This is a genomic window from Pirellulales bacterium (genome assembly GCA_035546535.1).
Classification (GTDB): domain Bacteria; phylum Planctomycetota; class Planctomycetia; order Pirellulales; family JACPPG01; genus JACPPG01.
In genome coordinates, this window is sequence record DASZWQ010000154.1 from 1 (window position 1) to 57,671 (window position 57,671).

Annotated in this window: 39 protein-coding genes (1 of these 39 running past the window's edge); 16 read left to right on the top strand and 23 right to left on the bottom strand. The window is 64.1% G+C overall.

All coding sequences use genetic code 11. The features are described from left to right. Both VHD36_18275 and VHD36_18280 read right to left on the bottom strand, forming a co-directional pair. On the bottom strand, positions 1–735 hold a 735-nt coding region (locus VHD36_18275), incomplete at its 3' end, for a Gfo/Idh/MocA family oxidoreductase (GenBank protein HVU89279.1). A 200-nt stretch (positions 736–935) separates the two neighbouring features. Beyond that, a complete protein-coding gene (locus tag VHD36_18280) occupies positions 936–2,114 on the bottom strand; it encodes an acetyl-CoA C-acetyltransferase (GenBank protein HVU89280.1) in 1,179 nt (392 codons plus the stop codon). A gap of 467 nt (positions 2,115–2,581) precedes the next feature. Here VHD36_18280 and VHD36_18285 point away from each other — a divergent pair, with 467 nt between their 5' ends. Further along, on the top strand, positions 2,582–3,889 hold the full coding sequence (locus VHD36_18285) for a hypothetical protein (GenBank protein ID HVU89281.1): 1,308 nt from the start codon (positions 2,582–2,584) through the stop codon (positions 3,887–3,889). Positions 3,890–3,969: 80 nt separating this feature from the next. Here VHD36_18285 and VHD36_18290 read toward each other — a convergent pair whose 3' ends face one another. The 4 genes from VHD36_18290 to VHD36_18305 all read right to left on the bottom strand — a co-directional run bounded on the left by VHD36_18290 (position 3,970) and on the right by VHD36_18305 (position 9,628). Continuing rightward, the gene (locus VHD36_18290) at positions 3,970–4,758 is read right to left on the bottom strand and encodes a TIGR01457 family HAD-type hydrolase (GenBank protein HVU89282.1); all 789 of its coding nucleotides are present in this window, start codon (positions 4,756–4,758) and stop codon (positions 3,970–3,972) included. 459 nt (positions 4,759–5,217) lie between these two features. After that, entirely contained in the window at positions 5,218–6,390 is a 1,173-nt protein-coding gene (locus tag VHD36_18295) for a tetratricopeptide repeat protein (protein ID HVU89283.1), read from the bottom strand. A gap of 339 nt (positions 6,391–6,729) precedes the next feature. Further along, a complete protein-coding gene (locus VHD36_18300; GenBank protein ID HVU89284.1) occupies positions 6,730–7,551 on the bottom strand; it encodes a sugar phosphate isomerase/epimerase in 822 nt (273 codons plus the stop codon). A 472-nt stretch (positions 7,552–8,023) separates the two neighbouring features. Further along, a complete protein-coding gene (locus VHD36_18305; GenBank protein ID HVU89285.1) occupies positions 8,024–9,628 on the bottom strand; it encodes a glycine--tRNA ligase in 1,605 nt (534 codons plus the stop codon). A 351-nt stretch (positions 9,629–9,979) separates the two neighbouring features. On the opposite strand from VHD36_18305, the gene VHD36_18310 reads away from it, so the two are divergent. From VHD36_18310 to VHD36_18335, 6 genes are all read left to right on the top strand, one after another. Beyond that, positions 9,980–10,243, top strand: a complete 264-nt coding sequence (locus tag VHD36_18310; GenBank protein ID HVU89286.1) for a hypothetical protein — start codon at positions 9,980–9,982, stop codon at positions 10,241–10,243. A gap of 243 nt (positions 10,244–10,486) precedes the next feature. After that, the gene (locus tag VHD36_18315; protein HVU89287.1) at positions 10,487–11,803 is read left to right on the top strand and encodes an adenylosuccinate synthase; all 1,317 of its coding nucleotides are present in this window, start codon (positions 10,487–10,489) and stop codon (positions 11,801–11,803) included. A gap of 43 nt (positions 11,804–11,846) precedes the next feature. Next, positions 11,847–12,602: an isoprenyl transferase gene (locus VHD36_18320; GenBank protein ID HVU89288.1), complete on the top strand. Its 756-nt coding sequence runs from the start codon at positions 11,847–11,849 to the stop codon at positions 12,600–12,602. Positions 12,603–12,816: 214 nt separating this feature from the next. Further along, positions 12,817–15,528, top strand: coding sequence for a hypothetical protein (locus tag VHD36_18325; protein ID HVU89289.1), 2,712 nt, complete (start codon positions 12,817–12,819; stop codon positions 15,526–15,528). A 119-nt stretch (positions 15,529–15,647) separates the two neighbouring features. After that, entirely contained in the window at positions 15,648–16,295 is a 648-nt protein-coding gene (locus tag VHD36_18330; protein ID HVU89290.1) for a VTT domain-containing protein, read from the top strand. 109 nt (positions 16,296–16,404) lie between these two features. Beyond that, positions 16,405–18,372, top strand: a complete 1,968-nt coding sequence (locus VHD36_18335) for a YjhG/YagF family D-xylonate dehydratase (protein HVU89291.1) — start codon at positions 16,405–16,407, stop codon at positions 18,370–18,372. A 92-nt stretch (positions 18,373–18,464) separates the two neighbouring features. Here the strand turns inward: VHD36_18335 and bioF are convergent, their stop codons facing one another. Next, on the bottom strand, positions 18,465–19,658 hold the full coding sequence (gene bioF / locus VHD36_18340) for an 8-amino-7-oxononanoate synthase (GenBank protein HVU89292.1): 1,194 nt from the start codon (positions 19,656–19,658) through the stop codon (positions 18,465–18,467). 3 nt (positions 19,659–19,661) lie between these two features. Beyond that, complete coding sequence (locus VHD36_18345; GenBank protein ID HVU89293.1) at positions 19,662–20,156, bottom strand: EVE domain-containing protein; 495 nt, start codon at positions 20,154–20,156, stop codon at positions 19,662–19,664. Between the two features lie 234 nt (positions 20,157–20,390). On the opposite strand from VHD36_18345, the gene VHD36_18350 reads away from it, so the two are divergent. The 3 genes from VHD36_18350 (at position 20,391) to VHD36_18360 (ending at position 22,936) form a co-directional block, all read left to right on the top strand. Beyond that, positions 20,391–20,963: an RNA polymerase sigma factor gene (locus VHD36_18350; protein ID HVU89294.1), complete on the top strand. Its 573-nt coding sequence runs from the start codon at positions 20,391–20,393 to the stop codon at positions 20,961–20,963. Between the two features lie 3 nt (positions 20,964–20,966). Further along, complete coding sequence (locus VHD36_18355) at positions 20,967–21,746, top strand: hypothetical protein (protein ID HVU89295.1); 780 nt, start codon at positions 20,967–20,969, stop codon at positions 21,744–21,746. A gap of 77 nt (positions 21,747–21,823) precedes the next feature. Then, positions 21,824–22,936 (top strand): PDZ domain-containing protein, encoded by a 1,113-nt coding sequence (locus VHD36_18360; protein ID HVU89296.1) that lies wholly within the window; start codon positions 21,824–21,826, stop codon positions 22,934–22,936. Between the two features lie 234 nt (positions 22,937–23,170). On the opposite strand, the gene VHD36_18365 is transcribed toward VHD36_18360, so the two are convergent. The 3 genes from VHD36_18365 to VHD36_18375 all read right to left on the bottom strand — a co-directional run bounded on the left by VHD36_18365 (position 23,171) and on the right by VHD36_18375 (position 26,855). Next, the gene (locus VHD36_18365) at positions 23,171–24,358 is read right to left on the bottom strand and encodes a VCBS repeat-containing protein (protein HVU89297.1); all 1,188 of its coding nucleotides are present in this window, start codon (positions 24,356–24,358) and stop codon (positions 23,171–23,173) included. 142 nt (positions 24,359–24,500) lie between these two features. Continuing rightward, entirely contained in the window at positions 24,501–25,514 is a 1,014-nt protein-coding gene (locus VHD36_18370; GenBank protein HVU89298.1) for a FliM/FliN family flagellar motor switch protein, read from the bottom strand. Between the two features lie 66 nt (positions 25,515–25,580). Then, entirely contained in the window at positions 25,581–26,855 is a 1,275-nt protein-coding gene (locus tag VHD36_18375; GenBank protein HVU89299.1) for a glutamate-5-semialdehyde dehydrogenase, read from the bottom strand. 391 nt (positions 26,856–27,246) lie between these two features. Here VHD36_18375 and VHD36_18380 point away from each other — a divergent pair, with 391 nt between their 5' ends. After that, positions 27,247–28,728 carry a hypothetical protein gene (locus tag VHD36_18380; protein HVU89300.1) on the top strand — a complete coding sequence of 494 codons (1,482 nt, stop codon included), beginning with the start codon at positions 27,247–27,249 and terminating at the stop codon, positions 28,726–28,728. 65 nt (positions 28,729–28,793) lie between these two features. Here VHD36_18380 and VHD36_18385 read toward each other — a convergent pair whose 3' ends face one another. The 4 genes from VHD36_18385 to VHD36_18400 form a co-directional block, all read right to left on the bottom strand. Continuing rightward, positions 28,794–30,020 (bottom strand): class I SAM-dependent rRNA methyltransferase, encoded by a 1,227-nt coding sequence (locus tag VHD36_18385; GenBank protein HVU89301.1) that lies wholly within the window; start codon positions 30,018–30,020, stop codon positions 28,794–28,796. Between the two features lie 13 nt (positions 30,021–30,033). Further along, positions 30,034–30,996 (bottom strand): alpha/beta fold hydrolase, encoded by a 963-nt coding sequence (locus tag VHD36_18390; protein ID HVU89302.1) that lies wholly within the window; start codon positions 30,994–30,996, stop codon positions 30,034–30,036. A gap of 272 nt (positions 30,997–31,268) precedes the next feature. Beyond that, positions 31,269–31,547, bottom strand: a complete 279-nt coding sequence (locus VHD36_18395) for a hypothetical protein (protein ID HVU89303.1) — start codon at positions 31,545–31,547, stop codon at positions 31,269–31,271. A 130-nt stretch (positions 31,548–31,677) separates the two neighbouring features. Next, complete coding sequence (locus VHD36_18400) at positions 31,678–32,994, bottom strand: PQQ-binding-like beta-propeller repeat protein (protein ID HVU89304.1); 1,317 nt, start codon at positions 32,992–32,994, stop codon at positions 31,678–31,680. A gap of 364 nt (positions 32,995–33,358) precedes the next feature. On the opposite strand from VHD36_18400, the gene VHD36_18405 reads away from it, so the two are divergent. Both VHD36_18405 and VHD36_18410 read left to right on the top strand, forming a co-directional pair. After that, positions 33,359–37,168, top strand: a complete 3,810-nt coding sequence (locus tag VHD36_18405) for a dockerin type I domain-containing protein (protein ID HVU89305.1) — start codon at positions 33,359–33,361, stop codon at positions 37,166–37,168. A gap of 643 nt (positions 37,169–37,811) precedes the next feature. After that, positions 37,812–41,822, top strand: coding sequence for a dockerin type I domain-containing protein (locus tag VHD36_18410; GenBank protein HVU89306.1), 4,011 nt, complete (start codon positions 37,812–37,814; stop codon positions 41,820–41,822). On the opposite strand, the gene VHD36_18415 is transcribed toward VHD36_18410, so the two are convergent. The 3 genes from VHD36_18415 to VHD36_18425 all read right to left on the bottom strand — a co-directional run bounded on the left by VHD36_18415 (position 41,819) and on the right by VHD36_18425 (position 42,991). Then, a complete protein-coding gene (locus VHD36_18415; GenBank protein HVU89307.1) occupies positions 41,819–42,388 on the bottom strand; it encodes a ferritin-like domain-containing protein in 570 nt (189 codons plus the stop codon). The genes VHD36_18410 and VHD36_18415 overlap by 4 nt on opposite strands. An 87-nt stretch (positions 42,389–42,475) precedes the next feature. After that, positions 42,476–42,757 carry a hypothetical protein gene (locus VHD36_18420; GenBank protein HVU89308.1) on the bottom strand — a complete coding sequence of 94 codons (282 nt, stop codon included), beginning with the start codon at positions 42,755–42,757 and terminating at the stop codon, positions 42,476–42,478. Between the two features lie 51 nt (positions 42,758–42,808). Beyond that, on the bottom strand, positions 42,809–42,991 hold the full coding sequence (locus VHD36_18425) for a CsbD family protein (GenBank protein ID HVU89309.1): 183 nt from the start codon (positions 42,989–42,991) through the stop codon (positions 42,809–42,811). Between the two features lie 290 nt (positions 42,992–43,281). Between VHD36_18425 and VHD36_18430 the strand changes: the two genes are divergently transcribed. Next, positions 43,282–44,073 carry a DUF6454 family protein gene (locus VHD36_18430; GenBank protein ID HVU89310.1) on the top strand — a complete coding sequence of 264 codons (792 nt, stop codon included), beginning with the start codon at positions 43,282–43,284 and terminating at the stop codon, positions 44,071–44,073. Between the two features lie 208 nt (positions 44,074–44,281). Continuing rightward, positions 44,282–46,558 (top strand): mechanosensitive ion channel domain-containing protein, encoded by a 2,277-nt coding sequence (locus VHD36_18435; protein ID HVU89311.1) that lies wholly within the window; start codon positions 44,282–44,284, stop codon positions 46,556–46,558. A gap of 20 nt (positions 46,559–46,578) precedes the next feature. On the opposite strand, the gene VHD36_18440 is transcribed toward VHD36_18435, so the two are convergent. From VHD36_18440 to VHD36_18455, 4 genes are all read right to left on the bottom strand, one after another. Next, complete coding sequence (locus tag VHD36_18440; protein ID HVU89312.1) at positions 46,579–48,528, bottom strand: ABC transporter ATP-binding protein; 1,950 nt, start codon at positions 48,526–48,528, stop codon at positions 46,579–46,581. 179 nt (positions 48,529–48,707) lie between these two features. Continuing rightward, positions 48,708–50,075 carry a PQQ-binding-like beta-propeller repeat protein gene (locus VHD36_18445; protein HVU89313.1) on the bottom strand — a complete coding sequence of 456 codons (1,368 nt, stop codon included), beginning with the start codon at positions 50,073–50,075 and terminating at the stop codon, positions 48,708–48,710. Positions 50,076–50,163: 88 nt separating this feature from the next. Further along, positions 50,164–51,615 carry a PAS domain-containing protein gene (locus VHD36_18450; protein ID HVU89314.1) on the bottom strand — a complete coding sequence of 484 codons (1,452 nt, stop codon included), beginning with the start codon at positions 51,613–51,615 and terminating at the stop codon, positions 50,164–50,166. 47 nt (positions 51,616–51,662) lie between these two features. After that, the gene (locus tag VHD36_18455; protein ID HVU89315.1) at positions 51,663–54,977 is read right to left on the bottom strand and encodes a serine/threonine-protein kinase; all 3,315 of its coding nucleotides are present in this window, start codon (positions 54,975–54,977) and stop codon (positions 51,663–51,665) included. 480 nt (positions 54,978–55,457) lie between these two features. On the opposite strand from VHD36_18455, the gene VHD36_18460 reads away from it, so the two are divergent. Further along, positions 55,458–56,939: an Nramp family divalent metal transporter gene (locus VHD36_18460; GenBank protein HVU89316.1), complete on the top strand. Its 1,482-nt coding sequence runs from the start codon at positions 55,458–55,460 to the stop codon at positions 56,937–56,939. Positions 56,940–57,066: 127 nt separating this feature from the next. Here the strand turns inward: VHD36_18460 and VHD36_18465 are convergent, their stop codons facing one another. Next, positions 57,067–57,671, bottom strand: partial view of an aminotransferase class V-fold PLP-dependent enzyme gene (locus VHD36_18465; GenBank protein HVU89317.1) — the final stretch only. The gene runs 823 nt beyond the window's last position; 605 of the gene's 1,428 nt are visible here — the last part of the coding sequence; its start codon lies off the right edge, out of view; it ends in the stop codon at positions 57,067–57,069.

A 57,671-nucleotide genomic window follows, 5' to 3' on the forward strand; every position in this document is an offset into this window, starting at 1 on the left:
CGCCACCTGGTGATGTTCCCAGCCGGCCAGGGTTTGCGAGATCGTGGCATAGCCACCACCGGGAAACTTGAGGATCGCTGAGAAGTTATCGTGCAACTCGGGCTGATCCACTCGTTTGCCGTTCGCGGCCGCATACACCGACAGTGGGTTTCCCAAGCGCGACAGATACCAGCGCGCCAAGTCGAAGAAATGAATCGGTTCTTCGAGAATCCAGTTCCCCACGCGATTGATGTCGTAACGCCAACCGTCGGAGCCGAGTCGATAGGGGCGCCGCCAGAGTTCGACCAGGGCATACAGCGGCTCGCCGATGGTATCGGCGTCGATCAAGCGCTTCACCTCGCCCCACAAGCTCGAAAGCCGTAGCTCGTGCCCCACGGCCAGCCGCACGTTTTGCCGTGCGGCCAGGTCAATGAGCGCCGTCGCGTCCACGACGGACAACGTCATCGGCTTTTCCAGGAGCAGATGCCGGCCCGACTCGAGCACCGCTCGCGCCACTTCGAAGTGCAGGTGCGAGGGGAGAACGACGTCGACGGCGTCGAGATCGTCGCGCGCCAAGAGCGCGCGGTAGTCGGCGTAAACCGCGGCCGCAGGATGGTCGGCGGCGGCGCGCCGTCGGCTTTCTTCGCCGCGGCTGCAAATAGCGACAAGCTGCGCGTTGGCGACGCTCGTGATCGCCCGCGCATGATGGCTCCCCCACGCTCCGTAGCCGATCAATCCGAATCTGACCGTCGTCATACTTGTGTCACGCTGTATATGTCACGCTCGATAGGCCGTTTGATTCCCCTCCCTTGCAGGGAGGGGTCAGGGGAGGGTCAAAGTTTTCACAATGAACGACGTCGACTACTCGATGTCAACCGACCGCCGCCACCCTCTTCCTGACAGGGAGAGGGTTTGTGATCATCCGCGCAAGAGTGGCAGAACTCGAGCGTTCGACGCTACTCCCGCTCGACGATCATTGCCACGGCGTTGCCGCCCCCCAGGCAGAGAGAAGCCAAACCGCGCTTCAAGCCGCGATCGGCCAAGGCGTACAGTAGCGTTACCAGCACGCGGGCGCCGCTTGCGCCGATCGGGTGCCCCAATGCGATCGCCCCGCCGTTGACGTTCGTCTTGGCCGGATTCACGTCGAGCGGTCGCATGCACGCCAGGCACTGCGCGGCGAATGCCTCGTTCAACTCCACCAGGTCCATGTCGGCCATCGTCATCTTGGCCTTGTGCAACACCTTTTCCATCGCCGAGACCGGGGCAATGAAAATCTCTTTCGGCGCTACGCCGCTGGTGGCCGCGGCGACAATCCGCGCCTTGATCGGCGATTGCGCGTGCCGCGCGAATTCCGCGCTGGCCACGACCAGGGCCGCCGCGCCGTCGCTGATCTGCGAAGCATTTCCCGCCGTGACGGTTCCATCGGCCCCGAAGGATGGCCTGAGCCTGGCCAGCACCTCGAGCGCCGTGTCGGCCCGCGGCCCTTCGTCCTTATCGATACGAACCTCCCCTTTGCGCCCGGCGATGACGACCGGCACGATTTCTTCGTTGAACTTTCCGGCCGCCGCGGCGGCGACCGCGCGGCGATGGCTTTCGACGGCGAAAAGATCCTGGTCATGCCGGCTGACGCCGCGCTGGGCCGCGATGTAATCGGCCTCAGCTCCCATGGCCATGTCCTCGAAGGCGCACCACAGTCCGTCATGCTGCATCGAGTCGAGCACCTGCTGCGCGCCGAATTTCCAGCCCTCGCGGACCCCCGTCATGAGAAACGGAGCGCGGGTCATATTCTCCATACCGCCGGCGACGATGCATTGCGCGTCGCCCGCGCGAATGGCCTGAGCGGCCAGTGCGACCGCCTTCAGGCCCGATCCGCAGACTTTATTGATGGTCAAAGCGCCAACGGTGTGGGGCAGGCCAGCGCCGAGCGCCGCCTGGCGGGCGGGAGCCTGGCCCAGTCCGGCCGGCAGCACGCATCCCATGATGACTTCTTCGACCTTTTCGGCCGGCACGCCCGAGCGGCGAACCGCCTCGGCCACGGCGATTGCGCCGAGCTTCGTGGCCGGCACGCTGGCCAGGCTACCGAGCAATTTTCCCACCGGCGTGCGGCAGCCGGCCAATAGATACGCTTCACTCATGGCGTGCGATTCCCAACAAAGTGCGGAGCGGTCGAAGGGCGAAAAGCCAATTATATCCCGTGCAAGGGCTACCGTCGCGGCATGATTGTCGGGCCAGGTACACGGCCTGTCGCTGGGTCTGCGACCCCCGGGGGCCAAAGACCATAATGCAACTTCCAGCGGGCTTACTGGCGCGAATCTTGGCCCTGAAGGGGCCGAGTCGTGTAGCCGTGGACGCGAGTCCACGGTAACCGTTCCGAAAAAGAAAATCGTCGTAAGCCCCGCAGGGGCGACACAGAGCGGGTCTGAAGATGATTCCGCCGCTGCGGGGCTCGAAGTCATTCCATTGCTTTAACGCCCCGGCAGGAATCGCTTTCCCGTCGCTACCCCGACCTACACGATTCTCCTGCGGATCTACGGCTGGAGTTTTCCCTCGCCAGCGGCCATCATGAATCGTTGCGGTTCTCGAGAATGCGCACTCTGAGTCGATGGCAATGGAACAGGGCGATCCGGCCGAAGATTGCATCGAAGTGGTTTGTCCGACGTGTCGGGCGACGCTCCATCCGCGCCGCGAGCTGATTGGCAAGCGCGTCCGCTGCCCCGATTGCGGCGTGGCGGTGCGCGTGGCCGAGCAATCTCCCGCGGCAGCACGCGCCGCCCAGCGCAGCGAGGCGGGTAACGAATATCGGCTCAGCGACGACGATCAGCCGGTCGAGCGGCCGCGGCTGGTCAAAGTGAAATGCGGCCTGTGCGGCGCACTTTTGTATCCGCGCGCCGAACTGATCGGCAAGCACGTCCGTTGCCCTGATTGCTATCGGCCGGTGCTGGTCGTCGAACCTCCGCCTGAGCCGGTGGCAAAGTACGACAAGCCCGCCGGCGAATACACGCTCGATGCCGAGCCACCACCGAATCCGCTCGCTGGGATCGTGTCGATCGAAGCGCCTGTGGAACCGCGACTCGAACCCGAGCCGCTGCCCCCTCCGGCTCCAACGCTCTGGTACATCTCGGGCATTTTCAATTTTCCGTGGCAGCAAGAAACCATCAGCCACTGGATGACGCTCACGCTGTTCTCGGCCTTTGCCAATGGCGTCACGGCCTATGGCTTGAGCGTGGTCGCCGAAATGGTCGGGGCCGGAGGGAGCCCGTTTGCCAGCTTTGGTGTCGCCATGAAAATGGCTTTCACGATTGCGTTGGGCGCGATCGCCTGGTTGCTCATGCTTTGCTACGCCTCGGGCTGCGCGATCGCGATCATCCGCGAAACAGCGTCGGGCAATGAAGAAGTCACGGATTGGCACGACGCCGAATTTCCCGAAGCCATGGGGAGCGCGCTGGCAGTCGTCTTTCCCCTGGCCGGGGCCGGTGCGGTCGGCTTTGGAGTGTACCTGGCGTTGCTGCCGCTGTTGGCCGGCGAGGGGGGCAGTTCGTCGTTGGCCTATCTGGTCGGTGTGCTGACGGCCGTCGTGCTCTATCCGGTTATGCTCCTGTCGGTGTTGGAAAGCGGCGCCTTCTGGGTGGTAGTGAACTGGTCGGCGCTGCGGTTGATTCTCGGATTCTTGCCGGGCTGGCTGTTGGTGAACGCCGAAATGGCCGCGGTCACTGGCGCCTGGTGGCTCTTTACCTGGGCCGGTGCGAGATTTCTGCCGATCGTGACGGCCATCATCGGCGCGCCTTTATACGCCGCGGCGATCATGATCGACGCCCGACTGCTCGGCCGGTTCCTCTATCGCGCGAATGAGGTCATCAGCGCGCGACATGAGGAGGATGAAGACGACGAGGCAGATGAGGACGACGAGTAAGTTCGCCGGCCCGGCACGCTTCGCGATTTTGCGCGGCGGCGAATCTTTTCGACGGCCCAGCCGAGCCGCGCACTGTGCGGCTACGCCGCCATCTCGGGCTCGGGCAAATGCTCGACGCTCAACTCGGCGATCGACTCGAGCACGACGTCGGGACGGTATGCGTAGTGCATCAGGTCCTCGCGGCTCGTCCCGCCCGACAGCACCAGGACGGTGCGGTAACCGAGCTGGACGCCTCCGAGGATGTCGGTCTCCATCGTGTCGCCGATGATCGTGGTTTCTTCGGCGCGCAGCCCCAGCTCTTTGCGCGCGGCGCGCATCATGACAGGGCTGGGCTTGCCGACGCTGAAGGCTTTCACGCCCGTCGCGGCTTCCAGCATGGCCACGATCGCCCCGCAGCCGGGACGCAGCCCGTGTTGCGTGGGGCAATTCGGATCGAGGTTCGTGGCGACGAGCTTGGCCCCGGCAACGATCATCTGCACGGCGGCCTCGACCGTTTCCATCGTCATCGTGCGTCCTTCGCCGACCACCACATAATCCGGGTCGTGATCGACGATCGAATAGCCGTTGGCGTGCAGGGCGTTCAACAGCCCCCCTTCGCCGATCACGTAGGCGGTGCCGTGGGGTTTTTGCTGGGCCAGGAAGCGGGCCGTGGCCATGGCACAGGTGAAAATGTGCTTCTCCTCGGCCTCGACCCCCATGCGACGCAACTTCGTGGCCACGTCGCGGCGGGTGCGCTGGCTGTTGTTGGTGAGAAAAAAGAAGGGCACTTGCCGCGTGATCAATTGATTCACGAACTGATCGGCGCCGCGAATCAATTCGCGCCCCCGGTAGATCACGCCGTCCATATCGATCAAGAAACCATGAGCCATCGCTCTCTCCTTCGCTTTATGGTGACCACGGTGCGTTGCGAGGCGCCCGGGCAATTGACAGTTCGTCCCACGAGAACGCGTAGCATGGCGCACAAATGTTTGGCTCATGTCAGCGGCGCGTGAGAAGTTGTTTACGGTGCCTACGTCCTCCCCGTTAGCACCAGAGCGACAATAAAGGCCGGCAAGCGCTGCGTATCTTGCGCGCTCGTCGGCCGCCACGAGTCGACACGCGTGGATTGCAAAAGGCGCGCCAGTACGATCTGGTGCCCGTGCCACGACGCGTTTTCGCGCCCTATCTCGCGTCCTCGCACGACTTGCCGGTGCTAGCGCGAGCCTAAGCAAAAAACCTGAGAAAAAAATCGTTTCTGCGCGTGTGCGCGGGAATTAGGCATCACGCGATTACGAGCGCGCGAAGGGACGGCGGGAGACCCGTTAGCCGTCCAGCGTGCCGGGCGCGCTTTACAGATCGCGCGCTGCGCTGCCGGTTTTGTCGGTCGGCTTTTTGCCAGGCGCGCCGCCCGGCGCGGGCGCCATGGCCGGTGGCATGGGCCTCCGCGGTGCGGCGACAGGCGTTGCGGGCAATTGGCTGAACGGAGCCACGCGCGCCTGCGGCGGACGCTCGGCAGGTTTTTCCCCTGTGGCCACAGGCTCGGCCGGCGCGGGCGCCTCGTCCACGACCGCGGGGACGAGCTTGCGCAAGAAACCGTCCAGATGCGCGTCGTCCGCGCCCGCCAGCTCTTGCGCGCGGATGAAAAATGGCTTCGCCCGCTCGGCCTGCCCGTCGAAGTAAAGCATCACGGCGAGCAAAAACATCAGGTCCGAGCCGGGGCCCTTCAAGCCTTCTTGGGCGAGGGCTTCGAGATGCGCCGCTTTCGCCGCGTGACCGCCGGCGCCATAAAGTTGATCGAGACGAAATCCGGATTCCGCCCACCGCGGCTCGAGCGAGATGCCGCGCTTGAAGCTGCGCGCCGCATGATCGTAGCGTCCCATCGCCACCAGCGCAAATCCCTGCCGCAAGAATCCGTCACTCATATCGGGCGCCGCCTGCTGCGCCAGCTTGTAGCGCGAGTAAGCGTCCGAATAATCTTGCTTGGCGAAATACCCGTCACCCAGCACGATGAAACGCTGCGAGCGCGCGCGCGCGTCGGCATTGGTGGCGCGCGGCTTGCCAGCTTTCGGACGATCGGCCGGATCATTCGCCAGTTCGCCGAAGCCACCCCCGATCGCGGCCTGCTGTTTTGCGGCCGCGGGCTGCTGCGCCTTGGGCGCTAGTGGCGGGCCGCCCCCGGGCAAGCGGTCAACGCGCTGCGGCGCGGTCACCACCGGACCGAGCGGCAGAGCCGGCGGCGCCAGTGGTAAAAATGGCACCGGGCGATAGAAGTTGATGAAGGGATAGACTCCCGGGGGATAGAAAATCGGTGGAAAGTACGGAGCCGGAATCGCATACCCGACTCCGCCGACGCCCGTGCCAAAAGCGCGAAAGCCGCCGCTGGGCGTGAGCGGCACATAGCGCGGCGAAAAGGGATCGTGAATTTCGATCTGACTGAAGCCGGGCTGCGGCTCGTCGGCCATGGCGCTAGCGCCGGCTGCCACCACGGCAAAGAACAAAAAGATAGGAACCGGGCGTAACATGGCCGCTCTCGAAAGGCGATGCGTCACGCGCGCTAGCGCCTCGGCGTGATTCAATTCGGATCCCACCATCGGACGCGGCAGCCTCGGCGCTCCGCGCCCGACGATTCTACACCTGCGCGGCAGTCGAATACCTTCCGCGCCCGCTCCCGCTGGAATTATCGGCGGTCCCGTGAATTTCGGCAAGCAACGCGACTTGAAACGAATGGAGAAGGGGTGCGGTGACCAGGCACACCGCTGCGCCGATTGCTCGCTTAGCCTTGCACTCCTGTTAACTTCTCAGCGCCTGGACCGGAGCAATTTTGGCGGCGTGGCCTGTTCTGCTCGATTCAGTGCGGCCGGCTATTGCATGCTGGCCTGGCCGAGCAACTTGCGCAGCGCGGTCATCGCCACCTCGGCCACTTGCCGGGGCGGAATCTGCCAGATCTGCGGATTCATTAGCTCGATCGATACGCAGCCCTGGTATTCGATCGCTCGCAATCGCTCGATGATCGGCTGCAGGTTGAAATCGCCATCGCCCGGCAAGATGCGATCGGCATCGGTCGCCAACTCGCGCGCCGTCCCCGAGGTGTCGCACAACTGCACATGAAACAGGTTGTGCGGCGTGAGGTACAGCAGGTCTTCTTCCTTGCTGGGGCCCATATAGAAATGAAACGCGTCGAGGCACAATCCCAGGTGGGGCGACGCCACCTCGGCGACGAAGGCCGCGGCCGTTTGCAGGTTGTTCATGATCGTGGCTTGCGCCTGAAACTCGAGCGCCAGGCGCACCCCCGCGAGGCTTGCGGCGTTGGCAGCCTGTTGCAAGGAGAACTGCACGCGCTCCAAATCCTGTTGCGTAAGCGCGCCCAGCACGTCGCCGGCGACAACCAACGTGCCCACGCCCAGCTCGCGCAACAGTTCGAGGCGGCGGGCGAAATGATCCCAATGCGCGCGGCGAGCGTCGCCTTGGCTGGCGAGCAGGCCGCCTTGAAAGGCTGCCACCGGCGCCGTGACCCCGTGATCGGTCAGTAGCGCTTTCACCTCGGCGAGCGAATGCTCGTCGAGATAGGTCTCCAGCTTGCCCAGCCATAGCTCGAGGCAATCGCAGGCGGCCGCGGCGTAATCTTCGACGTCGCTCGCGAACGAGGCGTTGAGCGTCGAGACCTGGCTGAGTGCGGGCTTCATGGTGTCGCGGAATTCTTTCGCCGGTTCTGCTTGTTGCCCTCACCCTGACCTCTCCCGAAGGGAGAGGGGGATTTGCTAACCGACGTATTCCTGCAAAAGGAGATGAGTCACTGTTCGATCTGCAACATAATTCCCCGCCCTTTCAGGGAGGGGTTAGGGGAGGGTCAAGACGTTCACGACACCAAAGCCATCAACTTACTCCTTACCGACTGCCAGGACCCTCACCCTGACCTCTCCCGAAGGGAGAGGGGGATTTGTTAACCGACGTATTCCTGCAAAGGAGGTGCGTCACTGTTCGATCTGCAACATAATTCCCCGCCCTTTCAGGGAGGGGTTAGGGGAGGGTCAAGACGTTCACGACACCAAAGCCATCAACTCACTCCTTACCGACTGCCAGGACCCTCACCCTGACCTCTCCCGAAGGGAAAGGGGTTACTGTGGCTGCCGATGACCGGGACCAAGGCTAGCGTTTTCATCGCGCGAGCACGCCGGCCAATTCACGCGTGCAATCGTCGACCTTCACACGCCACTGCTTCAGCGAATCGCGATCGCGGAACGTGACCGTGCCGGCCGAGAGCGTTTCGCCATCGACCGTGATGCACACCGGCGTGCCGACTTCGTCCTGACGGGCATAGCGACGGCCGACAGCTCCCTTCTCATCGTAAAAGACGTTGAATTGCTTTTTCAGATCGCGATAGATTTTCTGCGCGACCTCGGGCATGCCGTCTTTCTTCACCAGCGGAAACACCGCCGCCTTGACCGGCGCCAGCCGCGGGTGCAACTTCAAAAAGACACGCTCGCGCGGGTTGCCGTTCTCGTCCGGCACCTTGTCCTCTTGATAAGCCTCGCACAGGAAGGCCAGCGTGGCCCGGTCGGCCCCGGCCGAGGGTTCGATCACGTGCGGCACGAAACGCTCGCGCGTGATGTCGTCGTAGTACGACAGGTCCTTGCCGCTGCCGCGATGGCGCGGCTTGCCTTCGGCGTCTTTTTCGACGACCAGCGCGTCCCCTTCGCGCACCAGTTTGCCCTCCATGTGGCTGCGCAGGTCAAAATCGCCACGATGGGCGATGCCTTCCAACTCGCCAAACTCGCCCGGCGGCAGGAACGGGAAGGCGTATTCGATATCGGCCGTGCCGCACGAGTAGTGGCTCAGCTCGTCCTTGTCGTGCTCGCGCAGTTGCAACCGCTCGCCGGCCAGGCCCAACTCGGTGTACCAACGGTAGCGGCGATCGCGCCAGTATTTGTACCAGTCGGCCGATTGGCTGGGATGGCAGAAGAATTCGATCTCCATCTGCTCGAACTCGCGCGAGCGGAAGGTGAAATTGCGCGGCGTGATCTCGTTGCGGAAGCTCTTGCCTGCCTGCGCGATGCCGAACGGTACGCTGACGCGGCTGCTGTCGACGACGTTCTTGAAGTTGACGAAGATGCCTTGTGCTGTTTCGGGCCGCAGGAACGCGGCGCCTTCCTCGCCCGAGAGTGCGCCGACGTAGGTTTTGAACATCAGGTTGAATTCGCGCGGCGCGGTGAGCGTGCCGAGCGTCTTCGCGTCGGGGCCGAGCACGTCCGCGAAATCGCTGACCTTAGTGAGGCTGACGAGGTCGCCTTCCCAAGCCAGGCGCTCGGCGTCTTTGGCTCGCAGTCCGAAAAACTTCAGCGCCCGCTGGGCCGTTTCGGCCAACCCTTCTTCGCCGCCCGACTGCGTCGCGACGAAGGCGCGCTTTCCCTGGTACGACACCCACCGTCCGCGCACCTGGTCGTGGCGATAGCGTTTCTTCGACTCGCGGCAATCGACCATGAAGTCGTGGAACAGGTCGTAATGGCCTGAGCATTTCCAGATTTGCGGATGCATGATGATGGTCGAGTCGAGCCCCACCATCTGATAAGCGGCCGGCGCTCCCGGCGGCGCATCCAGATCATCGTGCCCGGTGACCATGTCGCGCCACCAGGCCTCCTTGATATTGCGCTTCAGTTCGGTGCCGAGTGGGCCGTAATCCCAGAAGCCGTTCAGGCCGCCGTAGATCTCGCTCGACTGAAACAGAAAGCCTCGCCGCTTGCAGAGCGAGACCAGTTTGTCCATGTCCATCGTCGTACCTTGCCTGTCAGTCTTCGCCGGCGCTGCGGCACAATCAGGGCCCTGTGGAACCATCCGAAACCGACTAGTGTACCGCCAGCGGCCCATGATGGTCCAGGACGCGACGTATGATGGCAGGAGAACTGCAACGTCTGTAGCCGGGGGTCTGCGACCCCGGAAGCGGCACGTGAAATCCCGGCCTCACAGAGGCGCCGGCAACAGTAGATACGCGCGCAGAATCGCGACTTGGCAGTTCTCCTGCGTATGGTGGCAGGGCCTTTCGCTGTTTGAGGGCGGCGGCGATGCCAGCAGTGAGTGGGCTGCTGCCTGCGCGCGTGGAACGCTGGTAATTGCATAGTGCGTTTCGATGTGTTGCTGTCCGCGACGGCGCGTCACGCGCACCAGCCGGCAGACCTGAACGGCGGCGGGCCAATCCAGGTGGACGGCCGAGCGATCGCTGGCTTGCAGGTGGCGGTGGACACGGCGACCGTGTTCCTGGCCGCGTGTTTCGGCCACATCAAGATGCGCGACCCGCTGCGCTTCGGTCGCCGGGGGAAGGCCGCCCGAAACTCGGCGGCGATGTCCTCTTTCAACTCGGGCAGTGAAAAGCCCTGCGCATGATAGGCACCGATCGCGCACCTCTTGACCCCCCGGGCGGATGGCTTAGACTGATGCGTTTGGACGGCCGGCTCCTAACTGCCGGTAGTCGTCTGTGTCCGGCTGGCGGTGCTTGGAAGATGCCGCCGGCGCAGAATCCGAGGCCGCGGTCGATAGCGGCCATCATGTCCTCATTCCGAGCGACCGGTGGTCGGCGCTCCGCGCGTTCGCCTGATCGAAATGTCGATTTCACAAAGGTCGTGATCCGTGCCTGGACTATGCGTGATTGGGTTGCAATGGGGAGACGAGGCGAAGGGGAAGATCGTCGATCTATTGACCCGCTCCGATGACATTGTCGTTCGCTACCAAGGGGGAGCCAACGCCGGCCACACCGTGGTCACCGGAGGCCAGACCTACAAGCTGTCGCTGATTCCCAGCGGGATCCTTCGTGCGGACGTCCAGTGTGTCATCACCGGCGGTGTGGTTCTCAATCCGCCGAGCATTCTCGGCGAGATCGACGGACTGGTGGCGCGCGGCGTCGCGGTGAGCAAGAATCTGGTGATCAGCGACCGGGCGCACGTGATCTTCCCCTGGCACTTGGAAGAAGACCGCTTGAGCGAAGGGCGCGCAAGCGCCGCCGAAGCGATCGGCACGACGCAGCGCGGCATCGGTCCCTGCTATCGAGATAAGGTCGGCCGCTCGCATGCGATTCGCTTGGGCGATCTGTATCGGGACGGATTTCGCGAGAAGGTCGAACGGGTTTGCGCGTACAAGAATAAAGTGATCGAGCTCTTGGCCGGCGAAGGACGACCGGCACCTTTGGACCCGGCGAAAATCTTCGACGAATACCGCGCCTATGCCGAACGGCTGCGTTCGCACGTGACCGATACCACGTCGCTTCTGCTCGATGCGCTGGAAGCGGGCCGCCGCGTGCTCTTCGAGGGCGCGCAAGGCGCGCTGTTGGACGTCGATCACGGTACGTTTCCCTACGTCACCAGCAGCAACAGCTCGGGCGTCGGCATTGCCAGCGGGGCAGGCGTGCCAGGGCGCTACCTGGAAAAGATCATCGGCGTCGTAAAAGCGTACAGCACGCGCGTCGGTGGTGGCCCCTTTCCCACGGAACAGGACAACGACCTGGGGCAGCACTTGCGCGATCGGGGGAATGAGTACGGCACTGTCACCCGCCGGCCGCGCCGCTGCGGCTGGTTCGACGCGGTTGCCGCTCGCTACACGGCGCGTTTGAGCGGCGTCGACGCCTTGTCGGTCATGCTCCTGGACGTGCTCAGCGAGCTGCCGGAGTTGAAAATCTGCACCGCCTACGAGATCGACGGTCGCCGACTGGCGACGTTTCCCAGCCACGTCGACGATTTGCGCCGCGCCCAGCCCGTGTATGAGACATTGCCCGGTTGGCAGGAAGAGATTTCCGGGATTCGGCATATTGCCGACTTGCCGAAAAACGCGCGACAATATTTGCATCGCTTGGGCGAAATCATTGGGCGGCCGGTCGAGATCGTATCGGTCGGGCCCGACCGGGATCAAACGATGTTTGCCGACACCTCACCCCAACCTGCTGCCGCGAGCTAAACCATCGGCACACGCGGTGATCGATGTCAGGAGTTTTGCCACGGTGACCGAGTCCTCTCTGCAGCCCGCCAGCGACACGCTCGACGTCCCGCGCGAGCGACGTCCCCGGCACATCGCCGTGATCATGGACGGCAATGGGCGCTGGGCGCAGCGCCGCGGCTTGCCGCGGATCGAAGGGCATCGCCATGGTGTGGCTTCCGTGCGCCGCACGACCGAAGAGGCAGCGCGATTGGGGATCGATCAGCTCACGCTCTACTGCCTGTCAAGCGAGAACTGGAAACGCCCGCAGGCAGAGCTCGATTTCCTCATGCACCTGCTGGAGCAGTATCTCATCGAAGAGAGGACAACGCTCCTCGATGAGAACATTCGCCTGGCCGTGATCGGCAGCCGCGAGGGAATCCCGGATTTCGTCTTGCGCGAGATGCAAAAGACGATCCACATGACCAGCTCCAACACCGGCATGACGCTCTGCCTGGCCGTCAACTACGGCAGCCGGGCGGAAATCGCGGCTTCGGTCCGCCAGATTGCCGACGAAGTGCGCGCGGGCCAGCTCGCGCCCGAGGCGATCAATGAGGACACCATCGCCGAACGGCTGTACACGGCGGGCATGCCAGAGCCTGATCTTTTAATCCGCACCGCTGGCGAAATGCGCGTGAGCAACTTCCTTCTTTGGCAGATCAGCTATTCGGAACTGTGGATCACCGATCATTGCTGGCCGGAATTCTGCGAAGCCGACCTGCACGACGCGATTCGCGATTTCGCGCAGCGCGATCGCCGCTACGGCGGATTGAATATGTAGCTGTCGTCCGCGCCTGCTAGCGGCCCGACCTTCGTGCCACACTTCTCGATTTTCCGGCGCCCAGCCGCCCAGGCTTATCCAACCCCGCGCGTGCTAGCGGCGGCACGCCTTTTTCTTCTTCTCGCATCGCGAAAAGCGCCGATGCAAGTCTGTGACGGCCGAACGCGTCGCATCACGGACGAGCACAAAAGGGGCGCTAGCTCGCAAAGCGAATATGGATCGCCGTTCTCAAAGTCCCATCTGGCCTTTCTTGCTGGTCGTCGGCTTTTTGTTCCTGCTGTGCATCGCTGCGCCGCGGGGATGGGAGCAGATTGCGCGCAAGGGGCCGGTCCAACTGGCTAACGATCCAGCCCTGGCGCGGGCGCCGCGTGAGCCGGCAAGCGTTCCGCTCGAAGCAAGCGAAGAACCAGCCGTAACGGGCGCGTCGGCCGACACGATCCTGGACGCGGCTTCTTCGCCGCCAGTGGATGAACAAATCGTCGAAGCCGAGGCGCCGACGCCAACGTTGGCCGAGCCCAGGGCACCTTTACCCGCCGAGTTCGCGCCGGCGGCGGAAGTGGCAAACGAAGTCGTGGCCGAAGTGACCGGAGACGTCGACCAGTCTGCGCCGCCGACGCCTGAAGTCGCTGTGGAAACCGTGCGCGAAGCGCGCGTCGTTGATGCCGATGGGATGCCACGAATGGCCGACCTTCGGCCGGCGCCCGTCATGATAGAGGACACCGTTGCGGCTCCGGTGCAGCCCGTCGTCGAGCCCGAACCGCAACCTGCCGAGGTTCAATCTGAGCGGCAGCCGCAGGCCGTGTTGGCCGCGCAGCCGCGCACCGTGATTCTTGAAGAGCCGACCGATGCTGAGCCTGGCAGGCGTCCGAAGCAACGCGCCGTCGAGCCCGCCGGACCACATTGGGCCGTGCCCGATGATTTGCTGCGGCGGCTGGAGAGCTTGACCTGCGAATGTGATTTGTGCGATTGGTCGATGCACGTCGAGGACTTGCTGCTCGAGTTATGCGATAAAACCAGTCCCTCGGACGAGCGCGCGGCTGTGCTCCTGCGCGAATTGCGCACGGCGGCCGGTGAAGTCGACGCACGAGTCCCGCAGATTGTCGAGCGCAGTGTGGCCATTGAACTGTTGCGCGTGCGGCACAGTTTGGTGCGCAGATTGGACGTGTGGGAACTGATGCCTGCCGCCTTCAGTCAGGAGATTACCCTTGCCGGACCCAGCCAGGCGGACGTCAAACGGCTGGGCGAGGCACTCGACGCCGTCGATGCGATCATCTCCGCGGCCGGGGCTCAAGGGCAGCAATGGCGGCACTATCTGGCAATTGACCCGCTGCGCGACCTGACCAAGATTCCTTGCCCGCTGCCCGAATTAGATGCGCGCCGTCTCGCCCGCGACGTCCAAGGGCGGCTGTCGCGCACGGACCTGAGCGCTCCGCAGCGTGCGTTCATCAGCAGTCGGCCAGTGGTGGAATTGGCCGCGTCGCTGCGATCGTGGTCGCTCGATCCCTTTGATCCGGCGCGGCTCCTTGCGGATATGGAACGCTTCGAAGCGACCAATCAACCCAGCGATGCCCGCCGTGTGGCGGATGACTACATCGAGTCGATCTCGCTGGTTCTGAATGGGGCCGATCTGGCGCAGCGTCTGGAGACGAACTATCGCAACGCCAACGTCCGGTTCGCGCTGACCGAAAAACTGTTGAAGCGACTGCTGCCCGGCGCGTCGATGAGCACGGACCCGGTGCGCGACCAAATCTTGGGACATCCGACGCGCGGCATGAGCACGACTTCAACCACGGTAAACGTGAAGCTCGTGCCGGACGCGCAGCGCTTGCGCGTGGAACTCGAAGCCTCGGGCGAGGTGCTGGCCAACACGCGCTCGACCAGCGGCCCCGCCACGCTGCACACGCGGAGCAATTCGATGTACCTGGCGCGCAAGTTGGTCGACCTCGACCTGCGCGGCATTCGCACCTGGCCGGCTGAAAGCGAATGCATCGACACGCGCACCCAACTGCGCGCCGTGAATACCGACTACGACGGGATTCCGCTCGTCGGTGCGATGGTGGAGAACTACGCACGCTCGCGCCATGCCGACCAGGAACATGAAGTGCGCAGCGAAGTGCGTCGCCGCGTCGAATCGCAGGCCCGGCGCAAAATGGACTCGCTAACCGAAGAGCGGTTGGAGCGGGTCAACCAACTGTTGCAGAACCGAATTCTCAAACCGCTTGATCGCATGTCGCTCGATCCGCAAGTGATCAGTGCCGAAACTTCGGAGCAGCGGCTGACCATGCGGCTGCGCGTGGCGGGCGAGGAGCAGTTGGCCGGTCATACGCCGCGGCCCCGCGCGCCGGGAGACAGCCTGCTCAGTCTGCAACTGCATCAATCTTTGTTCAATAACATTTGCGAGCAACTGCAGTTGGCCGGTCGCACGTTCACGCTCCAGGAGCTACGCGACCATATCAACGATGCCTTGAACCTGGAAAACAGCCGATTCATGGACGCGACAGACCAGGACGTCTCGATCACCTTCGCTGACCAGGACGCCATTCGTGTTTTCTGCGAGCATGGCCGCATCGAGCTCGACCTGTCCGTGGCCCGACTCTCGAACGCCGATCGGACCTGGAAAAACTTCGAAGTACGCGTTTTCTACAGGCCCGAGGTCGACGGGCTGAAGGCCCGGCTGGTGCGCGACGGCACCGTGCAATTGATCGGCAGCCGGCTTGCCGGACAGATCCCGCTGCGAGGGATTTTCAGCAAGGCCTTTGCCAAGGACCGCGAGCTCGATCTGGTCGATCCTAAGTGGTCCTTCGACGAGCGAACGCGGGACCTGGCGTTCTCCCAGTTCGTGATTCAGGACGGCTGGATCGCCGTAGCCGTGGCCGAGCCGCGGCAAAACGTGGCTCGACAGCCGCAAACTCCCACGGCACACTGACGCCCAAGCGCCCGGCCGTTGCAGGGCTTCTCGTAGCAGCTTAACTTGCACGGTGGCGGAAAACTCGCAACTGCGCGATACACCGCCAGGCACCCCCTCGCGCTCGGGATTCTTTCGGCATGCACGATCTGGTTCGTTGGTCCGTCGCCATCACGCTGGTACTGCTGGTACCGATCATTCCGTTTCTAAGTTTTGGCGACTCGCTCGAAGCCCAGGTCGAGCGCTGGTTTGACGAATCATTGTCGCCGGCAGCAACGGCCGGCATCGTCGTGGGGCTGCTGGCCAGTGATATCCTGCTGCCGATCCCTTCGAGCTTCGTCAGCACGCTGGCCGGAGCGCGACTCGGTTTTCTCGGCGCCACGATGGTCGTATGGTTGGGCATGACGGTCGGCGCCATCATCGGGTTTGCGCTGGCCCGGACTTTTGGCCGGCCGCTGGCCGAGCGGTTCTCTTCGGCCGACGATTTGCGCCGCATGGAAGCCTTGGCCGAGGAGCGCGGGCCCGCCGTGCTGGCGCTGACGCGACCGCTGCCGGTCCTGGCCGAGGCAAGTGTCCTGTTGTTAGGCGCCGTCGGCGTGCCATGGCGCAGATTCTTACCGGTCGTGACGCTCGCGAATCTTGGCTTGGCCGCCGCGTACGCCGCATTGGGACATTACGCCGGCCAGGAAGGCAACCTCGCCGTTGCGCTGGCCGCGTCGATTGCGCTGCCGCTGTTGGCCACGACCGCCACCCGGTACTGGCTGCCGTCGGCGGGCGAGGCTTCTTGATGTTCTGCGCACCGCTGCGCTTCGCCGTGGTATCGCTGCGGCAGTGGCGCAGGATCGGGCACTTGTGTCATTCCTTGGAACAAGCGATTAACCGATGACCAAAAACGTCATGTTCTCGTCCGCCGAAGTCTTCGGAGATAATCTTTCGGAAGCAGCAATCGTGCGAACCAACGCTGCTGGCCCGGAAGGCGCGCTGCCGCTGACCGAGGACATGCTACGCGACTGGCCGAGCGGAGATATCTTCGGGCTGACGCAAAACGCGGGCATGGGATGGCCGGTGACCGAAATGCTCGGGCCGCAGTTCGTCCTGCTCAGCACGCAGGGGGGCATTCGCGACGTCGACGGAACGCCGATCGCCTTGGGCTATCACACCGGACATTGGGAGGTCGGGTTGCTGGTGCAAGGCGCCGCGCGCGAACTCAAGGCCGCCGGCGGCGTACCCTTCGCCGCGTTTTGTTCCGATCCCTGCGACGGCCGCACGCAGGGGACCACCGGCATGTTCGACAGCCTTCCCTATCGCAATGACGCGGCGATCATTTTTCGCCGCTTGATCCGTTCGCTGCCCACGCGGCGCGGAGTGCTGGGCGTGGCCACCTGCGACAAAGGCTTGCCCGCCATGATGCTGGCCCTGGCCGGGTCGCGCGAGCTACCCTGCGTGCTCGTCCCCGGCGGCGTCACGCTGCCCGCCACCGAAGGTGAGGATGCCGGCAAGGTGCAGTCGGTCGGGGCGCGTTTTGCCCACGATGAAATCACGCTCGAAGAGGCCGCGGTGCTGGCTTGCCGCGCCTGCGGCTCGCCAGGGGGCGGCTGTCAGTTCCTCGGCACGGCCGCTACGTCACAAGTCGTGGGCGAGGCACTTGGATTGTCGTTGACTCACGCGGCGCTTGCCCCCTCGGGCCAGCCCATCTGGCTCGATATAGCGCGGCGCAGCGCGCGGGCGTTGTGGAATCTGCACGCGCGCGGCATCAAGCTGCGCGACATTCTGACCGGCGCTTCGGTGCGCAACGCCATGGTCGTACACGCCGCTTTCGGCGGCTCGACGAACTTGCTCCTGCACATTCCGGCGATTGCCCATGCCGCCGGGTTGCGACGGCCCTCGGTTGACGACTGGCATCATGTCAACTTGCAAGTGCCACGCTTGGTCGACGCGCTGCCGAATGGACCGGTCGGCCATCCGACGGTACGCGTTTTCCTGGCCGGCGGCGTGCCCGAAGTGATGTTGCATCTGCGCGCGCTGGGGCTGTTGGATCTCGGCGTGCTCACTGTCGCCGGCGTAACACTCGGCGAATCGCTCGACTGGTGGGAAAAGAGCGACCGCCGGCGGAAGCTGCGCGAGGCGCTCTTCGCAGCCGATCAGATTGACCCTGACGATGTGATCATGGCGCCCACCAAGGCCCGTGAGCGCGGCCTCACGAGCACGGTCTGCTTCCCACGCGGCAATCTGGCTCCGCAGGGCTCGGTCGTGAAAAGCACGGCCATCAGTCCGAAGGTTCTCGACGCGCAGGGCGTTTACCGCAAAATCGGCCCGGCGCGCGTCTTTACGCGCGAGATCGACGCGATCGCCGCCATCAAAGGACGCGGCGATCGGCCCATCAAGCCGGGCGACGTGCTCGTGCTCGCCGGGCGCGGGCCGTTGGGTTCCGGCATGGAAGAGATTTACCAGATCACTGCCGCGCTCAAACATCTTTCCTGGGGACACGAAGTAACCGTGGTCACTGATGCACGTTTCTCGGGGGTCAGCACTGGCGCTTGTATTGGCCACGTTGGGCCCGAGGCGCTGGCCGGCGGCCCGATCGGCAAGGTTCGCGATGGCGACTCGATCGAAATCGTGATCGACTGCCGCAACCTCGAAGGGAGCGTGAATTTCATCGGTGATGCGCAAAAGCGGCTCGATCCAGAGCAGGGCGCTGCCGTGTTGGCTGCGCGCCCACCGCGCGATGATCTAGCGCCCGATCCGGCGCTTCCGGACGACACGCGGCTATGGGCGGCACTGCAAAGCGCCAGCGGCGGCACCTGGGGCGGCTGCGTTTACGACGTCGAGCGAATCGTGGCGGCACTTGAGCGCGGCGCTGAATGATCGGGATGTGCCGGCATCTCTTACAACATGCTTATCGCCCGCTGCCAAGAGCATGGCGCCCGCGACAAGCATGGCCAGCTTTTGAACCGCGCTCAACGTGCATCGGCGGGAATGGCTTCAGCGAGTTGCGCAAGTGCACGGAGGAGGCCGTCGATCGCCGTATCATCGTGTGCGGCCGAGAGGCCGATGCGCAGCCGTGATTGCCCTGGCGCGACACTGGGCGGGCGAATCGCTGGCACATAAAAGCCGCGCCGAGCCAATTCCCCGGCCAGTTGCAGCGCCCGGGCCGGCTCGCCCACCACCAGCGGGATGATCTGACTCACCGAGCGACCGATGTCCCAACCCTGCCGTGCGAACTCGCCGCGCAGCCCGGCGGCCCGGGAAAGCGACTTTACGCGCCGTTGCGGCTCTTCGCGCACGATTCGCAGCGCCGCTGACGCCGCGGCGCAGGCTGCCGCCGGCGGCGCCGTGGAAAAAATATACGGCCGCGCACGGTTGACCAACCAGTCGATCAAGCTTCGGCGCCCGCACACAAAGCCGCCCACGCCTCCCAAGGCCTTGCTGAGCGTGCCGACGCGGATCGATACGCGATCGGCGACGCCAAAATGCTCGGCGCTGCCGCGCCCACTTGCACCGAACACGCCCGTGGCGTGGGCTTCATCAACCAAAAGCATCGCTCCGTACCGCTCGGCCAAATCCGTCAGCTCGACGAGCGGCGCGAGGTCGCCGTCCATGCTAAAGAGGCCATCGGTGACGATCAGTCGGCGGCGGACGTCATTCGTCGCCGCAAGCATTTTTTCCAAGCTCCGCCAATCGCCGTGCGCATAAATGCGAACCTCGGCGCGCGACAGACGGCAACCGTCGATCAGGCTCGCATGATTCGTCTCGTCGGCCAGGATGCAGTCTCCGCGACCGGCCAGCGCGATGACGGTAGCTAAGTTCGCCGCGAAGCCCGACGAGAAGACGATCGCTGCTTCCGTCCCTTCGAATTCCGCAAGCTCGGCTTCCAGCTTCGCGTGTGCCGTACCGCGACCCGCCAATAGCGGACTGGCGGCGCTCCCCCACCCCTCGCGCTCGATGCACGCGCGTGCCGCCTCCGTCACGCGCGGGTCGGCGGCCAGCCCCAGGTAATCATTCGAGCCGAAGTTGACGCACCGGCGACCGTTTACGTCGATCGTCGCGCCCGCCGGACCTGCATGGGCGAATTGATGCCGCAGCAAATTCTGCGACTGAAGAGTCGTGAGCTCGTCGTCGATCCAATCGAGCGGATGCTCATTCGCGGTCATGAGCTACTTCTTTCCCCGCTTCAGCGCGTGAGCCAGCTTCAGGATCGTATCGAACTCGGCCTTCGTGACCGGCTGGACCGACAGACGTGATCCGCGCCGCAACAGTTCCATCTTCGAGAGCGCCTTCTGCTCGCGCAGAAAATCGAGCGGCAAGGGCGCGGGAAAGATTTCTTCGAGCCGGATGTCGACTCCGTACCAGAGCGGCTTTTCCTTGGTCGACTTGGGATCGAAGTGATGATTCGCTTTTTGCCACGCGGTGGCGTCGGGATAACCTTCGCGCGTCACCACGGCCGTGCCGACGACGGCCGGCGGATCGGCGGCCGAGTGATAAAACAGCACGCGATCGCCCGGCTTGATCTGGTCCCGCAAAAAGTTGCGCGCCTGGTAGTTCCGCACGCCGTCCCAAAACGTGGTCTGCTTCGGAGCGGCCGCCAAATCGTCGATCGAAAAACTCTCGGGTTCGCTCTTGAAGAGCCAATAATGCGCGGGGGCAGGCATAGAAATTTGGCGCGTCGTGGCAGAAGAATGCGGCGAAACCAGGTCACAAATGCAGGCGTCGTGGCTCGATTCTAGGCCATACCGGGTCTCTTCAAAAGCGGTCGGCCGTACCGCCCGCCCGGCCGCCCTATAATCTTAAGGTCGGCCATGGTCAGTACTTCGGGCCAAGTGTACTAATGGGGGCAAAACCGCCGTGCAAGACGCCGGCCCTCGGCGGCAACTCTTTGGTTAGCCATGACAAAGGCACAATCCCCCAGCCAGACCGAGGGGCGGGTGCCGCAGGTTGCGGTCGATTGGCAGGCGGCTCTGGCCGAGCACGACCGCTGGCTGCGGATGGTCGTCCGCGCGCGGGTGGGAGATTGGCAGGCCGTGGACGAGGTTCTGCAAGAGGTGTCGCTGGCGGCGGTCGCTCAGAAGGCCCCGCTGGCCGATGCCAGCAAAGTCGCGCCCTGGTTGTATCGGTTGGCGGTGCGGCAAGTGTTGCTCTACCGGCGGAAGCACGGCCGGCGGCGCAACCTGGTCGATCGCTTCGCGCGGGAAACACAACCGACGGAAGTCGATCGCCGCACGGTCGATCCTTTGCAATGGCTGCTGGCCGACGAGCGCGGCCGGCAGGTGCGCGCGGCGCTTGCAACCATGCAAGCGCGCGACGCCGAAATCCTGCTGTTGAAGTATGCCGAAGATTGGAGCTACCACGAGATCGCCAGCCACCTGGGCATCAGCCATAGCGCCGTCGAAGCGCGGCTACACCGTGCGCGGCAGCGGCTGCGAGAGACCCTGACAGCGGCGAACGTGATCGAGGTTTAAACGATGATCAAGAACGAACAAGAATTCACCTCTGACGAACTGCGCCAGCTCGACCTGCTGGTCGATGGCGAGCTGGGCGACGCCGAGCGACGGCAGTTGCTCACCGCGCTCGACGCCCGACCTGACGGCTGGCGGCGCTGCGCGCTGGCGTTTCTCGAAGCGCAGAGCTGGCAGCGCGGGCTGCGTGGTTTTGGGTCGCCCGAAAAACCTGCCGAGAAGAAAAGCATCGCTGTTGCGACGGACGCAACGGCGTGGCCGGCGGTGCAACGCAACCAACCCGTGATCGAACCGCGCCGGCAGGGATGGTGGAACGCTCCGTCCGTCGGACTGCCGTGGGCGATGGCCGCTACATTCCTGGTCGCGTTTGGCCTGGCCTGGATCCTTCGTGCGCCGGGCGCGCGGGAGGGCATGGGAACCAGCGGCTTGCAATCTCCGCAAATACCGACTCCGGCGGGCAGCTACCTGGCGACTGACAGGACGGGGAGCAACAACGCTTCGGCGCGAGAGAGCTTACCGCCCGACACCGTCCGCCTGGTGATGGACGACGGTACCAACGGCGCTCGCGAAGTCGAGCTGCCCATTGAAACGACAAGCGCCGATGATGCGTGGCTTACGAACCGTCAGCCAATCGTGCCGCGCGAATTGCGGCAGGCCCTGGAGCGCATGGGGCACCGCGTCGACGAGCGAAGGCAGTTCCTGCCCGTGCAACTCGACGACGGCCGGCAGTTGGTCGTGCCCGTTGACCAGGTGGAATTCACGCCCGTGAGCGCCGTCTACCAGTAGGCCGTTTACCAGTAACTTCTCTACGACACCTTCACCCATCGTTCATTACGTTCCGCCATTGTGAAAGGATGATTCTCATGGCACTCCCCACATCCGGTTCTTTGCGGCGACTGGCCGGCCTGATCGCGATACTAACGACCGCCGGCCTCCTGCACGCCTCTGGCGCGATGGCGCAGGACCTCGCCACCAAAGAGTTTTTCCTGGGCGTGAGCTGCGCGCCATTGACCGACGAATTGCGCGATGAGCTGAAGGTGGACCGGGAGCAAGGCCTGGTCGTCATGGACGTGATTCCTGGCAGCCCCGCGGACAAGGGCGGAGTGCAAAAAGACGACATTCTTATCGCCGTCGGCGACAAGGACCTGGTCGAGGTCGCCGACCTGATCTCGGCCGTTAGCGCTGCGGGCGGCAACGAAATGACGATCACGCTTGCCCGAGACGGCAAACGGCAAGACGCCAAGATCACTCCCGAGCGACGCCGCGATATCAAGTTTTACATGCCGACGCCTGGCGGCCGCGCGCCGGTGGGCGTGCAAATCATCCGGCCGGGGCGCATGGTGCCGCCGCGCATGGCCCTGATGATGCACCACCCTGATCTGCCCGATGACATGTCGGTCACGATCAGCAAACACGGGAAGGAAGCGGCCAAAATCAAGGTCGAGCAAGGGGACAAGTCGTGGGAAGTGACCGAGAACACCCTCGATCAGCTTCCTGACGACGTTCGTCCGCATGTGGAACCCATGGTCGGCCGCATGGCGATCAAGTTGCCGCCGGGCGTGGGAGACGTGCTGACTTACGTTCCCAACTCGGAAGAGTTGCAACAACAGATCAACGAAGCGCGGGAAGCGGCCCGCGGCGCGCGGCGTGACGCCGAGAAAGCGGCCGCCGAGGCGCGGCACGAAGGCGAAGCAGCGGCGCGCGAGGCCGAACAGCGGGCTCGCGACATCGCGCGGCAAGCGCGGGAGAGGGCGGGCGAAATTCGCCGCTCGGCCGAGAAGGCCGCGCTCGACACCGCCGACGACGCCATCGATCGCGGACAACGTTGGCTCGACCGTCAGCTCGATTCGCGGTTCCTGGAACTCGACCGGCGCATCGAAGAGCTGCGCGGCATCGTCGATTCGCTGCGGGGCGAAAAGATTCCGACGCCCGATCAGGACGAAGCGGAAAAGCCGGCGGACCAGCCAAAGAACTGATGCCTCGCTCGAGCGGGAGAAGAAATAACACACGGCGGTCCGCTGGTGCTGAACACACCGGCGAACCGCCGCCTTTGTTTAATGTCCGTTTCAAGAGCGTCCGAACTGTAGGTCCGTGTGCCACTGGTAGCTTGCCTACCAGTGCTTGTCCGGAGTTCGGCACTGGTGGGCGAGCCACCAGTGGCACCCATCGCGTCCTTTGAAATCGCTTGGACAACTTCGTAAGATTCGACTCTACTCGCGCACTTGCTCGAAGTAATTGGTTCCCTTCTTGTTCGACGTCACGACGTCCAACAGCCCGTCGCCATTCACGTCGGCCACCTCGAATTGCGTCCCCACGCCACTGTCGTTGTCGATCGGGTGCGGAATCCACACGGGCTTACCGTCTTGCCGCGTCAACTCGAACCAGTAGACCACGGCCGGCGCTTCGGGATCGACGTCCCCCTTAGGGCCGTGCGCCCAGTAACGTTTGCCGGTGACGAAATCGGGCAGGCCGTCGCGATTGATGTCAGCTAGTGCCAAGGCATGTGTCTGCGAGAACGTGCGATCGATCAAGTGCGTCTGCCACCCTTGCGGCGATTGCTCGTGCCACCAGATCCCCAACTCGTGCGCGGCCGAAGTCAGCACGTCGTTGTCGCCGTCGCCGTCGAAATCGTAAACGAACATCTGCGCGCAGTTGGCGCCCAGGTTGGCCGGGTGGAACTGCCACTCGCCGGGCTTGGCCACGTCGGCCGGCGCTTCCCACCAACCCTCTTTCACGATCACGTCGTTACGGCCGTCGAGATTCAAATCGCCGACTCCCAGACCGTGTACGAACTTTCCGGTGCACGGCGCCCCCTTGGCCGAGATCGCCTGCAGCGGCCAGAGACCATGCACGTCGCCTTGGGGCCGGCGCGCCAGCCCCATCCAGCGATCGGGCCCGTCGGGGTTCGCCGGGTCGGTTGAATAGCCCAGTACCAGCTCGCGCCGGCCGTCGCCATCGACGTCTTGATACGTCGGGCTTTCGTTGTTCGTGACCGGCGTGACAATGTTGCGCTTCCACGGGCCGCCGGCCGATTGCGGATTTTCGAACCACCAGGTGTGCTGGCCAGGGAAGTCGACTACCAACAGGTCGGTCCAGCCGTCGCCGTTCACGTCGTCGGCGAAGTTGCAAAAGCTGTTGCTGTAGTTGTGCGGATCGTATTCCCGCGGCTTCTCGATCACGGGGTGCATCTTCCAGTCGGGCGCTGCGAAGTACACATCGCCGGCCGAGATATCGTTGCGGCCGTCATGGTTGAAATCGCCGACCGAAGTTCCTTCGCTGCGGAACTTGTTGTCGATCGCGGTTCGCTTGAAGCTGATCTTCGCGGCTTTTTCGGCCGCCGTGCTCGTGGTCGCCAACATGCCGCACAACAATAACGCCCAGATCATTCCGCCACGCATTACCAGCACCTCGCTCTACGAAGTTCGAATTCGGGAAGAGCCGCCGGCGAAAATCAGGCGCCGCGGCAGCCTGCAAGTCTAACTTCCCGGCGAGGCGGGTGATAGCGAGGGAACAACGGCCAGTCGGCGGAGGGCAGTACGCTCAGGCGGCTTCGCGCGGTTCGAGCCGCTCTTGGATGCACAGCGCGCGGCGGCCTTTGAAAGCCCCGGGCCGGGCGTGGAACCTTGCGACGCCGTCCGCCCGCACCGTCAGCGGGCTGTGAACCAGCGTGTCGGTCGTGATGATGTCCCCCACGCGTATAGTCGCCAGCTCGCTGGCCGTGATGCGCACGCTGGCCAACTCGGCCACTAACTCCACCAGTCCCGGCGTATAGCGCGGAGTGGTCGACGATGCCGGCGAATGCGTCTCGGCGGCGTGGGGCGAGACGCCCAAGAGCAGATCGCGCACGTTTTCGAGGCTTTTCGTCGGCAGGCAGAATTTCACCGTGCCGGCCGCGTCGGCAAGCATGAGCTCACCCTGCACGACCACGACCCGTTCGCTGGCTGTGGCGACATTCGCCAGTTGCGGATTGGTCTCGACGCGCAAGAGTTCGAATTTCACGGGGGCGACCGTCTGCCAGGCACGAGCAAGCGCGTCGATCCAAAGCGCGGTCACGCGCGCGGCCAGCCGCTTTTCGATCTCCGTAAGCGGTCGCGCCAGCGGCGGAGACGGATCGTGCCCGCCCCCCAGCATCCGGTCCATGATGGGGAACATTATCGCCGGGCTGACGTCGAGCGCCACGGTGCAGGCCAGTCGATCGGCCGCGACGAGGCTTACGCAAGTCGGCCGTTCGAGTGCGCGTACGAACTCGGCGCACGTGACTTGTGTTACACGCGTGATTTTGAGTTTGGCGTTTGTGCGCACGAGCACCGACAGTGCCGCCGCAAAGTCGCGCGCCGCGGTCGCGTGCAACGACTCGAGCGCCGCCATCACCGCGGGACCGATGCGCTCGGCGTAATGAAAATCCAAAGGCGCCGCCGCTCGACCGGCGCCGGCGCGCCGCAAGCCCGCAGCCTGTCCGGCGAAGGTCTCGATATCTCCCAAGCCGTTGCCGCCCGAACCACCACTACCCAACAGGCTGGCCCGCTCGGACGGACTGAGGTTTTCGCCACCCACGAGAGTTTCCTCCTTGAAACTGCGGTGGTATTTGCCGCGTGCGCCGCCGCGCGGTGAATCGAACGATCACTCCCTGATCTGGCCCGACCCGAACACCACGTACTTGTAGCTAGTAAGTTCCTTGACGCCACACGGTCCGCGGGCGTGGAGCTTGTCGGTGCTGATGCCGATTTCGGCCCCGAGCCCGAATTCTCCACCGTCGTTGAAGCGCGTGCTGGCGTTGACGATCACTGCCGAGCTATCGACGCCGGCGGTAAATCGCCGCGCTGCGGCCAGATCGCGCGTCACGATGGCGTCGGTATGTTTTGAGCCATAGCGATTGATATGCTCGATCGCCTCCTCCAACGAGTCGACGACGCACGCCGAGATCGTCGGGCCGAGATATTCGGTCGCATAGTCCTCGGTCGTTGCCGTCTTGGCGCCCGGAATCAACTGGCGGGTGCGCTCGTCGCCGCGAATTTCGACACCGCGCTCAGCGAGCTTCCGCCCGGCGCGCGGCAAGAACTCCTTGGCCACGGCGGCGTTTACCAGCAGCGACTCCAGCGCGTTGCACACTCCCATGCGCTGGCATTTGCTGTTGATCAGAATATGCTCGGCCATCTCCAGGTCGGCGGCCGCGTCGACATAAAGGTGGCAGTTGCCGGTGAAATGCTTGATGACGGGCATCTTGGCATCGGCCACCACGCGGCGAATCAATCCCTCGCCGCCGCGCGGGATCGCCACGCTAATGTATTCGTCGAGCGCCAGAAAATGGCTCACCGCCTCGCGATCGGTTGTGGAAACCAGTTGCACCGCATCGGCCGGCAGACCGACTTCCGCGGCCGCTTCGGATAGCAAATCGGCAATGGCGCGGTTCGAGTGCGCCGCTTCCTTGCCGCCGCGCAAAATGACCGCGTTACCGCTTTTCACGCAGATCGCGGCCGCGTCGGCCGTCACGTTCGGACGCGATTCGTAGATGAAGAACACGACACCCAGCGGCACGCGCACCTTCAGCACCTCGAGCCCGTTCGGGCGGATGCTCGATTCGATCACCTCGCCGATCGGCTCGGGCAGGGCAGCCACCTCCTCCAACCCGACGGCCATCGATTCAATGGTCTTGGGCGTAAGGCGCAAACGATCGACCTGCGCCGGCGTCAGCCCGAAATCGTCTGCGGCTGCGAGATCCAAGGCGTTGGCGGCGGCCAGTTCCGCGCCGCGGCTGCGCAAAAGTTCGGCGGCGCGGCGGAGCCAATCTTGCTTGACCTTGCCCGGTACGACCGCCAACTGCTGGCTGGCGGCCAGCGCGCGCTGGCCCACCTGGCGTGTGTATTTGCGCAGGTCCAAGTGTTCGGCCGTGGCCATCGGGGAACGCCCCAGCAGAGGTCGGGAAGAGAATTCCGGCAGATGAAATGGGCGCCGCGGAGGGCCCGATTCCATCGAGCAAGTATCGCTCAATACAGGACTTGAGTCAACGTCGGCCGCGAGGCGAATGGGCACGTGAGCCCCGGAAAATGACCTGAAATCGCACGCAGTTGATGAGTTGCCTGGCTGGCACCGCAAGCGCTGCGTCCGATCGACGGCGCCGGACACTTCCGTCCGAAAGTCAGCGAATCACGCCGGCCGGGATGCCGCAGGTCCTTGATCTTTACCTGTTTCCAGGTGCGGACTACGATTCCCGCCCGGTTCTTCTCGTGATTGCGATCGTGGTCCTTGGGTGCAGGACCTCCGTCGCGTTGGGCGAAGGAATGCCCCGATGCAAGCATGGCGTGAGTTCGCGGTTCGTTCACTGAAGCGGCCAGCGGTCGTGATGGGCTTGCTGGCGGCGCTGTTGGCGACACAGATCTTGCCGCTGTGGACGCCGACGCCCGACGGCGCCGGCTACCTGTCGATCGCGCGCAGTATGGCACACGGCGGGCCGGTGACGAACATGGGTTCGCCGAAGCTGCACTATCCCCCCGGCTACCCGCTTTTGATCAGTCCGGCGTTCTGGTTCGGCGATCGACCGTTTCTGTTGCTTGCGCTCGTTCAGTGGCTGTTTGCCGTGGCGATCATGCTGGGAGTCTATCGCTGGGCGCGGCAATGGTTCCCGGGTAGCGAGCTGTGGATTACGGCCCTGGTGATGTCGAATGTCAGCTTGTGGATCCACGCTCGCACGACCATCAGCGAGATGCCGTTCATGGCGCTATTGATCTGGACCGCGATTGCGCTCGACCGGCTGGCTGCTGCGCCGACGGCGCGCAGCGCGACTGTATGGTCGCTGGTTGGCGCCACGGCGATCGCGGCACTGGGTATGATCCGGCCGGTTGGCATCTTGATCGTAACCGGCTATGCGCTCGTGGTTTTCCTCCAAGCGCGTGGCGGACGGATTTCGTGGCGGCGGGCGGTCGGGACGACCTTCGTCCTCGGTGCGCCTGCGGCGGTGGCGATCGCGGCGCTCATCGCGTACGAAGCCCGCACCGCCGCCGAATACGGCACGCGGGGCGACCCGACTTACTTGCACGAGTTCAAGGCGGCCGACTTGCCCCTGGCCGTGCAACTGCTGGAAGGGCTGCGCGTCCGTGTGGCCGAAGTCGGACGCCTACTGCTGCCGGGGATGAACAAGTCATATGCCAAGCCCTACCAGTGGGTAAATGTAAACACGCTGATCTACACGCCCTTTTTCGTAGCCATCGCTTGGGCATGGTGGCAGATTGCCGTTGCAGGCGGCAGTACGCTCTGGCTGATGGTGCCGTGTTATTTGGCTCTGTACATTGCGTACCCCTCGGACCAAGGGACGCGTTACCTGTTGCCGCTGTTGCCGGTGTTGGCGGTGTGCCTGTGGTGGTTCGTATGGCAAGCGTCGCGGCGGCGCGTGCAAGTGCTCGCGGGCTTCGTGGCTGCGCATCTGCTCGTGACCATCGCCTACAGTTCGCATTCGACCGTGCGGCTTGCACGTCTCGGACACGAATGGCAGGCGGTCGACGCCTTTGCCGAGATCATGCGCCGCGATCCGCGGCCGGTGGCCTGCTGGAACGCGCCCTACGGCATCCGCGAATTAACAATGGTCGCCAGCGACCATTGGTGCGGCGAAGTACACGGACCCGAGACCGCCGTGCCGGACGAGGTCGACTGGCTCGTGGCTGAAGCTGACGCGCCCTCTTGCGACGGCTTCGTCGAGCGCGCCCGCGAGGGCGATCTGAAACTGCTTGGCCGCGTTGCGCACGTCGCACACGCGCGGGCAAAAACTCTGCGATAAAGGCCGGGTGCCATGCATTTTCGCTGCAGGCGAATAAGCATGCGCTTCAGGCGATTTTCGCCACCTTAAAGCACCCGGCAGATAAAGCACTTGAGATACTCGGTCTCGAGGCACGTCGCACTCACCGGGTGATCCGGCGCGGCGCCGCGCTGTTCGAGCACCTGAATCTCGCGCCCCAGTTGCTGTGCCACGCCCGAAAGCATGTGCAAAAAATCCTCGCGCATGACATTGCCCGAGCAACTGCACGTCACCAGGATGCCGCCGGGCGGCAACAGCGACGCGCCCAGCCGATTGATGCGGTGATACGCGCGCAAGGCGTCGTCCAGTGATCGGCGGGTGCGGGTGAACTTGGGCGGATCGAGAATCACCATGTCAAAGCGCTCGCGCCGGCCGACCAGCTCGTCGAGCGCATCGAAGCCGTCGGCCGCTTCGAATCGCACATTGGTCGCGGAGTTCAACTCGGCGCCCGCCCGGGCCACCGCGACGGCTTTTTCGCTCGTGTCGATGCCCAGCACTTCCGTCGCACCGCCGAGCCTGGCCGCGGCCAGGCTGAAACCGCCGGTGTAGCAAAACAGGTCCAGCACGCGGGCCCCGCGCGCGTAGCGCGCGGCCGCCGCCCGATTCTCGCGCTGATCGAGATAAAAGCCGGTCTTTTGTCCGACGCCCAAGTCGACGCCGTACCGCAGGCCGTGCTCGTTGATGAAAACCGGCCCCTCGGGCGTCTCGCCCCAGGAGCGATCTTCGTCGACCGATAGTCCCTCTAGCCGGGCCAGCGCCCGATCGGCACGTACCACGATGCCGCGCGCGCCCGACGCTTCGGCCAACAGCGGCAACAGCTCGTCGACGCGCCGCTGCATGGCCAGAGCCGTCGCCTGCACGACTAGATAGGCACCGTAACGATCGACGACCAGGCCGCTCAGGCCGTCGGCCTCGCTATAGATCAAACGCGCGGCGCCGTCGGCGGCGTCATAGCCCAAACGGCGCCGATGTTCGACAGCTCTCTCAATGCGCGATTTCCAGAAACCCGTGTCGAGCGGCTCAGCCGTCCAGGAGTACAGCCGCACGCGTATGCGACTGTGTGAGTTGTACAGCCCTCGGGCCACGAACTTGCCGTTGTCGGCCAGCAGGTCTACCACCGCGCCGTCGGCCGGTTGTCCCTCGACATGATCCACGGCCGAGTCGAGCACCCACGGGTGCCGGCCAAAGAAAGGCCTGGCCTTGCGCGGCTTGAGGATGACCTGCGCGTGGGCTGCGCCCGAGCGGTCCTGGGTTGCGAGAGTTTCTGTGTCCATGCGGATTGTGGTCTTATTTCTGCCCGGCTTTGAGATGCTCGTCATACCAGGCGATGGCGGCCTCTTGCGCTTGCTTCTTGGCCACCGTGTAGACGCCGTAGTGCGTGATATCGGGAATGGTGATCAATTTCTTCGGGCCGGTGGCGCGCTCGAAGGCTTTCAGGCCGTGGTCCTTGTTGTCGAACAGTTCTTCGTTTTCGGCCAGGATGAAGAGCATTGCGCAATGCGGGGCCCGCGCGGCGTCTTCGACCGGCGCGTATTGCATCAGCTTCTCGCGCACCGGCGCGCCGCGCAGATTGCCAACTACCCTCGCCCCCGGCGGCGGATAGCCCAGCTTGCCATGCGTACGGTCGGATGCTTCCTGATAGGTCTTCGCGGCTTCGTCGCCGAGTGTGACGAATCGCGAATCAAAGGCCGGCACCTGGCTGACCGTAGCCTTCACCCGCGGATCGCGCGCGGCCACGTACACGACGTGGCCGCCCGAGTAGCTGCTTCCCCACAGGCCGATCCGCTCGCGATCGCATTGCGGTTCGCCGTAGATCCAGCTCACGGCGTTGGCCAAATCGGTCGTCTGATCGATCGGATCCACGACCTCGCGGACTTCTTTCACCTCGGCCGTGAAGCGCAAATCCTTGCTGCGTTCAGGCGGAGGGCCCATCAGGATCACGCGCGAGTCGCTCGCCCCCCAGCCACGATAGTCGAAGATCAATACCAGGTAACCGGCCCGGGCAAACGCCAGGGCGTCGCCGCGTAACTGAGATGCCACGCCACCCCAGCCGTGCGAGAGGACGATCGTTGGCAGCTTTTCGCCAGCGGGATTCTTCGGCGCAAAGACCTCGGCCGCCATCCGCGTCCCTTCACTGTGGATCGTGGCCGTGCGATGAGCGATGTCGTCCGGCGGTGAAAACGTTGAGCGTGCTTCTTGCGCGGCGACGATGCCTGTCGTCAGCAGAACGAGCGCAGCAGCACCCCACACAGCAGAACATCGGCGAGGAACCATATCGCACCCTCGACACAAGGCAGGAAGTGATCGCGCGGGCCAAGGAATCCGGCCATTGTACTCGCTTTGCGACTCAAGCGCAGGGCCCGCCGAGCTAAAAGAGAAATGCGATGAAGGCAGTCCGCGCGCCGGGAGGACGATAGCCGTAGGGTGCCCTGTGGCACCAAGACTCGCGCACGTCGCGAAAACGGCGTACGCAGCGCCCCCTACGAGAAGCTGACGAGGAAAATCGCGAGCCCGGCAACGCCCTACTTCGGCACGCCGACGAAGCGGAAGCGGATATGCTCGATGAGCACCCGGCGATATTCCTCGATGTCGACGTCGCGCTCGCTGCACACGAGGAACAGCACGCCGTCGTTGCGGAAGTTGCCGTCCCAGGCGATCACCTCGTCGTCGGTCCACAGCGGATCGTATTCGCGTAGCTTCTCGTCCGTCATGCGGCTGAAATAGCTCCGCAGGTTGACGTCGGTCTCGTCCATCGCCATGCCGGCGGGCAGAGCTTCGTAATTGATGTCTTTATCGGTCATGGCATCCTCGAAAGCGCGGAGAAACGACGAGTCAGGGGCCGGAATCGGCTCCGTGCATTCTAGCCTGACAACTCGCGCCACAACAGTTGTCGACCGGAAATGTCGCATGCCGGCGGCACGAACGCGCCTGCTACTCGGCACCGGACGATGATTTTCCACCCACGCAGTACAGATACCGTGTCGAGCGGATCAGCAATTGACCGGCACTGGGCACCAAAGCTGCGCGAAACAGCTCGTCGCCGTCCGATGTAAGGGATGCCTTGGCGACGAGTTTCATCGCGTCGCCGGCCTCGATGACCGTCGTCTGTCCGGCGTCGTTTTGAAAATAGGCCCGGCCGCCGGCCACCAAAGGCGTCGAGGAATAGTTAGCGTCGAGCCGCTCTTTCCATAGCTCGCGCCCGGTGTCGCAGTCGTAACAAAACAGAATGCCTGGCATGCTGATCGCCAGCATGTACTTATCGATCACCACGGGCGACGGCAAATCGCGTCCGCCGCGACGCGGCGTATGCCACAGCCGATTGGTTTCGGTCACGTCGCCGTCGCCGCCGGGACGCACCGCGTATACGTCGCCGGCCAATCCATTGACGACGAACAGTTTTCCATGGGCGAAGGCCGGCACCGGCTCGCCGCGCCCCGCAAAGCCTTTGCAAAACCACAACTCGCGTCCCGAGGCCGGGTCGTAGCCGCGGACCCCCTTTTCGCCGTTGAGTATCATTTCCTCGCGACCGTTCGCACGAATCAAGATCGGCGTGCTCCAGCCGCGCACGGCATCGCGCGGCGTATTCCAGACCGTTTCGCCGGTGCGGCAATCGAAGGCCGTAACGCTCGATTCCTTCGACTCGCTGTCGCAGTTTTGAATGATCAGGTTGCGATAAAAGATCGGGCTGGCCGCCGTCCCCCACGGGCCGGCGAACTGGCCCAGGTCGCGCGACCAGAGATGCTTGCCGTCGAGGGTGTAGCCGTGCAGCCCGCCACGGCCGAAGAAGGCGATCACCACTTCGCCATTCGTAGCACAACTGGCCGAAGCCCAGCCGTTCATGCGGTGCGTTTCCTCGGGCTCGCCGGTCCAGGCCACCTGCTCCCACAAGAGGTGACCATCGCGGCGGTCGAGCGCCATGACGACGCGCTGCTTGCCTTGGTCGAGCGCCGTGGTCAGAAAGATCCGCTCGCCCCACACCGCCGGCGTCGATTGCCCTTCCCCATTGAGCGCGCTTTTCCAGACGACATCATCGTCGCTCCACGAGACGGGTAGCCCCGTCTCCGTCGAATGATTGCTCCCGGTCGGGCCGCCCCAGGCAGGCCAGTTCGTTTCGCCCCATGCTGAGTCGCATGTCAGCGTGACTGCCAAAGCCAAGGTCACTGCCAGCCACGCCGCATCAACAGGACGGAACACGATCTGGCGGGCGCGCGCCGACAGATGCAAAGTGCGATAGATGCCTGGTCGCATGAGTGAAATTCTCCGGAATCCGCAGCACGAAGGCGAGTGATGTATTCGGTCGAGTGACTGAGGGTTTCGGCGGGGGCAAGTGTCGTTGGGCGGGAAACGATGCGGGGGCCGCTCGGGCTGCCGCCTGATTCTAACACGACCCGTGCCTCCTGCCTCTCGGCCGGCGGTAACGTTTCGGCAATCTTCCCCGCCGCTTGCCCATTTTCTTGCCGCGGACGAATTGCCGCCTTAACATCAGGGCGAACGGCAAGGCCGAAACAGGCTGGCAGATCGACCCGGCAAGGGGAACGTCTCGCGGCAGAGCCTTGGCGCCAACATCGCATGGCCAGCAACATCTCGACACGCTTCCCTTGGAAACATGGCCATGTCATTGGAGAGCCGCTCGCGCTTGCGGGCTGGATTGTCCGTCCGCGCCATTACGCGTTCGTTGCGACTGGAACCGCTCGAGTGCCGGCGGATGCTGGCGGTTTTCAACGTCACTGCCGCGGTTGCCGATGGCGCCGCCGGCAGTCTGCGCGCCGCGCTCGTGGCCGCAGCGTCCAATGCCGATGCCTCGAACACGATCAATCTCGCCGCCGGCACCTATGCGCTGACCGATAGCACCGACGGCAACCTGCTCGTCCACAACCTGGCGGGCGGCGCGACCAAGACGTTCGTTCTCGCCGGCGCTGCGCAAGCCACGACCATCATCCAGGGAGGCGATTCCTGGAACGATCGTATCCTGCAAATCGTCAGCGCGCCGGGCGCTGCCGTTGCCGTGACGATGAAGAATCTTTCGATCCAAGGAGGTAATGCCTTCGCGGGCGGTGCCCTCGGCGGTACGGCTGCGCTCGGCGGCGGAGTGCTGGTTGACGGCGGGCAAGTCACGCTGAGCCACGTCGGGCTTTCGAGCAATCATGCGTTTGGCACGACCGGCGCGGCGGGCGCAGCCGGCGGCGGAACCGGGGGCATCGGTGCGGCCGCTCGCGGCGGCGCGATCTATCTCGCGGCCGGGACATTGAACCTTACACAAAGCACGCTCTCGAACAATTTCGCCTTCGGCGGAGTCGGCGGCGCCGGAGGCTTGGGCGCAAGCGCCGGCAAAAACTCCGCGCCGCACGGCGCGTCAGGAGCAGCAGGCGGAAACGGCGCCCCAGGAACTACGCCCGCCACGCCAGGCGCCGAGGGTGGGCACGGCGGAGCGGGAGGCACAGGGCACAACGGCGCGGGCGGGTCGAATGCCGTGGCGCATGCCGGGCAGGGAGGCGCCGGCGGCGCCGGGGGCGATGGCTCGGGAGGAGGAATCTACGTCGCCGCCGGTCAGTTGACGATCACGAACACGACGTTCACCGGCAACGCGGCCGATGGCGGAACGGGCGGCGCCGGAGGATCCGGCGGTCGCGGCGCCGCGCTCAAAGGGGGCTTCGGTGGGTCGGGCGGAGCCGGTGGAACCGGCGGTGTCGGGGGACGCGGCGGTCCGGCTATCGGTGGTGGCGGAGTCGCACTGCACAGTGGCGGCGCCGGTGGAGATGGTGGCGCAGGCGGCGGTGGTGGGCGCGGAGGGCTCGGCGGCAATGGCGCCGCTGGCGCCGGTGGCGGCGCGGGGGGCGCTGGCGGCAATGGCTATGGCGGCGCGCTTTATGTCGCGGCAGGAAGTGTTGTTTTTCAAACGGACACACTGCAGTCCAATTCCGCGGTGGGCGGCACCGGTGGTCGTGGCGGCGATGCCGGTCAAGGAGGCGCAGGCAACACCGGGGGCTGTGGTGGACCTGGGGGGCGCGGCGGCTCGGGAGGGCGCGGGGGGGGCGACGGCGGTTCCAACGCCGGTGCTGGCGGCCTCGGTCACTCCGGAGGCCTCGCCGGCGCAGCGGCCAATGGCGGAGCGGGCGCCGTCGGCGGCGTTGGAGGAGCGGGCGGTAACGGCGGCAATGGCGCCGGCGGCGCGATTTATTTACTCGGCGGCACGTTGGGGCTCGGCAGCGTTAGCATCACATCGAATGCCGCCTATGGTGGCGATGCCGGAGTCGGCGGCAATGGCGCCACCGGCGGCGCCGGAGGGCGCGGTGGCCCTGGCGGCGCCGGAGGCAACGGTGGTCGCGGCGGCGCAGGTGCGAACAACGCCGTTGGCCTCCTCGGCGCGGTCGGTGGCCAAGGCGGAAATGGGGCGGTCGCCGCCGCGGGTGCCGTCGGAGGACGCGGCGGCAACGGCGGCCTCGGCGGCGTCGGCGGTCAGGGAGGCGACGCTTTCGGCGGCGGCATGGCATTGCGCGGCGGAGCAGCCGGTCTTAGCGCGGTCACACTTTCGTCGAACAGCGCCTTCGGAGCGACGGGTGCGCCAGGCGGCGAGGGAGGAGCCGGTGGAACCGGCGGCGACGGCGGTCATGGAGGACAAGGGGGCGCAGGGGGTGACGGCGGCTCGGCAGGCCAAAACGCGCAGCTGCAACTCCTGCCCACCGGCGGCACCGCCGGTGGCGGTGGACGCGGCGGCACCGGCGGCGTCGGGGGCGCGGGCGGTAATGGCGCGAACGGCGGCGCGGGGGGCGGCGGCGGAGACGCGATCGGCGGAAGCGTCTACTTAGATGGCGCTCAGCTCAACATTGGCCCTGGCACGACGTACTCCGGCACCGCGCTGGCCGGCGGCGGCGGTAGCGGTGGCAACATCGGCCTGGCAGGCGCTGGTGGCCATGGTGGTGCGGCGGGCGCAGGCGGGGCCGGCGGTCACGGCGGAGCCGGGCTCACGCATGGGGGCGCAAACGGTTTGTCGGGTGCAGCTGGACAAGCAGGCGCCGGAGGAGGCAGCGGAGCCAGCGGCGGTTTCGGCGCTACGGGTGCGAGCGGGCGCTCCGCGGGCGCCGGCATCTACGTCAACAGTGGCACCGTGACCACCGTCCTGCGAGCAACTCACGCTGCCGTCGTTCAGCAGCCACCGACAAGCATCGCGGCCGGCACTCCCTTCTCGATCGAAGTCGACGCGCTGAACGCCAATAACAACGTCGATCCGACCTACAACGGACTCATTACCGTGTCGCTCGGCAATAATCCCGGCGGTAGCGGACTTGCCGGTACGCTTTTGCTCACTGCCGTGCACGGCGTCGCGACGTTTACGAATCTCGAGCTGTTCAAGCCGGGCAGCGGGTACACGCTGAACGTCGCGGCCGCGGGAATCTCGTCGACGGCAACCAGTTCGTTTAACGTCACCGGTGCCAGCAATTTGCCGCCGAAAGTGATCCAAGTGCTCGCGGCAGGCACGACGTGGAATCCCAGCTTTCTCAATGCCCTCAAAGTGTCTGGGCAGGGAAACGGCACGGGCTACAACCTTCCGGCCGGCGCAGCGCAGCTAACATCGCTTCCGTGGAGCAACGTCAATCAAATTCAAATTGCCTTCAGTGAAGCAGTCACCGTGTCGCAAGCCAGTTTGTCGCTTACTGGTTTGGGAGGCGTGTTGGCCACTACCGGCTTCTCGTACAACGCGACAGCGTTCGTTGCCACGTGGACGCTCGCCAATCCGATCGGCGCCGGCAAAGTGACGATCAATCTGCATTCCTCCGGCACAAGTGCGGTCAAAGATTCTGGCGGCCGCGCGCTGGACGGCGAGTGGACGAACGGCGCAAGCGCTTACCCATCGGGTAATGGCACGGCTGGCGGTGATTTCAATTTTGCGATTAACGTGTTGCCGGGAGACGCGAACGGCGATGGCATCGTCAATAGCCAGGATCTAGCGCTCGTGTCGTCCAGTTGGCTGTCGTCGGGGCCGGTCGCTGATGACAATGGCGATGGCATCGTGAATAGTCAGGATCTGGCCCTGATTTCTTCACAGTGGTTGGCCGCCTTGCCGGCGGGCGGAGCGGCGTCGGGCAATAGCCAGGCGAGCAGCCTTCGGGCGAACGGCGCGCAGACGGCGGCTTTCTCGGTTTCTAGTCAGAGTGATGCTGCGCCGGCCTTTGCAATACCAATCATCGGTCCGGTGTTGCCGCAAGCCTGGGCGAGACCGTCTGCGCAGCTTTCGGATCGTTCCGTCGCTCCGCTTCCCTCTCTTTTTGCGACGGCAGCAACGTCTGCGCGCGATCGAGCCTTCCGCCTGGAAGACGGCGCCGGTTCCGGCGGCAATCGATCTCGAGATTGGTGGCAGGGAGACGATCCGATCGGCGAAGGACTACTCAGCGTCCTGGCCACCGCTCGCCCCCACTCGCGATAAGCGCCGACGCCGGTGCATGCCCAGAGCGAGCGTTCAAGCAACCGCTAGCCTGGCGAGCGCAGCGGTAGATATTCGGGCATTTTTTCGGTTCGCACCCCCCGTTTTGTTGCGTTTGCCGCGGTGCCGCCGTACTATCCGACGTAGTCAGGGCGCGCATTCATGGGAGGCCGAGGAGATGCGCCTTCGCCACGATGGCCAGTCGCCGCCCGCCCTGGTCGGGGAAGACTCGGAGCAGGGAGAAGCTTGCGGCAGGTCGCATCATGGGCCGAATCATTGTCGCGCCGGCCACTGTGTTCAACAGCCCGCTACTCTCCAACGACTCTACGCGGAGAGCACGACCGCTTCTTTGCTCATTTGGCGACGACCGCCACGGACTACACATTCACTCATATGAATTTATAGATCGAACGGAGATTTCTCCTCGGAAGATTCCACAAGGCCGAGGATACAAACCAACGAGAGGGGCAACGGGCCAACTACGGGACCGGTTTTCGGCGCGCGAAGATTTTTCTTTGCATTCGATAAGACCGCTATTTAGTATCGCACCGCCAGTGTCGCCTGCCCGGCATAGCTGCTCTGCATGGCAGTGTCCGTCGCGCACGCTCCCGCGTTGAGTCCGCTCCCGCTGAGAGTGTTACATCCCATGTCGCATCCACATCCATCCTGCCGGCGCGAGGGCTTGCGCGTCGACCGGCGCACTGCCACGCGTTCGCTAGCGCTTGAACCGCTCGAAGCGCGCCGCCTGTTGGCCGTTTTCAATGTCAACGACGTGGCCGGGCTGACCGCCGCGGTCAGCACCGCAAACCACAACGGCGATGCCACGAACACGATCAATCTCGCAGCCGGAACTTACACGCTAAATGCCAGCGCCGGCGAATTGCTGCTGCAGGATCTAAACAGCTCCGTCGCGAGTAAAGCGTTGACCATCGTCGGTGCCGGCCAAACGAAAACCGTGATCGACGGCGCGTCGGCAACCCGCGTCTTCGAAATTGCGAGCACACCTGGCGCGACGAGCTCGGCCCTCATCGAGCACCTGAGCATCAACCACGGCAACGCCACCAACGGTGGGCAGCTAGGCACAAGCGCGGCGCTGGGTGGCGGTCTACTCATTGACGGCGGCAGCGTCACGCTCAGCGATGTAGCCATGAGAAGCGACCAGGCAAACGCCGCCGCTGGCGCAGCCGGCATCGGCGCCTTCCATGGTACGGACGGCGGCGCAGGCCAAAATGCGCGTGGCGGCGCGATCTATCTCGCCGCCGGCTCGCTGAATCTCTTCGGCTCGTTGATCGATCACGGCGTGGCCCAGGCCGGTGCAGGCGGGAACGGAGGTAGCGGCGGCATCAGCGGAGCACCGCCGATGCATGGTGCGGCGGGAAGCGCCGGTCCCAACGGCGCCAACGGTGCCATTGCGACCGGACAAGGACAGCCGGGCCAAAACGGCTTGCCGGGCACGCCTGGGAAAAATGGCATACCTGGAGGGAATGATTCTGTGCTGGTCGGGCAAGGTGGTCGTGGTGGCGACGGAGGCGATGCCGCCGGCGGCGGTCTCTATGTCGCGGGGGGGCAACTCACCATCGCGAACACGACCTTCCAAAATAACTCGGTCTTAGCCGGTCATGGCGGCGTGGGAGGCGTTGGCGCTCAGGGCAATCAGCTTGCCGGCGGCGCCGGCGGCGCTGGCGGCCAAGGGGGCAGCGGCGGAGATGGCGGGCACGGCGGACCAAACACAGGGCCTAACCCCGCCGGCAATGGTGGCAACGGCGCGGCGGGTGCGGCCGGCGGTCTGGGTGCCACCGGCGGACTCGCTGCCAACGGCGGCAACGGAGGGACCGGTGGTAATGGAGGCGATGCCGAAGGAGGTGCGATCTACCTGGCCGGCGGCAACGCGACCATGCAGACCGGCACCGTGCAAAACAACTATGCTTGGGGCGGACGCGGCGGCGCGGGCGGAGCCGGAGGCGCAGGGGGCAACGGTGGATCGGGCGCACGCGGCGGCAACGGTGGCCGTGGTGGCTCAGGCGGCGCGGGCGGCGGTTTTGCCTCGCAAAGCCAAGCACATGGCGGCAGCGGTGGTGATGGAGGCAACGGCGCGGCGGGCGGACTCGGCGGCAACGCCCGGAATGGCGGTGATGGTGGAATCGGCGGGCTCGCCGGGACTGCGGCCGGCGCCGGCCTCTTTGTCGCCGGCGGATCGCTCACCATCACCAGCTATTCGATTACAGCCAATCAAGCAGCCGGCGGCATCGGTGGAGTGGGCGGCGCGGGGGGCGTAGGCGGACGAGGTGGTAATGGCGGCCGCGGAGGCGCCGGAGGGGATGGCGGCCGTGGCGGCTCGGGAGGACTCGGCTACAACGGCCCGATCGAACAACAGAATGGCGCGCCCGCCGGCGATGGCGGCAATGGCGGCAACGGGGCGGCAGCCGGCAATGGCGGCAACGGCGGAGCAGGAGGCGCAGGAGGCGCAGGGAACACCGCCTTCGGCGCGGGCATTGCCGTGTTTGGCGGTTCGGCCGAACTCGATAAGGATGCGCTTTTTATTAATAGCGAATTTGGCGGTGCCGGAGGGCCAGCCGGAGCGGGCGGCGCCGGAGGCGCAGGCGGCCACGGTGGCGCCGGAGGCTCAGGCGGCTCGGGCGGCTCCGGAGGGGACGGGGGAACGAGCTTCCACCGTGGCTGGCTTGTTGGTAGCGGCGGCCAAGGCGGCAATGGCGGTGCTGGCGGGCAGGGGGCGCAGGGAGGAAACGGAGGAAACGGTGGGACCTCGGGACTTTCAGGGACCGGCGGCAGCGTTTTTGGCGGCAGCATTTACCTTGGTGGCGGCGCCCTGCAGATAGGACTGGGAACGACTTACACCGGCTTGCAAGTTGCTGCCAGTGGCGGTGTCATCGGCGCACAGGGCGCCGCGGGCTCAGGCGGTGCAGGGGGCACCGGCGGACTCGGCGGCAGTGGCGGACGCGGCGGCCTGGGGGGCCATCTCGTTCCCCGAGCCAATGGCTTCCGCGCGGCGGGCGGTGGCGACGGCGCCCAGGGAGGGACAGCGAGTGGTGGAGCACCGGGAGTCGCAGGCGGGGTCGGTGGTATCGGCAAAGCGGGTACGGCCGCCGGCAGTGGCATCTATGTCGCGGGCGGCACGATTACCACCGCCATGCCCGCCACGCACATCGGCGTGCTATCCCAACCGCCGGCCAGCGTACACGCCGGCTCAACTTTCTCGCTACAAGTCGCCGCCGAAAATAGCAGTGGCGTTCCCGACCCAACCTATAACGGCCCGATCTCGGTAGCAATTATCACCAATCCGGGCGGCGGATCGCTCTCGGGAACGGTGACCGTCAACGCAATCAGTGGAGTGGCGACGTTCAACGATCTGTCTATTTCGCAGCCCGGCAACGGGTACAAATTGATTGTCGCCACGGCGGGACTGACGTCGGGCTTCACGCAACTCTTCAACGTCACCAGCAGCACCTCCGGTGTACCGCCAACCGTTACCCAGGTGCTTGCCAGTGGCACGACCTGGTCGGCTTCGTTCTTGACCGCCTTGCAGGTGGCCGGGCACGGGAATGGCACCGGCTACGTCATCCCCGCCGGCGCAACACAACTGAACGCGCTTCCCTGGGCGAACGTCAATCAGATCGAAATCTCGTTCAGCAAGGATGTGAGCGTCTCCCAATCGAGTCTCGACCTCAGCGAGTTAGGAAGTACGATTGCGACGACTGGCTTCCGCTATTTTCCAGCCACCTTCACGGCGGTGTGGACACTGGCAAATCCGGTCGGCGCCGGCACATTGAATCTCGTTTTGCACTCGACCGGGGCAAGCGCGGTGAAGGACTCAGCCGGCAACGCGCTCGACGGTGAATGGACCAACGGCGTGAGCGCCTATCCATCAGGCAACGAAGTGGCCGGTGGGGATTTCAACTTCGGGATTCGCGTGTTGCCGGGCGACGCGAACGGCGACGGCATTGTGAACAGTCAGGATTTGGCCGCAGTCACGGTGGGCTGGCTTACCTCTGGCGTGGTCGGTGACGTGAATGCCGACGGCATCGTCAACTCGCAGGATCTGGCGCTGATTGCCTCGCAATGGCTGGCAAGCGTGCCGGGGGGCACCGCTGCTCAGGCGAATACTTTCCGTGGCCAAAGCTTGATGGCCATAAATCTACAAACGGGGAATAGTGCCGCGGCCACCGGCATGGACGTCGGCGTTAGTGCGCCGGCGGCTACTGCCACGGTACCCGACGTGTTGGCGGCATCCACAAGCGGTGCAACGGAGACGTCGAATGTCGTACGTGCCACCATCGTCGTCGGCGCTGCTGAGCCCGCTGACTCACCGGCCGCGCAAGTTGTGCCAACTGCGTTGATGTTGCCTGAAACTTCGACGGCCGTACCGCCGCCTGCCGAGCATCTGGCATCGTTTATCTCAAGCGCGGGCAATAGCACTTTGTCTGCGCCGAACAACAACATAAGCTCGTCCGAGACCCGCGCCCCGTTCGACGGCCTTGCCGTCCTCGAAGAGCGGATCGGGGGCTGGATAGCCTCGCAGTCGGGTGAGTTGGGCCCGGCGTCGCTCGAGCTGTCCTCGCTTGGGGATAACCACCGTTGGTCGCTGGATGACGACACGCTCGACGCGATATTGGCCGCGCGTTTCGCGGTTAGATCTTAGCGGGCCTTGGACGTGGCGCGCCGGCGTTTGTGCCCATGGCTACGCGACGCTTTGCTGCCTTCGGCTTCTTCGCCTTCGGGGCTTTCGGCTTCGACGTTGATTTGCTCGGCAAGCTCACTGAGCTTTCTGTCGGTCGCGGCCTCTTCGTCGAGCGTCTGTTGCAGAAGATTGCGAGCTTGATCCTCGCCGAGCAACTCGGCGTACGTGCGCACGCAGCCGTAGCCGGCGATCTCGTAATGCTCGACGCGCTGCGCGGCGGCAATCAAACCCGCGTCAAGGACTTCCGGCTCGGCGTCTTCTTGCAGCAGTTCCTCGCCTTCCTCGATCAACCCTACCATGGCCTTACACGTTTTAGCCTTCGCCTTCTGCCCGAGCAGCTCGAATACTTGCTCCAATCGTTCGGCATGTCCCTTCGTCTGCTCGAGATGATCGAGAAAGCCTTGTTGCAAATCCTCGGAATGCGCTGCCTTTGCCATTTTCGGCAGCGCTTTGATCAACTGCTTTTCCGCGCTGTACAAATCCTTGAGCTCGTCAACAAAGAGTTCCTTCAGCGTTGCCATCTTCATGACCTACCAATCCTTTCAGGGCCGCCGGCGGCCACTCCGAATAAAGGTTCGCATTCCTGAGCCGTGAAACCAGGAGCCGAGCTGCTGTTAGCGCCACCGATTGACGAGGCGCATGGTCAACCCGAAAACGACGCCCGCGCCGACGGCCATCGCCAGCGTCTGCAAGGGTCGCGCGCGAATCGAGTCTCGGGCGCACTCCGCCAGGTCGGTCACCTGAGCGCGGCCGGCGTCGAAGACTTCGTGCATCTGTTCGCTCATGCCATTGAGGGCCTCGCGCCCGGCCGCCGTTGCCTCGCGGCGCACCGCCTTGACAGCTCGTTCTCCATGCTCGGCAGCATTACGCACGTGCTTACGGCTGTTGCTCGCCATTTTGAGATTCTCCGTTGATTCGAGGTTGGTTCTCTAAAAAATCCTGGGCGCTCACGAGTCGCGATTGATCTGTTTCGCGCGGTCCTTTACCTTCTCGACGACCTTCTCCGCGGCCTGCTTCACCTTGCCGGCGGCCTGATCGATCTTGCCCTCGCGGCGCATTTTGTCGTTGTCCGCGAGCGCGCCGGCGGCCTCTTTCACGCGACCTTTCACTTCTTCTGCTTTCCCAGCCATGATCTGCTCCTCTCGAATTCGTTGTTGGTATCGGACGACAGGATGCCCGTCCCTCTCATGGATTCGGTGGTATTGCAAGTCATGTGCCAGAGCAACATCGCGGAAAACTTGCCGGGCAATTTCCGGTTCTCTGGCCGATCGTGAGGCCCTACTGGCCGTCGGCACGCCATTCCGGTTTCGCTGCGATGCTGGCACCGGAGCCAGGTAAGTCGATTTTTTCGGAACAACTGACTGCTCGGCATCGTGTATCTTGGGAACAGGTTGATTCGTCGAGCGAGGGGGTTGTAACGGTGACAGCGCGTCTTGTTGTTCTGCTGTGCCTCGTGATTGCCGCGCCGGTGAGTTGGGCCGAAGAAGTCGCCACGGTCGACATCGATCTAGTCGATCAGCAGCCGATCGAGTACCCGACGCATCATGTGCAAGGGCTCGCCGTCACGGCCGATTCTTATTGGATTTCCAGCGTCGACCGCCGCGCGCGCGTCGGCTTTGTCTTCCGCGTTGACCGCGCCACGGCCAAGCTGGCAGGCAAACGCGAATTGTCGTTCGACGCCCAGTTTCATCCGGGCGGGATCGAACTCGCCGGCGATTCTTTATGGGTTCCCGTGGCCGAGTACCGGCCGCGCTCGACGAGCACGATCCTCAAGCTCGATGCGCAAAGCCTGGAAACCCAAGCGTCGTTCACCGTCGACGACCATATCGGCTGCCTGGCCGTCAACGCCGGGGGCCAGATTACGGCCGCGAATTGGGACGCCCGAACGTTCTATCGCTTTACCGCCGACGGCAAGAAGCTGGGCGAGACCGCCAACCCGCGGCCGACGGCTTATCAAGATCTGAAATCCTGGGGCGAGCTCCTCGTCGGTTGCGGCACCGAGAAGGTTGAGGGGCAGGTGCGGCCCGTCGTCGATTGTCTGCGCCCCGACACGCTGGCGCTTGAGGCGCGCTGGAGGCCGCGCGGCACGCTCCGCTCGGGCGGCAACAATTTCTGCCGCGAAGGCTGCGCGATCTTTAAAGGAGCGCTTTTTCTGATGCCGGAGGACGGTCCGCAGACGACCATCTATCAGTTCGCGGCGCCACGACCGTGATCGAGAAGTTCGGAGGAGCATGCGAGGCACTTTCACGTTACGTGCTAGCAGCGCTTCGCCCCGCCATGGCGGGGCATGCTCGGCACTCGGGCACGAATCGTCTGTACCCCGCGACGCTTAACGGCTAAGCTTTTCGCCCTGCGCCACCGTCTTTCCAGCCACCCATCTCGCGACTCGCTTCCCCGCCGAGCGATTTCAAGGAGCTGCGATGTGCCGTCATGCCCGGATTCGTCCCCCGCGCCACTTAGCGATCATCGGCATCCTCATCGCAGGCTGTGCGCTGCTATCCGCGGGCACACGCGCCGCGGCGGCACCGGCTGGGGCAAGCGTTACCGCCAAGGCCGAAGGTGCGGCGCCTGCCTCGCCCTCTACCTTGGAAGAAACGCTCGTCAAGCGCAAGGAGTTGGCGGCCCAGATCGCGGCGCTCGCTCAACAAGATCCGCAGGGCGCCAGTGGCAATGATTCGCTTGACGTCTCCGACAGTGAAGACGAGCTGGAATTCCTCGAGGTCCTGGATGGCGTCTATGGCGAGCAGCAAGCCCGGCTCGAACAGCGGCAGGAGCTCACGGCCGAAAAACAGCGCGTACAGGCGGATCTCGACGCGCTGCGCAAATACGGCGCGAGCGAGACGAAGCCGTACTCGTTCTTGCTGTTGGAGGATCTGCGAGACGAACTTGCGGCGGAAGAGGATCGCGAAAACGTCAACAACGCCGATTTGAAGCAGGCCGCGCAAATGATCGAGGCGGCGCAGGCGCACTTCAGTCAAGCAGAACGCGAGCGGCGCCGCATCCAAGAAACCATGGCCGAAAACAAGCGTGCGGACCAGCAAGCTGCGCTCGCCCACGATCTGAAATTGGCCGAGCGCGAAAGCCAGATTGCCAAAGAGCTGATCACGGTCCGGCAACTTGAGGTCGATGTAAGGGCGTTGCGGCGCGACGTGTCGACCGTGCGCAAGACGCTGTTGGCCGAGAAGGTCGCGTTGATCGGCCGCGACGTTCGCTTCACCCGGCAGGACGTGCAGGACCGATTGAAGGCGCTGACTGCCGTCGAGGCGGGGTTGAACGCGAAGCTCAAGCAAGTCCGCGCGAGCCGCCGCAAGACCGAGCTGGAGCAAACAGCGTCTCTTAAGCAGTTACATGATAACAAGGCTGCACGCGCGGTCATGGATCTGGCCGCCGAGTCATGGCATGTGGCGCGCGACGCGCAGCAGATCGAGATGTCGCTTCTGAACGAATGCCTCGGCGACACTCGGCGACTGCGTCATTATTGGGAATGCCGCTTTGCGGCCGAGACTGGCACGGCCACGCCCGCCGAGCTGGCCGAATGGCGCGTCACTTTGCAGGACCTGCTAACCGAATTGGGCGATCGGCAACGGTCCCTGGCCCAGCAAATCGAAACGACCCGCGCCAGCCAGGCGAAACTCGTCCAGCGCATGCGCGACGACGAGGACGCCGACATCAAGAAATGGGGCGAATTTCAATCGACCCAATGGCAGTCGCTACGCGAGGTGTGCGAAACGAACGTCGTGCAGCTCCAGGTCACCCAGCGCTGGGCGGAGCGGTTTAGCGAGGAGCTCGATGCGCGGCTGAAGCCGCAGCACGCGGACAGTTGGCGCACCAAAGCCGAGGAGCGCTTCTTGGTCGCCTGGCAGTGCGAAGTGTTCACGGTCAACGATCGTCCGATCACGATTGGTAAAATCGTCACGCTGATTTTCTGGCTGTTTTTGAGCGTCTTCGCGGCCCGTGTTTTGAGCCGCTTGTTGGGCCAGCAGATCCTGCCGCGGTTCGGCCTCAACGAGGGAGCCTCGCACGCCATCCGCGCCATGGCTTTCTATTCGTTAACGATGCTCTTTGGCGTCCTGTCGTTTCAGGTCGTGCATATCCCGCTTTCGGCCTTCGCGTTTTTAGGCGGTGCCGTGGCCATCGCCGTGGGCTTCGGCAGCCAGGACATCGCCAATAATTTCATGAGTGGAATCATCCTGCTCGCTGAGCAGCCGATTCGCGTGGGCGATATCGTGATGGTCGACACCGTGCAAGGCACTGTTGAACACATCGGCCCGCGCAGCACGCGCATCAAGACCGACGCAAATCATGAGCTAGTCGTGCCGAACAGCAAGCTCTTGTCGGATAAGGTGACCAACCTGACCCTGTCCGACAGCCTGATCCAGACGACCGTCGCGGTGACGTTGCCGACGAAAATCCCGGTGAAAGAGGCCAAGGGACTTCTCCTCGCCGCGGCGCTGTCGCAGCCGGCGGTGCTGCACGCCCCTTGTCCCGTCGTATTGTTCAAACAGTTCGGGACGACGACGATGGACTTCGAGCTGCATTTCTGGCTGCAATTGCGCGACGAGATGCAGGCGGCGATCGCGCAGAGCGACGTGCGCGAAGCCATCAACGAGCTGTTCCTGGAGCAAAACGCACAAGCGGCGATCAGCACGCCCACAAGTGCGGTTTCGCCCGCGGCCAGTCGCGCGAGCGCCGCATAAGAGAACGGTCGCCGATCAACTCAGCGTCCGCCGTCGTGCGCGGCATTCACCGCCGGCTTCGGCCGATGGCCCATTTGGATCTCGACCATCGTGCGATAGCGACCGCTCGAAGCCATCAAGTCGTCATGCGTGCCGCGTTCGACGATCTCGCCGTCGACCAGCAGCACGATCAGGTCAGCGTGCATGATCGTGCTTAAGCGGTGAGCGATGACGAAACTGGTGCGCCCCCTGAGCAGCGTGTCGAGGCTTTGCTGGATCAGCCGCTCGCTTTCCGTGTCGAGATTGCTCGTGGCCTCGTCCAGGATGAAGATGCGCGGATCGGCCAGCACGGCCCGGGCGATCGCCAACCGTTGCCGCTGCCCACCGCTGAGCTTCACGCCCCGCTCACCGATGAGCGTGTCGTAACCGTCCGCTAGCGACACGATAAACTCGTGCGCGTTGGCCACGCGGGCCGCTTCTTCGATTTGTGCGGGCGTCGCGTGCCGCGCGGCGTAGCCGATGTTGGCCGCGATCGTACCGTCGAACAGGAAAATATCCTGCTCCACCACGCCCAGCAATCGGCGATAGCTTTCCACATGGATATCGCGCAGGTCGACGCCGTCGAGGGATACCGAGCCCTCGACCGGATCGTAGAACCGCGCCACCAGGTTGCAAAGCGTGGTTTTGCCGGCGCCGCTCGGTCCGACCAAGGCGATCATCTGGCCCGGTCGTGCGTCGAGATCGACGTTGCGCAGCACGTATTGGCTTGTGCCCGGGTAATGGAAGCTAACGTCTCGCAATTGCACGTGGCCGGCGACCTCATCGCGAGCAATGTCTCGCGCGCCAGGACGCGACGGCATCTCGCGCGGCTCGTCCAAGAGATCGTAAACCCGATCCAGACCGGCCAGATTGTTCTGCAGTGTCGTGGCGCTCTCGGCCAATACGGCCAGCGGTTCGAGCAGCATGACCAGATACACGAGGAACATCATCAGCTCGCCGACCGAAAGGGCGCCGGAGAGCACCTGCGAACCGCCGTAAATCAACAACAGCGCCGATGCACCGGGAATCAGCACGGCCCACACCATTTCGACACCGCGCGACCACCACCAGGCCAAGAGCTCGTGCCGGGCCATGAGGTTGCCTCCGCGCGTGAAGCGGGCCGTCTCGCTATGGCTGCGCCCAAAAGCGCGCACGACACGCATCCCGCCAAAGGCCTCGGTCGCGTGACTGTCGATTTCTTGCCGTTGCCGGCGGATCTCGCGGAACTGGGGGCGAATGCGTCCGATCCAGGTTCGGTGCGTCACGAAAACCGTGGGAATCACGACCAGCGAGCCCAGCAACAACCGCCAATCGACCCAGGCCAACACCGCCAGGCTGGCCAAGAGCTGAATGACGGCGCGCCAGGGGTTGTAAATCATGTTGAAGACCAGGTCGCCCACGCCACCCGCGTCTTCGCGCAAGATGCTGGCCACGCCCCCGGACTTGATCGCATACACCCGATGCAACGGCAGTCGTACCGCATGCGCGAAGACGCGCTTGCGCAGATCGACCTGAAGTCGCTTGACCGTCACCGTGGCCAGGTACCGCCCCCAGGTGTTGACCACCAGCGATACGACCGAGATCACGAACACGCCCAGCGCCAAAATCAAAAGAGCGGGCATGCCGGTCGCCGGCAGATGCCAGCGTTCGACGAGCGGCAGCGGCTTACCGGGAAACACGTTGTCGACGACCAGCTTCGTCGCCGCCGGAGGCACGAGCTTCAAGAGCGTCGAAACCGTCAACGTCGCCAGCGCAATTCCTAACGATAGCCGGTGACCACGGGCTAGCGACAGAAAATGCCGCACCAGCAACCAGGCCGAGCGATGGGAGCGGCGCGATGATTGCGGCGCACTGCCATTTTTCTCGGCTGCGCCGTCGCCGTGACGCTCGGCGCGTAATCGCTTCCGGTACTCGGCGAAGCGGGCGCGACTGGAAGAGCTACGTGTTTTCATCGGACGTTACTTGGCCCTTTGCGGAATAGCGCCCTCCACGCTCGTGCGTTCCTGGGACGGGGGCGGCCGCGGTCTGAAGTATTTTAGCGCAGTGCGGCTGGTTTGGCGCATCCGACCAAAACAACATGCCTGAAGCCGCCGGAATTGTGGTGAGAAGGGCAGTCGGACGCTTTGATCCGTCAGGGCTTGTCGCGGCCCGCGGCGCCCGGTTTTTGGATGGCAAACAGGTGGTGCTCGCCGCGAACCAGCAACTGGCTGCCGGCTAACCCGGGCGTGGAAAGGAACATTTCCTCATCCCCCAACGAGTTGACGCGCAGCACCTCGAAATCGTCGCCGGCTTTGATGACGAACGTGTCACCGAACTCGCTTAAGCAAAAGATATTGCCGTTGGCGGCCCAAGGAGACGCCGTGAACGCGCGGCCGTTGGGTAGCCGCTTCCGTTCGTATACCGCCTTGCCGGTCTGCGCATCGTAGCAGGACAGAATTCCCAAATCGGTCAGAGCGTAAACGCGGTCCTGGAAGTAGAGCAGCGACGGATTGTACGGTGCCGCGCGGCGCAAGCACCAGGCAACGAAATCATTGTTCGATGCGTCCGCAGCCAGCGAGATATCCCCCGCCCCTCCCGGACGCACGGCCACGATGGGCCGTTTACTGCTCAGCACGTGGCCCGATGCCAGGTACAGCAAATTCGGCCCGGCCAGCGGCGACGGGATCGAATGGGCCGACATGTCACCGAGATGCCACAGCAGTCGACCATCAAGATCGTACGAGCGAACGACACCGCTGCCCGAGATGACTAGCTCGCTGCGCAGCGCATTGTGCCAGAGGTAGGGGGTCGACCAGCAGCTTTTCTCGGGCCGCGCGACGCGCCAATTCTCGGCGCCGGTCTTGCGATCCAAGGCCAGAAGAAACGATTCGTCCTCGTTGTCATTGAGAACCAGCACGTTTTCGCCGTACATGATGGGCGAACTGCCCGTGCCCATCCCGTCGGCCGTCTTGTAGCTTCCCAACGTGCGCGACCAGAGAGGCTGGCCGTCAAAGTCGTAGCAGAACACGCCCAGGTTGCCGAAATAGGCGTACACGCGCTCGCCGTCGGTGACGGGCGTTTCCGAAGCGTAGGTGTTCTTCAAGTGAACCGACTGCGGGGGCACGCCTTCGTGCGCGACACGCTCCCACAACAAGCGACCATCGGTCCGGTCCAGGCAGTACACGTACCACTTGTGCGGCACCGAGGGCGCCACTTTTTGATCGCCACCGAAATACAGGCCCCGTTTGCGCTCGGCCTGGTCCTCGGCGCTGGTAACACTCGTAAGAAAGACGCGCTTCCCCCAAACGATCGGCGACGACCAGCCGCGGCCGGCGATGGCCGTCTTCCAGGCGACGTTCTCGGTCGCGCTCCAGGTGTCGGGCAAATCGGGATGATCGGCAACACCGCGCGCACCCGGCCCGCGGAATTGCGGCCAGTTGTCGTCCGCAATGGCAAACGCGCCCGGCGCAACCGCCGCGGCGGATACCAGCAAAGCAAATCTGGCGAGGCGAGCGATCATGCACGTTCCCCGAAACGCGGCTCCCAGGCCCTAATGTAACCCGCGACCAGAGAGCGGGACAGCCAGCGCTAGCGCCCCAGATACGCCCTCAGAGGCTGATGCCGCTTTTGCTGATGGGCAGATCGACCCACACGCGCGTGCCGCATCCGGGTTCGCTATGCACATCGGCGCGGCCGCCGAACAAGCGAGCCCGCTCGATCAGCCCACGCAGCCCGAAGCGCCCTTCGGGAACTTCGGCGCGATTGAAACCGACGCCGTCGTCGACGATCGTCAGCACGACCCGCTCATCGACCTGGGCCAACTCAACGTGTACCTCCGAGGCCTGGCTATGGCGGCGGGCGTTGGTCAGCGACTCCTGCACGATGCGAAACAGCGTTCCTTCCAGCAGGGGCGGCAAGCGCGAGAAACGCACATCGTGCGAGAAGGTCATGTGTGGGCCCGCCTCGGCTTGACGCTCGTTGATCAGATACTCGATAGCCGCCAGGATGCCCTTGTCGTCGATGACCATGGGCCGCAGGTTGGAAACCATACGTCGTCCCTCGCCGATCGCTTTGCGCAGCGCGCACTCGATGGTTTCCAAGCGGGCCATTAGACAGGAATGCTCGGGAGACAAGCGGGGGCGTATCGATTCGACCAGCATCTTGGCCCCGACCAGATCTTGAATGAACCCGTCGTGGATCTCGCACGCCAGCAGGTGCCGCTCGCGCTCCTGCAAATCGAGGAGCCGTTTCAAGAGCTTTCTCTCCATCCGCAGGCTGTCTTCGACGTTGCGTTGTTCGGTAATGTCTTCGGCGATGCCCGCGACCCGTGCGGCCTGTCCGTTGGCGCCGCGGCTGATATAAGCCCGATCCCGAATCCAGCGCACCGCTCCGTCGGGGCGTACGATGCGATACTCCGCTTGAAAGGACCCGGACTCAAGGGCCGCGTCGAACGAGCGCTTCACGCGATCAGAATCATCAACGTGCACGGCGTCGAACCAGCCGCGGTTTTCCTGGTAGAACTCCTTGGCGCTTCGTCCCCAGATGCGCTCATAGGCATTCGTGACATACAGCAGGCGGCGATCGATGGGGTTCAAGAGCCAGAAGACCTCGCGCACGTTCTCGGCCAGTTGGCGGAACCGCTGCTCGCTCTCGGACAGTGCTTCTTGCACGCGGACGACGTCGGTGACGTCGCGCGCAATCACCAGCGCTGTCTTCTCTTGCTGGCTGGCAAGAGGAACAACCCGGACGGACCGAATCGTGCCATCCAGCCAGTGCGTCTCGAAACAATCGGATTGACCTAGCTCGCAGCATCGTGCAAGCGCGTCGTGACAGCGAGGATGGTCGGCGCTGGATAGGAGGGCATAAAGATTACCGCCCGGGCAACCGGAGCGCGCGGATTGACCATTATTGCCATACGAAATGTTGCCCTTTCGATCGACGGCCAGTATCGTGAGGTCGTCGTGGGCGGCGAGCGCGGCGAGCATCGCTTCGGCATCAGGCGGTGAACCAATATCCCGCTCGGGGTTCCTGGCATCGTTGTCCGTCATTCGATCAAGCATGGCCCATGCCTCTCGCGCGGCGTCGTCCCGTGCGCCGCCCGAATCGTTTATCGCGTGGCGGCGTCTTGTAGCAAAAGTCTGCCCGCCTCGTTCAACAGCAACTCGCGTTCCAGTAATTCCTGTCGCGCGGGCCTCCACTCGGCCAACGTCGCGGCCGGGGAGGGCAACGGTTCCGCCTCGGCGCGCTGCCGCCACTGTTCGGCAGCCGGCTCGTCACCCAGATAGGCATGCGCGATAGCCAGAATTGCGTAGTCCGCGCTGCCGGGCGTCCAACCGGGGGTGCCTAGCAGTTCCTCGAACTGTTGCAGCCCCTGCTGGTACTGCCCGGACCTGAGCAGCGCAAGCGCCAACGTGCGCTGAAAGGCGATTTTCTTGGTATTACCGGCGAGCGCCCGCTGGGCCATCTCCAGTATTTCCTGAGGATCCGCCCCGCAATTCGGAGCCATCGCGCACGTCCAGACCATCACGCGCAAGAGGTCGGGCTCGGCGTGCGCAGAGAACAAATCGATAAGGCGGCGGCAAACCGCCTGGTACGAAGATTCCGCGCCTTGCGCGAGTGCGACCCGTGCCTGATCGAGCAGCATCTGGGCAATCGCCGTATCCGTCTCACCGCGGCTTTCGGCGGTTTTATCGATGGCCTCGTTCAGTGCGGCAAATGCCGCGGGCAGGTTCCCCGCCATCTCGTCGGCCAGCGCGGTCTGGCGTAGCGTAGAAATCAGATGCGCCGCGGACTCCTTATTGTTGGGAATTGCGCGGGCCAGCGCCAACTCCTGCCGGCAAAGATCGCTCGATTCTTTAAGGCGATGGTCGGCGTACAACAGGTTCAGCAACTCCTGCAGGCAGACCGCGCGATTCGTAAGATTCGAGGACTCGTAGCGAAAGATTTCGAGCGCCTCGCGCAACACCGCCTCGGCTTCGGACGTTTCGCCGGTCTTGAGCAACGGCTCGGCCATGCGCACTTTCGTCAGCCCAATGGCGCGATGGCGATCACCATAAATGGCACGGCACAAGTCGAGAGTATCGCGATAGACCGCCAACGCCTCCTTGTTGCGTGCGGAGCTGATCAGCGCTTCCGCCCAGGTGTAGTGGGGCCAGATCAGTACCGGGTGGCGATCGCCAGCCGCAACGCGGATGCGGGCGATTGCGGCCTCGATCGTGGACAAGGCGGCGCGTCCACTTCCCACGCGAGATTGCACGTAGGAGCGCAACATCAGCAGTAAGCCGGCGCCGATGTCCGAGTCGCCGTTTTCAGACAGCACGCGATTGGCCTCGGCCAATAGTGCCGCGGCATGCATGGCCTTCCTTTCCACCTCGTAGCGCAGCATGCCCAGGCCGATTAGCGCGAAGCCATAGCGCATCGGATAGGCGTGCTCGCGCTGGTGGAAGCGCACGACCTGTTCCATGAGCGGCACGGCCGCCAGTTTTTCTTCCGCGCTGCTATGGCCGTTCGTCACGGCCATCCATGCCAGGTTGAACTTGGTGCGAATCGTGTCCGGGTCGTCAGGGCCCAACTCCCGTAAACGGATGGCCAGCGCTCGCTCCAATAATTGCCGCGTTGCGCTGAAATCGAAATTCGCGAAACGCAACGTCGCCAGATCGTGCAGACTCTCGGCCGTTTCCAGGCTGTCGGGTCCGGACAACTGCTCGCGGATTCGCAAGCTGTCTTCCAAGAGCGGCTGCGCCTCTTGCAGCATCCCCATCGTCACGTAGACGCTACCGATAACGGCCATCAGCTTCGCCTGTACGGCGGGCTGGTCCTTGAGCTCGCCGCGTAGCGATTCGGCTCCCTGCCGCAGGATATCGACGGCGGTCAAATCGGCCGCGTGGTCGACGTGCGCTTGAAAGCGAATTCCCTCGATACCGACCGGATCGGCCGAACGGAACATGCCTTCGAGGAAATTTGCCACGCCGCGCGTCGTTTCGGACTCGCTGCGGGCCCGAGCGGCAAAATCCGCGGCCCGCGAGGCCTCGTACCTGGCTTCGGCCGTCGCCGTTTGCTCGCGCGCCCGCGCCCGATCGAGTCGCACGGCCGCGACCGTCGAAACGACGGCAATCGTGGTCAGCAACAGCAGCACGGCCGCCGTCAGTGCGGCGATCCGTGGGTTGCGGCGCGCCCACCGCGCCAAGCGCTCGGCCCGCGTGATGCGCCGCGCGTGAATCGGTTCGCCGGACAGGAAACGGCGCAGATCGTCGGCCAGCGCCTGGGCCGATGAGTAACGTTGGCCGGGCTGCTTTTCCAAGCACTTCAAGCAAATCGCTTCAAGATCAGCGCTGATCGCCGGACGTAACTGGCTCGGTGCCGTCGGCTCCTCGCTGAGCACGCGTTGCGTACATTCCGCGTCCGAGCGGCCGGAAAAAGGTCGCTCCCCGGTCAAAGCCTCGTAGAGCACGGCGCCCAGACCGTAAACGTCGGTCGCGGGGCCGATGGCGGCAATGCGTCCCTCGACTTGTTCGGGCGCCATGTAGCCCGGCGTGCCGAGCGCGACTCCCGTGATCGTCTCGTTGCTGGTCGTGCCTTCGAGCTTTGCCAATCCAAAGTCGCCCAGCTTTGGCACGAACGGGAGGACGTCCCCGGCGGCAGCCTCGCTGTCGACCATCGGGCTGCAGTCATCAAGCAGCACGTTACTCGGCTTGATATCGCGGTGCAGGACTCCTTGCGAATGAGAGTATTGCATGGCATCGGCCAGCTGCGCGATAAGTTGCGCCGCTTGCCGCGGACTCAGCGGCTCGCGCCGGGTGTGCAGCCATTGCGCCAACGTCGGTCCGGAACAAAAGGCCGACGCGATGTAACCCACGCTCCCCGCTTCGCCGACTTCGTAGACCGAAACCAGGTTCGGATGCGTCAATCGCGCCGCCGCCCGCGCTTCGAGCAAAAAGCGGCGCCGCAGGGCCGAAGAGAGTAGGGCTTCGCGGCGTGGCACTTTCAAGGCGACCTGCCGCTTCAGCACCGGGTCGAACGCCAATAGCACCACGCCATGCCCACCGACACCCAGTTCGCGTTGAATGAGAAAGCGGCCCAAATGCTGCGGCGCCTTGCACTGCCCGTGCAGGGCAGACAGCACGTCTTCCAGCGGGTCGGTCGTCGTCTGAAGGGCCGGCGTGTCGCCGCCATTGAGGGGCAACATTTCGTCGTCGCGTGCCTCGCCGATAGTCGCCATGAGCTCGAGCAAATGCTTGCCGCGCGCTAATTGATCTGCGAGGTCGCCGGGAGCCGCGTCTTGCTCTGCCGCCTCCGGAATCGGCGTTCCTTCGGCAAGCGCTTGCTGATACTCGACCAACCGACCGAGCAGCCGTTCCTCATCAGGGCTAAGGTCGTCGAGTTCGTTGGCGATATCCATCGAGCGGCCCCCAACGCGTGGCACAACGTTCAATTCGCAAGGTGGAAACGGGCGCAGGGAAGCCTTCGACGATTCATGACGTTTAAGATCGACATCCGTCGGCACGCTCGAGGTAGGTTTGCCCCGGTCCTTAGCGCCTGCGCCAACACATGGCCGCGCGATGTCGAAGTGCGTGCTGCGAAACCTACGGTGCGAGTTAGCTCGCGCGAGCGATCCTGCAGGTCCGGCGCTCAGCTACTGGTTGGGGCAGTTCAGATGGCCACCCTTGACTCAACCGGGGCCGCGCCGCTGCAAAAAAACGCTTCCTCGCAGGTAAGAAGACACCCCAACACCGCAACCGAGAGTATCCGCCCGGGCCTACGCGAAAGCAAGCATTTTGACCGACGCATTCCGGCGCGGCGATATCATTCGAACGGGTGGTTCGCTGGCCGTAGCGACGCATTCTCCGCACGGCTACGATAGTGCCCAATCCTCTTCACGCACCGCGTCGCCAGGCGAGCCCCGATGGAAGAAGCCAAGCTGCACGATCCCGACGCGCTAGACGATGCCAACATCGCCGATCCGCCGCACAATCTGTGGAGCGCCTTTCGCAAGATTGGTCCCGGCATCATCCTGGCCGGCAGCATCATTGGCTCGGGCGAGCTGCTCTTGACCACCGCGCTGGGTGCCAAGTACGGCTTCGTGTTTCTGTGGCTGATCCTGTTCAGCTGCGTGATCAAGGTCTTCGTCCAGATCGAGCTGGGGCGATACTCGCTATCGTCGGGTTTGCCCACGCTGACGGCCTTGAATGCGTTGCCAGGTCCCCGCTTCGGCGCCCATTGGCTGGTGTGGTGGTGGTTCATCATGCTCTTGATCACGGTGTTCCAGTTGGGGGCCATGGTCGGGGGCGTCGGCCAGGCGATGAATCTCGCCTTTCCAAACGTCTCGCTGCAACTGGCCGATGGCTGCGAATCGTTGGCCCCGGGCCTGGCCGACATCATTCGCAGCAAGCCGGAGCACCCCTGGGCCGTGCTGACGGCGCTCGCGGCGATCGTGCTGCTCTTGAGCGGCGGCTACAAACGGATCGAACGCGTGACGACGGCACTCGTAGCCGGCGTGACGCTGATCACCGTGGCGTGCGTCGCCATGCTGCCCGGCATGGGCTATCCCGTGGGTTGGAGTGACATCCGCGAAGGCTTCTCGCTGGACGTGCTGGCGCTACCGGCGGCGGCGATCGCCGCGGCCTTCAGCACGTTTGGCATCACAGGAGTTGGGGCCTCGGAATTGTACGCGTATCCGTACTGGTGCCTGGAAAAAGGGTACGCCCGTTTCACGGGGAATTGCTCGCCGTCGCCCGACTGGGCGCGCCGTGCCCACGGCTGGATGCGCGTCATGTACCTCGACGCCTGGTTCAGCATGGTGGTGTTCACCGTCGCGACCGTGTCTTTCTACGTGTTGGGGGCGACAGTCCTTCACCGGCAGGGTCTCGTGCCGGAAAAGTCGCAGATGATCGAGACGCTGTCGAACATGTACGTGCCGACTTTCGGCGCCTGGACGAAGATCGTGTTCCTGATCGGCGTATGGGCCGTGCTGTTCAAGACACTGTATGTGGCCTCGGCCTCGAACAGCCGGTTGACCGCCGACTTTCTCGGCCTCGCCAATTTCGTGAGTTACACCACCGACGCCGATCGCGACCGCTGGATTCGCCGCTGCTGCATCGCGTATCCCGCGCTCGGTATGATCTTCTATCTGTGGTGGCGCGATCCGAAGGGGATGGTGATCTTGGGCGGATTCGTGCAGGCGGCGACATTACCCATCATTTCCGCCGCAACGATCTTCATGCGCTATCGCCGCACGGACCCGCGACTGGCGCCCTCGAAGCTGTGGGACGCCTGTTTGTGGCTGGCCCTGGTGACGATCACCGCCGTCGCGATGTACGCCGTGCCGTATTGGGCGATCTATGATTTCTGGCCCGCAGTGTCGGGTTGGTTCTCGCCGGGCACGTGAGGCGCTGCAGCCGCTGCCGCGCAGCGATAACTATTAGCCCAAAGTGCCGGCGAGGGGGCAACGATAAACGGCGAACCACCCTCGCTGGCGTTTCGGGCTAGTGATGGATTCGATCAAAGTCGCGTTACTACGTCTTGTAATAGATGTCGATCACTTGCCGCAGCATGTCGTGAACGATCGTCTTGTCGGGAATTGCCGCGGCCAGGCCATAGATCGGGGCCATGCCTCCTTCGGCGCCTGGATTCGCCCGGACGTGCTCGACCGATTCCTTCAGATCCTTAACGAAACGCTCGGCCACTCCTGGCTGCGCCTGACGTAGCGTAGTGCTGACGTGAATGGCCGCCGGGTGTTGCAGGCCGGTCAATGCCCACTTGCGGTGCGACATCTGGTCGAGCACTTCGTAGATGTTCAATTCATCCGACGCGAACGAAAAGACAGCGAACGTTTCGCCCAGCAGCTTCAGCTCGGGAATTTCTTCAATCCCCTTCTTCATCACGGCCACGGCATCGAGGATGGCCTTGGCGCTGTTCAGATAGTTGGCTTCGCCCATCGTCACCAGCGATGCCCAGCAAGCGGCGCTTAGACCGCCGGGCCGGCTGCCGGAAAAGGTTGGCGAGTAGTACAAGCCGCCCGGCCAATCGGCGATGGTGAAGAACTGGTGGTGCCGCAACTCGCGACCGCGATACAGGACGACGGACGTTCCTTTGGCCGCGTAGCCGTACTTGTGCGTAT

Bases quoted from the DNA above. Each gene is read 5' to 3' on its own strand.
- VHD36_18420 (HVU89308.1), bottom strand. From the start codon at position 42,757: ATGGCGAGCAACAGCCGTAAGCACGTGCGTAATGCTGCCGAGCATGGA.
- VHD36_18350 (HVU89294.1), top strand. From the start codon at position 20,391: ATGACAAAGGCACAATCCCCCAGCCAGACCGAGGGGCGGGTGCCGCAG.
- VHD36_18415 (HVU89307.1), bottom strand. From the start codon at position 42,388: ATGAAGATGGCAACGCTGAAGGAACTCTTTGTTGACGAGCTCAAGGAT.
- VHD36_18305 (HVU89285.1), bottom strand. From the start codon at position 9,628: ATGGACAAACTGGTCTCGCTCTGCAAGCGGCGAGGCTTTCTGTTTCAG.
- VHD36_18355 (HVU89295.1), top strand. From the start codon at position 20,967: ATGATCAAGAACGAACAAGAATTCACCTCTGACGAACTGCGCCAGCTC.
- VHD36_18445 (HVU89313.1), bottom strand. From the start codon at position 50,075: ATGATCGCTCGCCTCGCCAGATTTGCTTTGCTGGTATCCGCCGCGGCG.
- VHD36_18385 (HVU89301.1), bottom strand. From the start codon at position 30,020: ATGGACACAGAAACTCTCGCAACCCAGGACCGCTCGGGCGCAGCCCAC.
- bioF (HVU89292.1), bottom strand. From the start codon at position 19,658: ATGACCGCGAATGAGCATCCGCTCGATTGGATCGACGACGAGCTCACG.
- VHD36_18330 (HVU89290.1), top strand. From the start codon at position 15,648: ATGCACGATCTGGTTCGTTGGTCCGTCGCCATCACGCTGGTACTGCTG.
- VHD36_18285 (HVU89281.1), top strand. From the start codon at position 2,582: ATGGCAATGGAACAGGGCGATCCGGCCGAAGATTGCATCGAAGTGGTT.
- VHD36_18290 (HVU89282.1), bottom strand. From the start codon at position 4,758: ATGGCTCATGGTTTCTTGATCGATATGGACGGCGTGATCTACCGGGGG.
- VHD36_18295 (HVU89283.1), bottom strand. From the start codon at position 6,390: ATGTTACGCCCGGTTCCTATCTTTTTGTTCTTTGCCGTGGTGGCAGCC.
- VHD36_18405 (HVU89305.1), top strand. From the start codon at position 33,359: ATGTCATTGGAGAGCCGCTCGCGCTTGCGGGCTGGATTGTCCGTCCGC.
- VHD36_18400 (HVU89304.1), bottom strand. From the start codon at position 32,994: ATGCGACCAGGCATCTATCGCACTTTGCATCTGTCGGCGCGCGCCCGC.
- VHD36_18325 (HVU89289.1), top strand. From the start codon at position 12,817: ATGGATCGCCGTTCTCAAAGTCCCATCTGGCCTTTCTTGCTGGTCGTC.
- VHD36_18375 (HVU89299.1), bottom strand. From the start codon at position 26,855: ATGGCCACGGCCGAACACTTGGACCTGCGCAAATACACACGCCAGGTG.
- VHD36_18280 (HVU89280.1), bottom strand. From the start codon at position 2,114: ATGAGTGAAGCGTATCTATTGGCCGGCTGCCGCACGCCGGTGGGAAAA.
- VHD36_18335 (HVU89291.1), top strand. From the start codon at position 16,405: ATGTTCTCGTCCGCCGAAGTCTTCGGAGATAATCTTTCGGAAGCAGCA.
- VHD36_18440 (HVU89312.1), bottom strand. From the start codon at position 48,528: ATGAAAACACGTAGCTCTTCCAGTCGCGCCCGCTTCGCCGAGTACCGG.
- VHD36_18345 (HVU89293.1), bottom strand. From the start codon at position 20,156: ATGCCTGCCCCCGCGCATTATTGGCTCTTCAAGAGCGAACCCGAGAGT.
- VHD36_18360 (HVU89296.1), top strand. From the start codon at position 21,824: ATGGCACTCCCCACATCCGGTTCTTTGCGGCGACTGGCCGGCCTGATC.
- VHD36_18300 (HVU89284.1), bottom strand. From the start codon at position 7,551: ATGAAGCCCGCACTCAGCCAGGTCTCGACGCTCAACGCCTCGTTCGCG.
- VHD36_18410 (HVU89306.1), top strand. From the start codon at position 37,812: ATGTCGCATCCACATCCATCCTGCCGGCGCGAGGGCTTGCGCGTCGAC.
- VHD36_18380 (HVU89300.1), top strand. From the start codon at position 27,247: ATGCAAGCATGGCGTGAGTTCGCGGTTCGTTCACTGAAGCGGCCAGCG.
- VHD36_18365 (HVU89297.1), bottom strand. From the start codon at position 24,358: ATGCGTGGCGGAATGATCTGGGCGTTATTGTTGTGCGGCATGTTGGCG.
- VHD36_18395 (HVU89303.1), bottom strand. From the start codon at position 31,547: ATGACCGATAAAGACATCAATTACGAAGCTCTGCCCGCCGGCATGGCG.
- VHD36_18450 (HVU89314.1), bottom strand. From the start codon at position 51,615: ATGCTTGATCGAATGACGGACAACGATGCCAGGAACCCCGAGCGGGAT.
- VHD36_18435 (HVU89311.1), top strand. From the start codon at position 44,282: ATGTGCCGTCATGCCCGGATTCGTCCCCCGCGCCACTTAGCGATCATC.
- VHD36_18460 (HVU89316.1), top strand. From the start codon at position 55,458: ATGGAAGAAGCCAAGCTGCACGATCCCGACGCGCTAGACGATGCCAAC.
- VHD36_18425 (HVU89309.1), bottom strand. From the start codon at position 42,991: ATGGCTGGGAAAGCAGAAGAAGTGAAAGGTCGCGTGAAAGAGGCCGCC.